The following is a 56,885-nucleotide window of genomic DNA, read 5'->3' as shown; positions in this document are numbered from 1 at the left end:
GCTCCGGGGTCGCCACGCTCATGAAGGACGCGGGCCTGACCAACGGCGCCTTCTACGCCCACTTCGAGTCCAAAGAGGACCTGGTTGCCACCGCGGTCGCCGAGCAGCTGCACGGCCAGCGCGAGTGGCTCACCTCGTTCGAACCGGGTCGCGCCGGGATCGAGGCGATGGTGCGCGCCTACCTCTCGCCCGAACACCGGGACAACCCCGAGGAGGGCTATCCCTCCGCCGCCCTGCTCGACGAGATGAGCCGGTGCGCGGACTCGACCAAGCAGGCGTACACGGACAGCCTCCTCGGGATCATCGACGACATCGCCGTCCGGCTGGCCCCGCACGATCCGCCGTCGGCGCGCATCCGGGTACTCGGCGTCTACGCCCTGATGGTCGGAACCCTGCAGCTGTCCCGCACCCTCGCCGACCGGCACCTCGCCGACGATGTGCTGGAGCAGGGCATCCGCAACGCGCTGGCCGCGCTGGACGCCGTGCCGCCGAACTGATGAGCGGCGGCGACCCGCGCAGCCGCGCCGGGACGAAGTGCCCGGCAGGAGTCCTTCACGGAGTCCGGCTGCTGGTGGCACAGACGGGTGGCGTTCCACCCTGACGACGCCCACGCCCTCGCGAAGGCGAGGTATTTCGATTGCGGGCGGTGGCGTGGCTGACCGAGCATGGCTCGGTGACGCTGCGGAAGAGTCATTTCGTCGAGTTGGCTGGCGCGGCGATGTCCGCGCTCGTCGAGGGCGACCTCGCCGAGGCCGGACGCCTGGCCGGGGTCCCGCTGACCGAGTACTTCCTGACCGATCGGGCGCGGTGGTTGTGGCGGCATCGGCTGGACCGGATCGCCGCGGATCCGCACAACGCGCGGTGGCTGGCGAGACAGGCGGTCGTCGGCGACGAAGGCGTGGTTGTCGGGCATGCCGGGTTTCACGGCCCACCCGACGAATCCGGCACGGTCGAGATCGGTTACTCGGTGGATCCCGCGTTCCGTCGCCGCGGCTATGCCAGGGCCGCGTTGACCGAACTGCTGCGCAGGGCCGCCGCGGAAACCGGCGTACACACGGTCCGCGCGACGATCAGCCCGGACAACGTGGCCTCGCTGGCCACGATCGCCGGCTTCGGGTTCGTGCAGGTCGGTGCGCACTGGGACGACGAAGACGGCCATGGGCTCGTCTTCGAAAAACCCGTGTCTGCCACGTAAAGGTGGCTCTCACGGTACCTGTCCCACCAGGATCTCCCAGACCCCCGGGACGCCTGTCAGCCTGGTCGAGGCGGCTCCCCGCAGCCGCGCCGGACGCGTGACCGCGTCGGCACCTGCTTCCACGAAAAAAGGAACGAAGACCAATGGCGGACAACCAGTTCACCACCCACACAGACCTGTTCGATCTGAGTGGGAAGTACGCACTGGTCACCGGCGGCACCAAGGGCATCGGGATGATGATCGCGCGCGGCCTTCTGCAGGCGGGCGCCCGCGTCGTGATCAGCTCACGCAACGCGGACACGTGCGCGGAGGCACAGCGTCTGCTGGCCGAATTCGGCGACGTCCGGGCAATCCCCGCCGACCTGTCCCGGCACGACGAGTGTCAGCGCCTCGCCGATCTCGTCGAGGCCGGTTCGGAACGCCTGGACATCCTCGTCAACAACGCGGGCGCGATGTGGCGCGAGCCGCTTGAGACGTTCCCGGACGAGGCCTGGGACGCCGTGCTCGACCTCAACCTCAAGTCGCCGTTCTGGCTGGTGCAGGCGCTGCTCCCGGCACTGCGCAAGGCGGGCACCGCCGACGATCCCGCGCGGATCATCAACATCGGCAGTATCGCCGCCATCCACGTCGCCGAGTCGCCCAACTACTCGTACGTCAGCAGCAAAGCGGGACTCCATCAGCTCACCAGGGTGCTGGCCAGGGAACTGGGTCCACAGCACGTCACGGTGAACGCCGTGGCCCCGGGACCGTTCCCGTCGCAGATGATGGCGTCGACGCTCGACGCACTCGGCGACACGATCGTGGCGAAGGCCCCTCTGGGCCGGCTCGGCCGCGACGACGACATGGCAGGCGTCGCCGTGTTCCTCGCCAGCCGGGCCGGTTCCTACCTCACCGGCACCATCATCCCGGCCGACGGCGGCATCGCCACGACCGCAACGGGTACCTAGTACTGCAGGGCGAGATCTTTGTTCGATGCGGCCGAAGACAGCCTGCCAGGACAATCCTGGACGCCGGCCTGCCGATCTGCCGCAGCTGGTCGTGAGTGGTAATTCGGGTTAGAACCCGAATTACCACTCACGACCACCAGCCACGGCAAACGGTGACTTTCCCCAGGTCACGCACACAAGTGTCCCTGCAGTACTAGCCGTCGGGGGGGTACCGGCAGTACCTCCCTTCGCCCGCGGACAGGACCTACAGTGCAGGGGTGGCCACGATCGATCCGAGCACCGAGATCAAGGAATTCCTGAGCTCGCGGCGCGCGCGGATCACGCCCGAGCGGGCGGGGCTGCCCGCCTACGGCGGCAACCGCCGGGTCAAAGGTCTGCGTCGCGAAGAGGTGGCGCTGCTGGCAGGGGTGTCGGTCGACTACTACGTGCGCATGGAGCGTGGCGGCCTCGCCGGCGCCTCCGACGGGGTGCTCGACGCGGTGGCCGCTGCCTTGCAACTCGACGAGGCCGAGCGCGATCACCTGTTCCACCTTGCGCGGCAGTCGAGAGCGCCCGGCGGTCCACGTCGCCGGCGACCCGCCGTGCCGGTGCGTCCGGCGCTGCAGCAGGTGCTCGACGCCATCGCCGATGCGCCGGCGTGGATTTGCAACGGCCGTTATGACGTGCTGGCGATGAACCACCTTGCCCGCGCGCTGTATTCACCGGTGCTGGCCGACCCGCGACGGCCGGCGAACACCGCGCGGTTCGTGTACCTGGATCCCGGATCGGCACGAACGTTCTTCGTCGACTACGACCGGATCGCCGGCGATGTGGCCGCGAAGCTGCGCATGGAAGCCGGCCGCAATCCGCACGACGAGGAGCTGATCACCCTGGTCGGTGAGTTGTCGACACGCAGCGAACTGTTCCGGCGGCGGTGGGCATCCCAGGACGTCCGGCTCCACCGGTCCGGACGCAAGCGTCTGCACCATCCGGTGGTGGGCCGGCTCGACCTGGACGTCGAGTCGATGGAGCTGCCTGCCGATCCCTGCCTGCTCCTGACCGTCTACACCGCGCCCGCCGGCACGGCGACCGCGGACGGTCTGGCCCTGCTGTCGTCGTGGGCGGCCGGCCAGGAGAAGCCGGCGACCGAGAGCGCCCGTTAGGCGGGAAGAGCGATGAGGTCGAGTGCCGTCGCGCGGGCGTCGGCGAGCATGTGAAGGCCGTCCGCGGCTGTTGCCCGGACCTGGTCGGGGGTGGCGTGTTCCGGGCCGAGCAGTGCGGTGACCGCTTTGGCGAGCACCGTTTCCGGCTCGGCCGGTCCGCGCCGGGAGCGGTGCCGCCCGGTGACCGTGAGGAAGCCGGTGAGCAGGGCGTGGAGAGCGAGCGCCTGCTCGTCGAGCGGCCAGTCGGTGCGGGCGAGGCCGTGGCGGCGCCAGATCGGGAGCACGCCGTGCATCATCGCGTCCGGGCTCAAGGTCTCGAGCAGTTTCACCGAGCGCGGGTCGGCGGTGAGGGCGCCGAGGAGTCCGTCGTCTTCGCTGCGCAGGGCGTCGACGAACGGGTGCCGGGCGGCCCTGGTCAGCATGTCCGGGACCAGGCGGGACGGCCGGGCGAGGTCGGGGTCGGCGGTCACGGCTTCGGTGGCGTCGTCGGCGAGGGCGAGGAAGTCGCGGCCGATCAGGCCGAGCAGGAGGTCTTCCTTCGTCTTCCAGTAGAGGTAGACGGTGCCTTTGCCGATGTGGGCGCGGGTGGCGACGTCGGCGATGGTGACGCCTTTGCTGCCGCGGGCGAGCAGCAGTTCGCCCGCGGCCGCGAGGATGCGCGCGGCCTTGGGGGAGCTGTGCTCAGGCAGGTCCGGCAACGCTGGTCCTTTCCGGAGGGTGAAGTACGGTGCCGACGATATCGGCATTCTTGAACTTCGCGATGTCGTCCACGCGCATCACCCGTTCGATCAGGCGGCTGCCGAGCCGCGTCTTCGCCAGTCTCGGGAGCGCGCGCCGGAACAGGATCTCCGGGCGGTTGTCGGCCATGAAGATCTTGCGGTCGGCGAACGCGCCGTCCTGGTAGTGGTCGACGTAGGGCCGCAGAGCGCGTTCCCACTCGGTGAGGGCGGTTTCGAGGTCGTCGTGGCGTTCGAGCATGGTGCCGAGCAGGTCGGCGCCGGTGAGTCCGGAGGAGACGCCCATGCCCGCGTAGAGCGTGACGCACCAGGCGGAGTCGCCGACCAGGACGACGCGCCCGCGGTGCCACCGAGGCATCCGCACCTGTTCCACGGAGTCGAAGAGTGCGTCGCCGGTCGCTTCGAGGTGGTCGACGACGTCGCCGAGCGTGGTGCCCAGCGGTTGCGGTCCGAACGCGGCCCGGACCCGATCGGCGGGTGACTGCGTGAATTCGGCGTCGACGTCGTCGGTGCGGTAGGTCAGCATCACCGTCGGGTTGTGGTCGGCGAAGGCGAAGACCCACATCGACCGGCCCGGTTCGAGCAGCGTCGCGCCCCGCCCGGGCGGGAGGCCGGCCGGGGTCCCGGCGTATTCGAAGGCCACGACCATGTAGCCGAGCCGGTGCAGGTGGTCTTCGTGCGGGCCGAACACCAGCGACCGCACGGTCGAGCGCAGTCCGTCGGCGCCGACGACGAGGTCGTACCGCTCGGTGCCCGTGGTGCCGGTGGCGGTGTTGTGCAGGGTGACGTCGACGCCGCCGGTGTCCTGCTCGATCGCGGTGGGCACGGTGGAGTAGCGGATCTCGACGTCGTCGGGCAGGACCGCGTAGGCGGCTTGTTCGGCGTCGCCGCGCAGGATCAGCCACGGCTTGCCGGGCAGGTCGGCGATCCCGGCACCCGCCCGGCCGCGCCCGCGCCGGTCGATGTTCAGCGGAGGTTGCGGCGCACCGCGGTCGTGGAGGTGGGCGCCGAGCCCGAGCCGGGCGGCGGCGGCCTTGCCCGCGCCGAACAGGGCGACGAAGTAGCCGCCGGACCGGCGCGCGGGAGCGCGTTCGACCAGCACCGGAGTCCAGCCTGCGGCGTGCAACCGGGCGGCGGTCGCGATCCCGCTGACACCCATCCCGACCACGAGTACCCGGCGTGTGGGGTTTGCTTCCATGCCTTCGACCATACTGACCAGATTGGTCAGTTGGTCAGTCTGTGGTCTGATTCACTTGCGGACCCGGCGTCTCAGATCGCGGCGAAGTACCCAGTCCGGGTCCTCTTCCGGCAGCAGGTGCCCGCCGTCGGCGTGCACGCGCTCCTGCGCGCCCGGGATGTCCCGGGCGAAGTGCTGCCCGTCGATACCGGCGCTGCGCAGGACCAGCGTCGGGACCGCGATCCGCGGGATCTCGGCGCTGCGGTCCGGCTGGTCGGTGTTGGCGAAGTCGACGAACGCCGACCGGTTCCCGGCTGCGGTTGCGCAGCTGTTCACGCGGTTGGGCGCGCCGTGGTGGGTGGCCGGCGGATACGCCATCGAACTCGCCGTCGGCCGGCCGCTGCGCGAGCACGGCGACATCGATGTGCTGGTGCTGCGCCGCGATCACCTGGCGGTGCAGGAGGCGCTGAGGGGCTGGGAATGGTGGGCCGCTGATCCTCCCGGGGTGTTGCGGCCCTGGCGTCCTCAGGAAGTCCTTCCCGCTGGTGTGCAGGACATCTGGTGTCGACCGGCACACGACAAGCCGTGGCAGATCCAGGTCATGCTCGACGAATCGTCCGGTCAGGAGTGGGTGTCGAGGCGAAACCTTCGGTTGCGCCGACCCATCGCGGCACTCGGGCACACCAGCGCGGACGGGATCCCCTACCTCGCCCCCGAGATCCAACTGTTCTACAAGGCCGAAGACCCACGCCCCAAGGACGAACACGACTTCACCGACGCGCTGACCGTGCTCGGCAGCAGGCAACGGGACTGGCTGCGAGTGGCGCTCGCCGATACCTATCGCAACCATCCCTGGCAACGCGCGCTCGGAGAATTCCCCGACCGGAGAAGGGCGACGAAAACTCCGGCGGGCACTCCTGGTCTGTCCGAAGAGGACGGAACGGAACACCGGCCTCGGCGACAATCAGCCGCCGGCTCAGGGGGCGGCGGGTAGCGCGGCGGTCAGGTCGTTGGTGAGCGTGCCGGGATGGCGCCGGGCCCAGTTGCGCATGGCCCGCTGTACCGCCTCGGGCTGCCCGGTGAAGTACTCCACGAGCCGCCGGACGGCCATCTGCCGGTCGCCGGTCCCGAACTCCCCGAGCACGCCCGGTTCGCCCTGCACCTCAACTGACCGTCACTCCTTCGGCGAGGTCAGGTGGCTGAGTTCTTCCGGCGCCGCGATACTAAACCGTTCCGGCCGGTCGGACGTGGACACCGCACCCGAACACACAACCCGGAGGATCGACCATCAGCACCGATTTCCACGCCGACCCGGACGCCATCCGGAAGCTCGGCGCGCTCGCCGGGCGGGCGGGCTCCGCGGCCGGCCTCTACGCGGCGGCGGCCACCGACGGCCCGAACGAGCTGGGCGAAGGGTTGCTGGTCAACCTCCTCGCCCAGCCACTCGACCAGTGGCAGGCGCTCTGCCTCGCCAACGACCGCAAGGCCGAATCGCTGGCCGACGCCTTCGACACCGCGCTCGTCGCCGTGGCCAAGCTGTACCGCGAGACCGACCACGAGGCCGCCGCGCAGGCCGACCGGGCCTACCCGGACGCGCACTCCGAGCGGGTCGCCGCCGCCGACGTCGTCTCCCCGGAAACCGCCGCAGCCTTCACCGACTTCGACAACGCGTCCCTCAACCCCCGGACCCTCGAGCCGTACCCGGGGTCTCTCAACCCGGCCGAGGACGCATTCGACGGCTGGAACATCGAGCTCCAGCGCATCGCGGACAAGATCGCGGGCGGGGCGTCGATCTCCGGGCCGGTGCGCGGGCTGCTGACGAAGATCATCGGGACCGACCTGCTGACACTGGTCGAGAAGCTGGTGACCGGCGACTGGGACCTGCTGCTGCGCCAGGGCATGGTGTTCGAGGACACCGGGCTCGCGTTCGGCAAGATCAAGCAGAACATCGACCGCGGCCGGCTCGGCATCCAGGACCGCTGGACCGGGCACGCCGGCGAAGCGGCGCGCGCCTGGCTCACCGACTATTCGTACGCTTGCGCCGCGCACGCCAAGTTCTGCGCGGACGCCGGCTGGAAGATCAAGAACTTCGCCCGTGCGGCCTACGACGCCATGCAGGCCCTCGACTTCGCCCTCGAGTCCCTGCTGGACTCGGTGCTCGGCAAGGTGCTGAAGATCGGGAAGGCCCTGGAGCTGGCCCTGCTCGGCATCGTCGGTCTCAGCGACGGCGAGTCCGCGCGCCAGGCCATCGCCGGCGTGCTGGCCGAAGCCAGCCCGCTGCGGGCCGCCATCGACACGCTCACCACGCTGGCGCACTCGGTCGCGTCGGTGTCCGAGCTGGTGGCGGGCAACGGCGAAATCGCCGCCCAGTCCTGGCCCGGCGAGCCCTACAAGCACCCGGGGACCTGACGTGGAGAGCTCACCGTGGCGCACCGAGCAGGGCCGGCGCGCAAGGCACAACCAGGTGGTCCTGCTGGCTCGCGGCGACGGCGACCTGGCCGACTTCGCCCGCGACGTCCTGGCCGGGCGGGCAAAGCCGGAGGACCTGCTCTACCGGTCGTACCTGAGCGAAAAGACCCTCCGAACGGCACACACGGAGATCGACGCGTGGAACGCCCTCCCGGAAGCCGAACGACAGGCGGCCGTCGACGGGGCCGAAGAGCGGACCCGGGTGGAGATCGCCGAACTCGCGGCGCTCGACCTGTCGCAGCCTGCTCCGGAAGCCGATGACGACGATGACGACGACCACGACTTCGGCGCGGAGTTCCTGAACTCGCTGCGGTGACGCGCGGCGGCCGGCAGCACTCCAGCCGGTGACGCGCGACCTCCTTATGGCCCTTATCCGGCGGGCCGCGAGTTGGTTGACTCACTCGCGTGAGGATCTCGGGTGTGCTGCTCACCGTCCTGCTCGCCACCGCCGTCGTCGTTCCCGTCGCCCGCGCCGAGACGGACCCGCCGTCCTGGTCCGGGCCCCTCAGCACCCGGGGCCGATACATCGTCGACGCGCACGGCGACCGCTTCAAGCTGAAGGCCGCCAACTGGCACGGCGCGAGCGGCACGTGGACCGGCTCCGGCGACGTGAACGACCCGGCCGACCACCACGCCGGCGAGATCGCCTACCAGACCCCGCTCGGGCTCGACCGCGCGTCGATCGACACGGTCATCGACGGGCTCGCGCAGCTCGGCCTGAACAGCGTCCGGCTGCAGTTCTCCAACGCGATGCTCCGCGATACCCGGCCCGTGCCGGACCTCGCCGCCAACCCGGACCTGCACGGCCTCACGCCGCTGCAGGTCTACGACCGCGTCGTCGACCGGCTGACCGCGCGCGGGTTCGCCGTCATCCTCAACAACCACACCACGACCTCGCGCTGGTGCTGCGGGCTCGACGGCAACGAACGCTGGAACACCGCGCAGACCGAACAGCAGTGGCAGGACGACTGGCTGTTCATGGCGCGCCGCTACGCCGCGAACAAGCGCGTCGTCGGCGCCGATCTGTACAACGAGGTCCGTCGCACCACCTTCGACGACCCCAACTGGGGCTGGGGCAACGGCACCGACTGGCAGCGCGCGAGCCAGCAGGTCGCCGACCGCATCCTCACCGAGGCGAACCGCGACCTGCTGATCTTCGTCGAGGGCATCAACTGGACCGGGCTGCCGATCGACGGCTTCCCGCACGGCCGGCCGACGCTGGAACCCGCCCGGACGCTGTCGCACACGCTCGTGGACTCGGGCAAGCTCGTCTATTCGGCGCACTTCTACGGCTACACCGGGCCCAACCACTCCGGCGCGACCGGCATCGGCGAAACGCACGACCCGCGCTACCGCGACCTCTCGCCCCAGGAACTGCGGGACACCCTGTACCGGCAGGCGTTCTTCGTCTCGGCCGACACCGGCAAGCACTACACCGCGCCGCTGTGGATCAGTGAATTCGGCGAAGGCCGCAACACCACCGACCCGGCATCACGCGCGTTCTTCGAGAACTTCGTGAACTACCTGGCCGAGACCGACACCGACTTCGCCTACTGGCCCGCGGTCGGCTTCCAGGCCAACGGCTCCGGTGACGGCTGGGCCCTGCTCGGATACGACCCGGCGGGACGTCGCATCGACGTGCTCGACGGCACGGACTGGCGCGGCCCCGCCTGGCGGCGGCTGGTGACCGCACCGTCGCGAACCGGCCCGATCCCGGAGACCGATCGGTGGTCGATGCTGAACCTCGACTACGGCGACTTCCAGGAGTCGCGCCAGACGCGGGCGCTGCCGGACTGGAACCCGGGCGCCCGCAAGGGCGTCTGCCCCGACGGCCGGCGGCTCGCCGGCCTGGCCCACACCGGCAACCGTGGCCTGTGCACCGGGACCCTCGCCTCACCGGCCGGGTACGTGGTCGTGCGCGACGAGACCTACGTCGACACCGACTGGGCGTCCGGCTACACCAAGACACAGTGCCCACCCGACCACGCGGTCGTCGGCTACAGCGTCCAGGGCGCGGCCTTCTCGGCGGTGTTGTGCGGCCGGTCGGCGACCCCGCTGGGCCGCACGGGCCGCACGGTGTGGTTCGACCGCGGCGACAACCGGCCGTCCGGCGACCCCGGCGGCGACTTCGCGACCGGGAACTACAAGGGCCAGTGCGCGCCGGGGGAGTACGTCGCCGGCGTCGCCTACACCGGCCGGATCGGCTCGAGCCGGACGCCGGACGCGCTGCTCTGCCGGTCCTAGCGTCGCACGTTCGGGGCGTTCCTTGCGGTCATCGATCGCATCTGGTGATGTCGGCCGGAAATCGTGGGTCGATTTCGTAGTGGGTGTCGAATTGGCTGCTGAAACCGGTCACGCTGACGGTCCGGCCGGCGGCGAGCCCGGTGAGGTCGATGCCGGTCTGGGTGTTGACGAAGATGGTGAGTTCGCCCGAGCCGTCGTCGACGGCGAACTTGGACCCGTACGGCAGATCCGGCGCCGGCGCCTGGGTGATCGTGGCGATCACGCGCACCAGCTGTCCCTCGGAGTTCTCGCCGACGGCGCCGGTCGCGAGCGGCCGCGGCCGGACGGCGGGACCTCTGCCGTGCACGACGACGGCGGCCGGATCATCGGGAACGAGGATGAGCAACCCGAAGCTGTCGCGCAGCGTGCCGGTCACCCGTACCCGGGTGCGGGGAGCGACACCCAGGTCGGCCGCGACGCTGACGTAGATGCCGGAGCCGCGGTCCTGCAGCCCGAAGCCCTTGTCGAAGAAGCTGGACTCGAACGCACCCGAGGGGGTCGTCGCCACACCGTCGACCGTGACCGCCGTGCCCAGCGGGAGGGTGCGCGCCTGTGCGATCGACACCACGCGGTGGGCGGCCTCCACCGCGGGAGCAGGTGGTGCGAAGCTGGCGGAAGCCAGGACCAGGACCAGAACCGGAATGCAGCGCCGCCAGGAAAACATGCGGATTTCCTTTCCTTACGTCGTGCCGGGCTCAGCGGTAGCGGTGTTCGAACGCGGTGAACTTGGCTTCCTGCTGCCATTGCAGGCTCGCTTTCGGACTGCCGGCGAGGAACGCCCGGCAGGCCGGGCCGGGGCGGGGCGTGCCCAGCCGGTCGCGGGCGCACGGTGCGGCGGGAACGAAGGTGTCCGGGCTGCGCCACAGGGACGCGCCGTCGAGGAAGGCGTGGTCCAGGCTGGTGCGGGCCAGGGTCTTCAGGTCGCGGTAGCGCAGGCGGTAGTCGGTGGCCGCGCGCTGGTACTCGTGGGTGAGGTCGATGCGGGAGACACCCTCGTCGTCAGTGGACAGGGTGACCGGCACCCGGAACGCGCGGTAGCTCGGGAACGGGTGGTCCCGGCCGGAGAGCCCGAGGATCTGCTCGTTGCTGCTGAGGTTGATCTCCACCATCACGTGCCGGTCCGCCATCGTCCGCATCAGCTGCGGCCAGTCGTCCTCGCCGAGCACGTCCGCGCCGTGCCCGATCCGCTCCGCCCGGCCGGTGCGCACGGCGTCCCGGATGTGGTGGCTCAGCTCCTCCGGCTTGACCAGGCCGGGGCCGAGTTCGCCGGCGTGCAGGGTGATGTGCCCGGTGCGGTAGACGCCACGCAGGTAGTCCAGCATCCGCATGTGCAGCCGGTAGTCGCGGATGGAGACCTCGCCTTCCTCCGGCGAGACCAGGTTCACCGCCACCGTGCGGTGGTCGGCCGCCGCCAGCTCGAAGGCCGACACCATGTACGTGAACACCACGTTGGGCGGGTTGTTCCGGTTGACCTGCTGGATGTACCGCACGCTCACACCGCACCCCGGCGAGGCCGCCGGGGTGGCGCAGCCGAGCAGCGACCGCAGCCGCGTGGTGTCGGTGTCCATCTCAGTGGTCGCAGCGGCCGTGATGCCCGCCATGGTGCCGCCGGCCAGCACCTGCGCGCGCATTGCGGCGAAGTCGTCGGTGAAGGTGACGCGCTGGGACAGGTCGAACAGCGGCCCGCCCTGCCGGGTCAGCATCGTCTCCAGGTACTGCTCGTTCTGCCCGCCGGCCCGGTCCAGCACGTCGGCCAGCATGTCGAGCCGGTGCGCGCCGGTGACCGCGCCGAACTTGCCGAACGTGGCGAAGAAGTGGTCGTGCCCCGATTCGCCTTGTCCCGGCTGGAAACCCTCCATCGACCACGCCATCAGCACGGCACGCTGGAAAGCGGGATCCGACGAGGTGTCGGCGGCGGGACGCTGACCCGTGCCACACGGCCCGGCCGCCGCGACGAACGTCGTGGTGTGGATGCACAGCCCGTCCCGGGCGGCCAGGGAGATCAGCAGCTCGGTCGACGCCGCCCCGGACAGGTGACTGTGCAGGTCGCCGCCCTTGGGCAGGTCCAGCATGAAGGCCCGCAACCGGCCCGGGTCGTGCCGGACGGAGTCGAGATAGCGCTCGACGCCCGCCTCGGCACCCGGATCCGCCTGCGCCGACGAGACGACCACTCCCGAGAACACCAGGCTCAGGAACCCGGCGGAGACGAGCGACAACCCGGCCCGCAGTGTGCGCATGACGTTCCTTTCCGATTACCACGGTTTACCGAACCGAGGAGCATCCCATGGCCGAAGGTCGCCGGAGCTGGCCCAGCTGTTTCCGGATCAAGGGAAATTCGTGACAAATTGCGCCATTCAGACCATGGGGTGCAATCCCATTTGTCGATCAGTCGTTGCGATCGTTTACGCGCCTTGAATGGCCGCCGGATACCTTTCACCCTTTGAGGTTGCGTCGTCGGGGTGATCTTCCGGCGGAACAAGCGCACGGAAGCGGTTCCCGATGACCGGTCAGGCGTTTCGTTCGACTCCCGCGTCCCGGAGGAGCGCGTCCAGGGCGGCGAGGCCGAGTATCCGGCCGCCGTCGCCGGGAACGGCTACTCCGGTCACCTCGCCGAGTTCGTCCAGGGCCGGGGCGCCGGCGCAGTCGCCCGGGAGGGCCAGGCTCGTCCGGAACAGGCGGTGGCCCTGCTCGGTCGACTCGAACCTGTTGACCACCCCGGTCAGCAGGGTGCGGCTGCCGCCTTCCGCCGGGCCGGGCAGCCAGAGCTGGTCGCCGATCCGGACGAGCTCCGGGCGACCGAGGGGCAGCGGGGGCACACCCAGCGGCCGGGTCAGCTCCAGCACCACGACGTCGTGGCCGGGCTGGGCCGCCGTGTGGACGTGCTCGACCTCGCTGCGCACGTTTCCCGCCGTGACGAGGATCGGCGCGTCGCCGTCCGGTCGGGGCCGGTTCGCGACGACGAGCCGCTCGCCGATCAGGAAACCCGTTCCGGCGGGCGAGATTTCGACCAGTCCCGCCGGCAGTCCCGTCGGTCGCTTCGCGCCCGCCCGGCGCCGCAGTGTGCGGTAACCCTGGGCGTCACCGATGTGCGCGAGGCAATCCTCGTGCCGCCGGACGTCGGCCGGGTCGTCCGGCGGTTCGGGCAGCTCGTCCAGCGCGTCGAGTGCCTCCCGGTACGACCCGGTCGCGTGGTGGTTGCGGAAGCGGCGCAGCGGATCGGGCTCGCTCAGCGCCAGCCGGGTGAGCACGGCGCTCCAACGGGCGATCTTCGCGGCCAGCTCACGCAACCGCCCGGCTCGGGCCCGCGTGGTCTCGAGCAAGTGCGCGGCCTCGGCGACCGCGGCTTCGAGGTCGTCGTCGGCGGGTGCCGGCCGCGCGGCGCAGGCATCCGCCTCGGCGACGGCCGCGATCGCCGCCGTCCGCGTGGACGCCAGGTCGAGCTCGGTCTGGACGTCGTCGTTGAACATCTCGACCAGTGCCTGCCGGGTTTCGGCGGTCAGCGCGGTGGCGGGCGGCCGATGGGTGGCCTGCCGCTGCCGGAACTCCCGCCAAGCCCCCTCGGTGGTGTCTTCGGCGATCGCGGTGGCGAGTTCCCGAAGCTGCGTCTGCAGCTCGACCAGCTCGGAGCGCTGCTGCTCGCGTCGGCGCTGCTGTTCGTAACGACGGGTCAGGTCGCCGACCTCCCCGGGCGACAGCAGGGTGGTGTCCGCCACCCGGATCCCGTTGGCCTGCTTCGTCTCCAGGTCGCGCGCGGTCACCTCGAGCACGCAGTCGGCATCGATGTCGAAGGTGACCTCGATCTGGGGCTGTCCCTTGGGGGCGGGCCGGATTCCGGTGAGCACGAACTCGCCGATCTTCGACTCCCGGTCGACGGCGCCGTTGAAGATCTGGATGCGCACTTCGGTCTGGTTGTCCCGGTGGGTGGTGTAGATCTCGGAGCGGCGGGTCGGGATCGTGGTGGCCCGCCCGACCAGTTCGGAGAACACCGTCCGCTCGTTCTCGTCGGTGATCTGGATGCCGAGGGCGAGCGGGGTGATGTCGAGGAGCACGAATTTGGTCAGCGCTCCGCTGCGCATCGCGCCCAGGAGCGCGGCACCGCCGGCCACCGCGGTCCGCGGATCCGTCACGACGACTCGCTTCGCGGCGAAGACCTGCTCCACGGTCTGGCGGACCAGCGGGGACAGCATCGGCCTGCCGACCAGCACGACCAGGTCCGGGCGCTCCGGCGCGGACTCCAGGAATTCCGCGGTCACCCGGCGCAGCGTCGCCAGCTGAGCGGCCAGCACCTCCGCCAGCTCGGTGCGGGTCAGCTCCAGGTGGACGTGACCGTGTGAGCCGAAGCCGAGCAGCGTGCTGGAGGCTCGGTCCTGCGCCGAGAGGGCGACCTTCAGGCTCTCCGCGGCGATCTCCAGCCGTCGGCGCAGTGAGCCCGATGCCGGAATTCGGATGCCCCGCTGCTCGAGCCGCGCTGCCAGCGCGTCCGTGATGGCGGTGTCGAAGTCCTTGCCCCCGAACCGGGTGTCACCACCGACGTCCCGGACGTCGTAAACGCCTTCGCCCACTTCCAGCAGGCTCAGGTCGAGCGTGCCGGCGCCGAGGTCGACCACAGCGACAGCTTCGTCGAGCTTCCGTTCGTACGCGGCCGCGATGCACGCCGCGGTCGGTTCGTGCACCAGGCGTACCAGCTCGACTTCGGCGATCTCGCACGCCGACCGGGTGGCAGAATTCTGGTTGTTGGTGAAGTACGCGGGAACCGTGACGACCACCCGCGGCCGGTCGATCCGCAGGGCGTGGTTCCGCTCGGCCCAGGACAGCCACTCGGCTCGCACGTGACCGAGTTCGGCGGCCGCCAGCTCCCCGACGCGCTCCCGGACCTGCTCGGCCAGGAACGTCTCGACCAGAGCTCGGGCGTGCCGGATCATCCGGGCGGCGACCTCCTCCGGGCGATAGGTGCGATCCCGGATCTTGAACCTGGTGGAGCTGCCCATCCGCCGCTTGGCGGCATCGATGTGCCCGGCCAGCCAGGGCGCCAGGATCTCCTCGCCCGTCAGGCCCACCAGTTCGGTGCCCTGCCGGTCGAGACTCAGCGTCGAAGCGAACTGGAGATGCCCCTTCCACGGGCAGAACACCGGCTGCCGCGTCTCCCGGTCGTAGATCGCCGCGGCGGACGTGGTCGTGCCCAGGTCGAAGCCCCAGATCTCGCTGTACCGGCGGTCGACGTCCGCGCGAGCCCGCGTCACCCACGCCTGCGCCCGTTCCTGGAACCGGCGCAGGTCCTCCGCGCCCAGTTCCTCCAGCCGCCTCGCCACGTCGGCGGTCAGGTGCGGTGGCACGAGCCCGTCCTCGGCGAGCCCGCGCAGGACCGCGACGGCTTGGGACCGCTCGCCACGGGCTTCGATCGCCGTGAAGCAGTGCTGGACGAGTTTGTCGTATTCGCCGGTCCGGCGCAGGCACTCGGCCAGCCGCGGGTCCTCCGCCGCTTCCGCGCCGAGCCAGCCGGCCAAGCCGTGTGCTGCTCCGGCGAAGTCACCGGCGCGCAGGTACAGCGCGACCGCCTGGTCGGGCTGCCCGATGTGCTGCCGCAGCCGGGCCGCGCCGGCGAAGTCGCCGCCTGCCTCGTAGGAGGCTGCGCGCGCGTCCAGCGCCTCCGGGGAGTCGTCGCCCTGCAGCACCCGCGCCGCTTCGCCGAACTGTCCCGTCCGGTTGAACAGCTGGTTGGCGCGGAAGAACTCGCGCCCTTCTTCGGCGCGCCACGCCGCGAGGGCGAGTTCGCCGGCGGCTTCTTCGAACCGGCTCCAGGTTCGGTAGGCGTCCTGGCGGGCGCCGCCGTCGCTCGCCGTCTGCCGGATCAGCGCGCCGAAGTGGAGCCGGGTGGCTGCGAGGAGGTCCGCGCGCAACCGTTCCGCTCGCTGACGGCGTTCCAGCACGGCTGCGGTCGGCATCCCGGCACGGTCCAGATTGGCCAGCACGTCCTGGAGACGGCCGGCCGCACCGGCGAAGTCCTGCTGTTCCACGAGGTCGTCGACCTCGGGGAGGCTCCGGTCGGCCAGTGCGGCCAGCCGGTCGGGGCGGTCGGCCGGGCAGGTGGCGAGGGCGTCGAAGAACCGGTGGAGTTCCTCGTGGCACCGGCTCACCTGGTCCAGGCGGCCGATGTCCTGGTAGACAGGCAGCGCCTCGGCGAACCGGCCGGCGTCGGTGAGCAGGCTGCCGTAGCGCTCTGCCAGCGCGTCGGTCAGCTCGGTGAGCTGGCGGAGCCGAGCCAGTTCGAGGCCGGCGCCGACGTCCTCGGCCACCGGCGATCGCAGGCAGCAGGCGAGGGCCCGGCGCACCTCGGCGTCGGACTTCGCCAGCCGGACCGCGTCGGCGCCGTGCCCCAGGAAGCAGTGGACGTCGAGGACGTCCGGCCGCAGTGCCTCGGTGAGGTCCGCGAAGAAGCGCTGCCACAGCTCGGTGTCGCGTTCCAGCGGTCTGCGGGCCGTGTGCTGGGTCACGACGGTGGCCACCACGTCCCGGGTGAGCACCCGCCGTTTCCGCCAGCGCAGGAGGTGCCGGATCGCGAGGTCGGCGTCGGCCAGCTCCGCCAGCAGCTTCACCATCCGGTCGCGGGCCACGGCCTGCAGTTCCGGCAGGTCCAGCCGCGAGGCGACATCGAACACGACGGCGAGCACGTGGCGGTCCGCCCGCCAGGTCAGAGCAGCCAGCCACGGCCGGTCGGCGGGGCTCAGCGGGTAGCGCTCGGGCGGGATGCGGTGGTCGTGCGCGCCGAAGACCTCGACGGCCCGGGCGGGCTCGGCACGCAGCGCCAGCCGCAGCGCCCGGCGGTACGCCCGGGTGGCGCGGTCCCAGTCGGCCGGGGCGGGCGCCTCGGCGGGGAACAGCACGGCCACGCGGTCCACGGCCCGGCTCACTCGCTTCTCGGCGCCGCCCGACAACCAGTCGAAGAAGGGTTCGCGGGCGGGCACGCGGTAGGGCGGAGGGACGAATCCGGCGAGCGCCGCGTCAGGCGACCGCATGATCACCGTGTCGATGCGTCCCGCCTGCACGGTGTTGCCCGAAATATCGCCCGTGACCTCGTTCCGGACCCGGCTCTCGCTCACGCCACTCCCTGTTGTCCGCTCGGGGGAACGCTAGCACCGCGTGAGTTCGCGGCCCATGGTTTCCGGCGCGATTTTTCGCGACATTAAAGAGACGTATCGCGACGAAGTTGTGGTCTGCGGAAAACGTCGACGGAAAGTGCCGGAGAACCGGAATCGGCACCAGCAATACCAGCATGGCGACCCGGTAAGGGGCCTCGCCGAAGTGCTGATTCCATTCGTCATCGGTTATCCGGGCGACGGCGAAGGTGGAGATCTGAGCGAATTCGACTCCGGGATGTCGCCGCCGGGCGGTTCACCACGCCGGGCCACGCAGGTCGGCGACGTGCACGCGGTTTTCGGTGGCCGCGGCGTCGATCAGGCCGTTGACTGCGCGGGCTTCGGCGTTGCGTCTCGGCAAGGTCGCGACCACGGACCGGCCCGGCGGAAGCCCGGAGGGGCCGTCCCGAGGCGAGCGCGGTGCGGTCGGCTTCGTCCCACGCTCGGGCGAAGGGGGTGCTGCTGCGGAGCCTCCAGGGCAGGTGATCCGGTTCTTCACCGCAGACCGGCTTGGATCCCGTCGATGGCTCGGAGCATCACTTCGCCGAAGGTGCCGGGCCAAGCGACCGGGAAGTCGTGGTCGAAGGGGACCGGGATGGTGTTCGCGCCGAGCTGGCCGGCGAGCTGGCGTTGCCACCGTGGCGGGCAGACGGTGTCACCCGTGGTGATGACCACCGCGGCAGGGGTGCCGGTGAGGACGCCGAGCCGGCCGCGCAGGTCGTAGCCGGCCACCGCGCGTCCCGTGGCCAGGTGCTGGGACAGCGGGGCCCGGGCGAGTTCGTGCCGGAGCCACGGCCAGCGCGATTCGAATTCCGGAACGCGTCGGTTGGCTCCGAAGTAGCGGGCGGCGACCGAGGTGGCGGCGCCGAAGCGGGGGAGCTGTGCGCTCGCCGCGATCATGGACCAGAAGAGCCGGTCACGCCAGGATTGGGTGTAGGTGAGCGCGGTGGCCGACAGCACCAGCCCGGCGACGCGGTCCGGATGGGCGAGGGCCAGGTGCAGGCCGACCGGACCGCCGAGGGAGAACCCGCAGACGACGACCTTCTCGATGGCCAGCTCGTCGAGGACGGCCACGGCGTCCGCGGCGAGATCCGGGACGGTGAAGGTGCGGGCGTCGAGACGGGTGCGGCCGTGGCCGCGCTGATCGAATCCCGCGAACGGGTAGCGGCGCGCCAGGCTCGGCATGAGGCCGAAGAAGGTGGTGTCCAGGGACAGCGTCCAGCCGTGGAGCAGGAGTACCGGCACGTCGCCCTGCGGGCCGGTACGCAGATTGTCGCGCGTGAACGCGCTGCCCCGCCCCGGCAGCGCGAGCATGCGACCCGCGGGCAGCTCGGGGTGCCAGGCAAGGTCGTCGGCCGTCGGACGGATCGATCGCGCCAGCCCGGCGAGCCGGCGGCGCAGCGGAATCGGGCTTTCGTCCGGCACCCGGCCTCCTGGTCCCACGCAGGGCTTACTGACATCACGCCAATAAGGCTGGAGCAATCCGCCACGCCCTGTCAACCTCCCGGCCCCTTCGACGCGTACTAGAGGTGACGGTGATCAGTTCGAGAGCGAGTTGCGGTGACCGACGATGAGTTCGAAGCCTTCTACGGGCGCTGGGCCGGGCCGATGACCGGCCGGCTCTACCTGGTGACCGGGGACCTGCACGAGGCGCAGGACGCCGTGCAGGAGGCGTTCGTCCGGGCCTGGGACAGGCGCGGCAAGCTCGACCCGGCCAGGACGCCGGAGGCGTGGGTGCGGGTGACGGCGACGCGGCTGGCGATCAGCCGCTGGCGACGCGGGCGGCGAGCCGCCGAAGCGTGGGCGAGGTGGGGCCGGCAAGCGCCTGCCGTGGCCGGTGGGCCGCAGCCCGGTGGGGTGGCGTTCGAGCGGGCGTTGCACACCCTGCCGCCGCGGCAGCGGCTGATCGTGACGCTGTTCTACGTCTTCGACCTGTCGATCGACCAGGTCGCGGCGGAGGCCGGTGTGTCGGCGGGGACGGTCAAGACGCAGCTGTCCCGCGGCCGCGCGGCCTTGGCGCCGTTGCTCGGCGATCGTGCCGGGATGCTGGAGGACCGCGATGCCTGAGCACGACCGGTTCGATTCCCCCGCCGACCGGCAGGTGGGCGAGCTGCTCGGCCGGGTGGCCGCGGACGCCGCCCGCATGGCCGAGCCGGTCGGTGTCGACCGCATCCGCGGGCTTGCCGCCCGCCGGCGGGGCCGGCGGGCCATCGCCTCGGTGGTGGCGGCCGTGGTGGTGTCCGTCGGGGCGATCGCGGTGGTGGCCGCATCGGCACGGGACGAACGAGTCCAGCCGGCCGGACCGCCGTCGCCGGCCATCGGCGCGTCGACCGTGGCGACATCGACGGTCTCGGCTTCTCCGCCACCCAGCTCGACGCCCGGTGGCGGCACTCGTCGATGACCGCTCTCACGACGGCCCGGGGCCCCGATCCGGTCCGGACGGACGACCGATCGGCTGCTCGCACGCCGTACCTGCTGGCCGCGGTCTTCGGCGTCGCCTACACGGTGGTGTCGGTGAGCCGCTACCTCAACTTCCGGACGATGTCCTTCGACCTGGGCATTTTCGAGCAGGTCGTGCGTGCCTACGCCCATTTCGACGCGCCCGTGGCGGACCTCAAGGGCGCCGGATTCGTCATCTTCGGTGATCACTTCAGCCCGGTGACGGCACTGCTGGCGCCGCTGTACCGGCTGGCGCCGACGCCGGTGACCCTGCTGGTCGCGCAGTCGGCGCTCTTCGCCGCCTCCGTCGTCCCGGTCACCCGTGCCGCCGGGCGCGCCCTGGGACCGGGCCGCGGCGCGGCGACGGGCATCGCCTACGGACTGTCGTGGGGCCTGCAGCGCGCGGTCGACTTCGATTTCCACGAGATCTGCTTCGCCGTTCCCCTCATCGCGTGGGCGCTCGAAGCGCTGCTGTCCCACCGTTGGCGCGCCGCGCTGGCCTGGTCCCTGCCGCTGGTGCTGGTGAAGGAGGACCTGGGACTGACGCTGGCCGTGATCGCCGGCCTGGTCGCCGGCGCGAAGGTGCCCGTTCCGGCTCGGACGAGAGTGGTTGCACTGGGAGCTGCGATCTTCGGAACAGTGGCCGCCGTCGTCTGCTTGACGGTCGTCATCCCGGCTTTCAACCCCACCGGGACCTACGGTTTCTGGTCGAAGCTGGCGGGCAGCGGCGCCGATCCGGCAGCCGGCATCGGCGAGCGGATCGAGACGCTGCTGTGGATCCTCGTCCCGACCACCGGGCTGCTCGCCCTGCGGTCACCGGTACTGCTCGTGGCGGTCCCCACGCTGACGTGGCGGTTCGTCTCGTTCGAAGAGCACTACTGGAGCACCGGCTGGCACTACAACGCCGTTCTCATGCCCATCGTCTTCCTGGCTTTGGTCGACGGGCTCCGCCGCTCGGCCGGCTCCGGTCGTCCCTGGCTGCGCTCCTACGCCGGCCACCTGCCCGCCATGGCTGCCGCGGCCGCCATGGCCCTCACGGTCGGCCTCCCGCTCGCCAAGGTCACGACCCAATCCACCTACGAGATCTCCGACCGTGCCCGGATCGCCGCGGACGTACTCGGCGTCATCCCGGACAACGCCACCGTCGAAGCCAACATCGGTCCCATCGCGCAGCTCACCGGCCGATGCCGCGTCTTCTTCATCGGCAACAGCGGCCCCGTCATCCCGGCCTACTTCGCGCTCGAGGACACACGCCGCACCGAAGCGGCCGTACTCGACTACGCGCGGGCCCTTCGCCCCGGCGCCGACTACGACGTGGTCGCGCGCGGCGCCGGCTTCTGGGTGTTGGGGCTCGTGCGCCGGTAGACGTCGGCGAAGCGAGCGACGACGAAGACCGGTGCCCCGGCTGCCGGCCTCAGCCGGCGTCCCAGAGGGTCTTCGCGTGGCTGATGAACTCGGCGCGGCTGCCCGCGGCGATCGCCCCGACCCGGGTGCGGTAGCAGTCCAGGACCGCGTCGAACCGGGTGGCGTGCAGGAATTGCCGCACGGCCGGCCCGTCCCCGGTGACCACCCGTACGCGCGACATGCCGGCGCTTTCGTGCACGGCGAGGACCGCACGTGCCCCGGCCACGGACAGGAAGGACAGCCCGGACAGGTCCAGCAGCAGCACTTCGGGCGGGTACTCGGCGGCGAACAGCTGGGCGGCGGCTTGCTCAAGTTTGAGGGCCGTGCCCGCATCGAGTTCGCCGTAGAGCACGAGGACGACGCCGCCGGAGTCCCGATGCGAAAGCACCACCTCGAGACGCTCGGGCGGGCGGGACTCGGTCACGACCACCACCCCTTCGGCTCGGCGCGGTGGCTCGTCGCGAAGTCACTGGTCATGGTGGACACACCGTCCCTGGGATCAGGTTTGCGGCCCGGTGGAGGCCGTCCGTGGTAACTACCCGATCGGGTGGGGCGCAAACCGGCGCCCGGACGAAGCGCTCACGCGGTCCGCGAATCCGGTCGAGCGAGCCACGTCGTCGCCCGCTCCGGCAGCGGCGGCGGAAACGTTCTCGAAGCGGGTCCTGGTCGCCGTGGGGCAGCAGGTGGCCGAGCCCGAGCACTTGGATCCCCTTTCAGGGGAATCGAGGCCCTTTCCCGGGACGGGTTGCGGTGGTTCCGGCGACGTTCCGGGAGACGAGCAGGGTGGCCCAGACGACCTTGCCGCCGGCCCACGACCGGCTGCAGCCCCAGGCCCGGGCGAACTGGGCCACGAGCTCGAGGCCGAGTCCGGGTTCCGTCGCCGTCTGGCGTTCGTGCAGCTCGGCCGGCCGCGGGTCGTCGTCGGCGACGGCGATCGTGTAGATGCCCCGGCGCAGGTCGACGCGGACCTCGGGGCGGGAGCGGGTGTGCTGCAGGGTGTTCTCCACCAGTTCGGTGACGAGCACGACAGCGTCGTCGATCAGTTCGGGGATGCGCCACGCTCGGCACACTTCGGTGACGAAGTCGCGGGCGAGGGCCGGGGTCGTGTCGGCGCGGGGGAAGTCGCGGACCGCTCGCCGCCGCACCGGGTCGCTGAACCGGCGTTCGGCTTCGGCCGCGTCCCGGTGCACGCGTGCGTAGCGGGCCACCGGCGACCGGCTGAGCACCGCGTGCTGGTCCGGTCGCGCGGTGACGAGCGCGAACGGGATGCCCGGCCAGTCACCCAGCCGCATGGCCACGAGGGCGAAGACGCTGAGCTGCGCGTCGTGGGCGAAGCCGAGGCCGGTAACGTCGGCGATCAGGCCGTCCGGCGCTTCGGTGGCGGCCTTGAGCAGGCCGTTGCGCACGGTGAGGTGCGAGCGCAGGTCGAGGGTGCCGGTCAGGATGAGCACCGTCGACCGTGCCCGCCGGGTCAGTTCCAGCTGCACTTCAGCCATGACCCTCGCCTTTCCGCGGCCGCACGACACGGCCGCAGCGGACGCCAGGGGAGTGGCTCGTCATCGTCTTCTCCGGGTCAGGGTAACCCCGTTCGGGCCGATCTATGCCTGCGTGTCGCGGCCGCTGCGTCGAGGTGCTCGAGGCGGACGTCAGGCGAGGGTCGGCAGCTCACCCACCGGCGTCTTCGAAGCAGCTCAGCGTGGGGAGCGGCGCCGCGGTGGGGTCCGACAGTTCCGTGACCCACACCAGCAGGTGGGTGAGGACCCCGACGACCTCCGCCGGGGTGCCGCGGGTGGCGAGCTCGACGTGGATGTCGCGGCTGGGAACATCGTGGTTGAGCGCGGCGAGGAGGGCGCGCAGCGCCGATCTCGGCCCGGGCGGCAGCCGCTCCACTTCGGCCGGCTCCCCATGGTCGTCCTCCACGACGACGGTGAACACCATGTCGGCGTCCGCGCGGTGCTGGGTGCGGATCGCCCGGGTGCACCGGGCGACCAGTTCGCCGACGACAGACGCGGGGACCTGTGCGGAATCGGCGCAAGCCAGGACGCCCAGTGCCTCGGCCACGTCGTCGTAGGCGCCCACCGTGGCGGCGTGGAGCAGGTCGTCGGCGAACTGCCGGACGGACACGCCCGGCTTCGGTACGAGATCTCGGTTTTCGGTCATCGGGCCGAGATACCCGGGGCGACCGCCCTCAACCGGGAACCGGGACGTCGGATCTGCGGCGTCACTCGCCTTCGGCGGGTGCCGGCGCGGGGTGGTTGCGGACGAGGGTGGCGGCGATGTCGGCCAGTTTGACGTTGAGGTCCTGGGAGGTGCGGCGCAGCAGGTGGAAGGCGGCGTCGGCGTCGATGCCCTGACGCGCCATCAGGATCCCTTTGGCTTGCCCGATCACGTCGCGGGAGGCGATGGCGCGGTGGAGGTGGGTGCGTTCGAGTCGGGCGATCTCGGTGCCGTGGGCGTGCTGGAGAGCCAGTGAGGCGTGGGTGGCCAGGAGCAGGGCGCGATGGCGGTCGGTTTCGGTGATGCCGCCGCGGTGGGCGTAGATGTTGAGGGCGCCGCTGAGCCCGGCGCGTTGTGCGGGCAGCAGAGCGGTGGAGAGGACGGCGCCGAGGCCGTGGGCGGTGGCGACGGCGGCGAACTGCGGCCAGGCGGAGGTCTGGGCGAGGTCCTGGTCGAGGGCGTAGGCGGGGCCGTCGGGGTGGGCGGCGTCCAGGCAGGGGCCGGATCCGGTGCGGTACTGGACGTCGTCGAGGTCGGCGGCGATGTCGGGGATTTCGACCGGGGTGAAGTAGCGTCCGCCGGGGTCGCGCAGGGTGATGCTGACCAGGCGGGCGTGCGGGACGACGACCGTCGTCGCGGCGACCACGTGCTGGAGGGCTTGGCTGACGCTGGTGGCGTCGAGCAGGATCCGGGTGAGTGCCGCCAGCTGGTCTCCGAGGTGCCGTTCACGGCCCGGCGCCGGGGCGTCGGCGAGCGCTTCCGCCACGCTGGCGTGCACGGGCAGGGTCCCGGCGGGCAGGCTGCTGTGCAGGATGCGGGCGTTGAGCGCGTCGGGGTCGAGCAGGACCGCCGCGTGAACGCCGTCCCGCGCCCGGCGCACCGCGAATTCGCCGAGCGCCCGGACTCCGGCGGCGGAGAGGTGGTCGACGTCGCGCAGGTCGAGCACCACCAGGTGCGGTGGTGGGAGCGTGACGGTCGCGTCGAGCAGTTCGGCCAGTGTCGCCTGCGCTGTCTCAGCTCCGAGCGTTCCGCTGATCCGCAGGATGAGGGCTTGCTCGGCGTCCACCGCCACGACTTCGGCTCCGGCACTCATGTGTCCCACCGCCCCGTCCATTTCGGGCCGGAATACCCAGCGCGGCGCGTTCGCAATCGGGTGACCGTGGGTGTGCCGGCGTGGTTTTCACCCGACGTCCTCGCCGTGCTGCCCACCGGAGCCGGCAAGTCCGCGATCTACCCGGTGCCCGCGCCGCTGTGGACGGCCCGGCCCTGGTGGTGTCGCCCCTGATCGCCCTGCAGACGACCGGATCGAAGGCATCGAGGGCAGCCCTGCAGCCGGCCGAGCTGGGCCCGCGGGTGGACGTCTCGGCGGCCCAGCGCACGCTGGCGGTGAACTGTCGAGGCCGCCGAAGCCCACCAACGGCTGATCCGGTCGCGCGTCGAGATGATGCGCGGCTACGCCGAGACGACCGGCTGCCGCCGCCAGTTCCTCCTGGGCTACTTCGACGACCACGGCTACCCGACGCTGTCCACGGCCGCGATCCTCGAACACGGCCTGCTCACCGCCGTCGACCGGGATCGACCGGGGGTTGGGGAACCTGAAACGGGGGTGGTGGCAAAGAGGGGCATGACATCGTTGCGTTCTGTGGGAGACAGCGATCCGCCGGTGGCCGGGTTGCCGGAGTCGGACGCGGAGCTGGTGGCCGGGGATGCCGAGCGGTTCGGGGTGTTGTTCGATCGGTACGCGGGGGCGCTGCACCGGTACTGTGCCGGCCGGGTCGGTGCCGGGGTGGCGGAGGACGTCGTTGCGGACGTGTTCTGCCTGGCGTTCAAGCAGCGGGATCGGTACGACGCCGGCCGGGTGAACGCCCTGCCTTGGCTGTACGGGATCGCCACCAACCTGTTGCGGCGGCGGTGGCGGCAGGAGGTTGCGCGGTATCGCGCCATGGCGAAGGTGGTGCCGCCTCTTGCCGGGAGTGACGAGCCTGCGCAGCGGGCTGTCGACCGTACCGATGCCGCCGAGTACGTGCGGTCGATCACGTCGGCGCTCGAACAGATGCCGCGCCGGCAGCGGGACGTGCTCCTGCTCTTCGCATTGGCGGACCTGGACTACGTCGAGATCGCCACCGCGCTCGGGATTCCGGTCGGGACGGTGCGGTCCGCACTGCACCGGGCCAGGAAACGGCTGCGTGACGTCCTTCCCGCCCATGCCAACCTGTCCGACTCCCGGGAGATGACCTCATGAGCACCCAGCAAGCACCGGACGAGGAGCACGAGATCACCCTGCTCCGGTCCGTCCTCGAGACCCCTCCGCCGGACAACGACAGCCTCGCCAGGATGCGCGCGAAGGCCCTCCGGTCGATGCAGGCCCCGCCGGCACCCCGCTACCGGGGGCGCGTGGTGCTCGTCGCCGCGTCGGTCACGGTGGTCGCGGGCCTGGGCATCACCATCGCGGCGCAGCCGACCGACGGCGGCGCTCCCTCGACCGCGCTTCCGGCCAGCGGCGGTCCGGCCCGTCCCGGCAGCCCCACCCCGCTCGTCGGCGCGGACACCCCGGCTCGCGAGGCGCTGATCACGCTCGCCGCGCACACCAGTGGCCTCCGGCCGCTGGCGGTCCGGCCCGGCCAGTTCGTGTACTCGCACACGCGCGGTCAGGTCGTGAACGGGATCCCGGTGGGCGCGGACGGCGAGGCCCAGGTGGTCTCGGAGAACGAGACCAAGGCGTGGTTCGCGGCGGACGGGCTGCGGACCGTGCGCATGGAGCTGGCGACCGACCTCAACGCACGCCCGTCGACGGACGAGGACGCGCGCAAGCTCGCCGCCAACGGCAAGTCCCTGCCGAAGCCGCACACCCAGGTGTACCCGAACCCGAACGGCAATCCGAAGGAACAGCTGCCGGTCGACCAGCCGAGGGAACCGGGCGTCGACCACCCCACGCTGTCCTGGGTGGCGAGTCTGCCCACCGACCCGGAGCAGCTGCTGGCGGTGTTCCGGGCCGCCGCGGGCCCGAGCACCAAGCACGATAGCGACTACCTGACCTTCAAGACCGCCGCCGGCTTCGCCGCCCGTGCCGACGCTCTGCTGACGCCGGCGGCCCGCGCGGCGTTGTACCAGGCCATCGCCCTGCTGCCGGGCATCGAGCGGGTGCCGGGCCAGGTCGACCTGTCCGGCCGCGCCGGCGTGGCCATCGGACGGAACGCGGAAGGCTTCCGCTACGAGATCATCCTCGACCCGGTGACCTCCCGGGTGATCGGCACCAGGATGGTCGCGACGGCCGGGACCGTGATCGCCTGGTCCAGCACCGACCAGGTGGTCGTCGACTCGGTGGGGGCGACCTCGTGACGTGGCTGATCGGACGACGCCTCGGCCGCGCGGCGCTGTCCGTCGTCGCGGCGCTGGCCGTCGTGGTCTCGCCACCGGCCGCGTCCGCGAACGGCATCGCCGCCGCCGCACCGGCGCCGCCTCCCGGGAAAACCGTCACCCTCGTGACCGGCGACCGGGTGACGCTCACCGGCCGGGACGACGTACGGGTAAGACCCGCGCCGGGCCGCGAGCACGTCGGTTTCGAGCAGCGGATCGACGAGAACGGCCACAGCGTCGTGGTACCTCGCGACGTCGCGGCGCTCGTCGCGAGCGGACAGCTCGACCCGCGGCTGTTCGACATCTCGGCACTGGTCGAGGCCGGCTACCACGACGAAGCCCGGCGGGACCTGCCGCTGGTGGTGACCCACACCGGCGGCATGCGTGCCGGGCTCGCGGCCGTAGCCGGCGGCCGCGAGCTGCCCAGCATCGGCGCTACCGCCATCCGCCCGGCCAAGGACGCGATGTCCTCGGTGTGGGCCGCGCTGGACGCCGGGGGCGAGACGACCGAGACGACACTGTCGGCCGGTGTCCGGCGGGTGGCGCTCGACGGTCCGGTGCACGCCGACCTGGACCACAGCGTGCCGCAGATCGGTGCGCCGCAGGCCTGGCAGGCCGGGTACACCGGCGGCGGCACGACCGTCGCCGTCCTCGACACCGGCCTCGACACCACCCACCCCGACCTCGCCGACGCGGTGGCCGGGACCAGGGACTTCACCGGAAGTCCCAGCGGCACCGACGACCGGGCCGGCCACGGCACGCACGTCGCGTCGATCATCACCGGCAGCGGAGCGGCCTCGGCCGGCCGGTTCCGGGGCGTCGCTCCCGATACCCGGCTCCTGGTGGGGAAGGTGCTCGACGACAACGGCGACGGCACCGAGTCCTCGGTCGTCGCGGGCATGGAATGGGCGGCCGCGCAGGGGGCCGACGTTATCGCGATGAGCCTCGGCGGGCCGGTGGCCCCCGGCAAGGGCTCGAGCATGGACGTCCTGTCGGAGGCGGTGAACCGGCTGACCGCGCAGTCGGGCGCGCTGTTCGTGGTCTCCGCCGGGAACAGCGGTCCGCGCGGCGGGTCGGTCGGCAGCCCCGGCGTCGCGGACGCCGCGTTGACGGTCGGGGCGGTGGACGGTAGCGACGCGCTGGCCGATTTCTCCAGCCGTGGCCCGCGCGCCGGCGACGGCGCCATCAAGCCGGACATCACTGCGCCGGGGGTGGGCATCGTCGCGGCCCGCGCGAAGAACGGGCGCATCGGGACGCCCGTCGACGACGAGTACACGGCCTTGTCCGGCACGTCGATGTCGGCACCGCACGTGGCCGGCGCGGCGGCGATCCTCGCCGGGATGCACCCGGACTGGGACCCGGCGCGGCTGAAGTCCGCGCTGATGGGCAGTGCCGCGCCCCGCGACGGGCTGACGGTGTACGAACAGGGCGCCGGCCGGGTCGACGTCGCGAGGGCGGTCAGCCAGCCCGTGCAGGCCACCCCGGCGAGCGTCTCCCTCGGAGAGGCACGGTGGCCGCACGGGGACGACAAGCCGATCCCGACGGTCCTCACCTACCGGAACAGCGGCACCACCCCGGTCGCCCTGGACCTGGCCGTGGCGGTGCGTGACGGGGCCGGGAACCCGGCGCCCGCCGGGATGTTCACCGTGGCGCCGCGCACGCTCGAGGTTCCCGCGGGCGGGCAGGCCACCGCGACGCTGACCGCGGACACCTCGGTCGACGGCCCGGACGGCACCTACGGCGGCACGGTCGTCGCCACCGGTGCCGGAACCGTGGTCCGCACCCCGCTCGGCCTCCAGCAGGAGCCCGAGCGCCACGACGTCAAGCTCGACTTCCTCGACTGGCAGGGAAAGACCGCACAGCTCGCGGACTACCGGTTCGTCGCCCTCGACCAGCCCGCGGCGTACCTGGCCTCCGTGAGGACCGGGTCGGCCGTCGTCCGGCTGCCACCCGGCCGGTACTTCTTCCACGCCACCGTCCTCGGCCGGAACGCCGGCAACGAGCTGATCCGGGCGTTGTTCGCCGAACCGGAGATCACCGTCACCGGGGACACCACGATGGTCATCGACGCGCGGGACGCCAAAGCGGTCGGTATGCAGGTCGACCGGCCGGACGCCGGCGACTCCGAGACGATCCAGTCGTTCCTGCGCACGACGCCCCACGGCGAGACGGGCTTCCGCGACTTCGGTTCGTTCGACAAGGTGTGGGTGCGGCCCTCGGCCACGAGCGCGCCCGAGTTCACGTTCACCGCGGAGGGTCTGCTCGCCCGGCGCGACGGGCAGGGCGGCTTCACCGGCAGCCCGTACCTGTACCACCTCCGGTGGGCAGAGCAGGGCCGCGTGCCGGCCGGGCTCGTGCGGCGCTTCGCCGATCGCGACCTCGCCGCCGTCCGGTCCACGCACGCCGCGAGCGGCAGCGGCGAGATCGGCGAACGCGACTACACGGTGCGGGCGCCTCTTCCGTTCACGCTCCAGGAGTACTACAGCCCCGACACGCCCTGGGCGCGCTTCTTCGGCAAGCCCGCGGAAAAGCCGCTGTACGAGTGGTACACGCAGACCGTGCCGCGGACGTTCCGGCGGGGCGAGTCCGTTGCCGAACACTGGAACACCGGGGTGTCGGGGCCGGCTTTCCCACGCTATCCCGGGTCTCCGGCGGAATGGGCGGGCCGGACCGGCGACACGGTGTACTTCGACCTGTGGCCGTTCAGCGACCCGTCGGCCGGCCACTATGGACAGTCGGTGACCGCCTCCGCCGAAACCGTGCTGTACCGGGGAGACGAGCGGATCGGCACCCAGCCGTGGGTGGGCTACAGCGAGTTCGACGTGCCACCCGAGGAGAACACGTACCGGTTGCACAGCGAGGCGGTGCGGAGCGGCTCGGCCGAGCTGTCCACGAAGGTCACCGCGGACTGGACGTTCCGTTCGGGCACCGTGCCGGGAGCCGAGGTGCGGCCCATCCCCATGATGGCGGTGCGGTTCACGCCGCGGCTGGACGACCACAACCGCGCGCCGGGAGGTGTCCCGTTCCTCGTTCCGGTGCGGGTTGAGCACACCGACGAGCACGCCCGCATCACCTCGGTGACGGTACGGGTGTCCTACGACGATGGCGGCACCTGGGAGACCGTGCCGGTGCGGCGCGGCGACGGAGAGTGGCTCGCCGGCCTGCGACACCCCGCCGGGGCCGCCTTCGTGTCGCTGCGGGCCACCGCGACCGACGGTGCGGGCAACACCGTCGACCAGACGATCATCCGCGGGTACCGGCTGAGGTAGCCCGCGCGTCGACAACCGAATGTCATGAAGGGCACCCTCATGGACTTGAAAGCCATGAGGGTGCCCTTCATGACCCCGGTCACAACCCGGCTGCAACCGGGGTGCGGTACGCATGCCGGGTGGCGCGCGGCTCCGCGGGCCCGGACGCAAGGGGACTTCGATGAGATCAGCGGGGCTCATGGTCGGCGTGCTCCTGCTCGGCTCGGTTACGGCGGCGCCCGCGGGAGCAGCGCCTGCCGGCTGCGGGCCCGCGTCGGTGTCGATCGCCGACCGGACGCTCTACGAGGGCTCCCCGGCCGCTGGGGAGCCCGGCCCGGCCTACACCACCTTCGAGTTCACCGTGTCCGTCAGGGCGGCCGCGGGGTGCGCGCCGACCGGGTCGGTCTCGTACAAGACCGAGGACAGCTCACCCGGCGCGACCAGCCCGGCCGACTACCTCCCCGCCGAAGGCCGGCTGAGCTGGACCGGTGACTCCAGCTCTCGCACCATCGCCGTCCAGGTCGTCAAGGACGCCACCCGGGAACCGAACGAGCCGTTCCTGCTGCGCCTGTCCGATCCGGTCGGCCTGGTCCTGGCCGACGACCTGGCCGCGGGCGGGATCCTCGACGACGACGGCGCCGAGGGTTTCCCGATCGTGGTCTCCACCGACGGCGGCAAGATCTGCTGGCAGGTCTGCACAGTCGGGGTGAAGCTCGGCGGCGGCCCGGCCAAGGCGCCGGTCACCGTGCACTACCGGACCCTGCCCCTCGGCACCGGCGAACCGGCGTACGTGCCGGTCAAGGACGCGACGGTGACGATCCCGTCCGGCGCGTCCGGCGGCAGTGCCGTGGTCAAGCTGCTGGACGGCAACCCCGGCCAGGCCGAATCCCGGTTCGTGCTGGAGCTGTTCAGCCCGTCGGCCGGCACGCTGGGGAACGCGCGGACGGAGGTGACGATCAAGCCCGGCGGTTAGCCATCTCGCGGGCCTCGGCCGTCGCGTTGGCCTGGGTGTACAACGCGGCGGCCGTGGCCCAGTGCCGGGCCGCGTCCGCGGGCCGGCCGAGCCGGGCCTCCAAGTCACCGAGGTCGCGGTGCAGGTGCGCCTGCTCGTAGCCGTCGGGCACCGTGGCCCGTACGGCCAGCCCGCGTTCCAGGTGCTCGCGTGCGGCGGCGAGGTCGCCCGCGCCGAGCCGTGCCCGCCCGAGGTGCTCCAGCGCGGCCGCCTCACCGTGCCGGTCGCCGACGTCGCGGCTGAGGTCGAGGGCCTGCCCGAAAAAATTCGACGCGGTGGTGAAGTCGCTTCGGTCCAGGTGGACCCGGCCGGTGTCGAGCAGCGACTCCCACTCCAGCCAGCGGTCGCCGAGCATCCGGCTGACCGCGAGAGCCCTGCCGAGGTGCGCCAGCGCCGACCGGTGGTCGCCACGCTGCAGGTGCGCCTCGCCGAGCGTGTCGAGCGTGGCGGCTTCCAGCCGTGCGTTGCCCAGGGCGCGGAACGTCGTCAGCGCCGCCGTCAGCGGTGCCAGGCTCTCCTGGGCCCGGCCCATCCGGACGTAGGTGTGGCCGAGGTTGCGCTGGGACAGCGCGTGCCCGAGGTCGTTGCCGGCCGCGGCGTTGCGGTCCACCGCCAGCCGGTGCGCGGCGATGGCCTCGTCGAAGCGACGCAGTTCGGCGTAGGCGTTGGCGGTGTTGTTGTGGATGTGCCCTTCGCCCTGGACGTCCCCGGCGGCTCGGGCCGTCCGCAGCGCGGCCGCGTTGGTCTCCAGCGCTTCCGGCAGCCGCCGGGTCATGAAGTACGCGACGCCCAGCGCCCGCAGCATCTCCGCCTCGGCCAGCGGGTCGCCGAGCCCGGTCGCGGCGGCGGCGCCCTCGCGGCACAGCTCGACGCGGGTGTGCCAGTGCCCGGCCGTGTCGTAGAAGCTGGTCAGCAGGTACGTCAGCTGCCACGCGGCCTCGGCCCGGCCGTGCTCGCGGGCGAACCGCACGACGGGCAGCAGGTTGTCGCGCTCGGCGGTGAGGAAGGTCAGCGCGGCGTGGCGGTCGGTGCCGACCGGCACGTCCGGCGCGGCGAACCGCGGTGACGGGGTGACCAGATCGCGGTTCGGGTCGATGGCCCGGTTCGCCGCCGCCGCGGCCACCAGGTACCAGTCGACGAGCCGGTCGGCGATCTCGGCGTGGGCGCCGGGTGGCTCGTCGGCCCGCGCGCACTGCCGGGCGAACTCGCGGATCAGGTCGTGGAACCGGAACCGGCCCGCGCCGGCGGCCGTGACGAGGTGCGTGGCGGCGAGCCCGGCGGCGACGTGGTCGCCGTCGGCGCCCGGCACCTCGCAGAGCGCGGCCCCGAGCGCGGCGCTGAACGTGGCCCCCGGGCCGAGGGCGGCCCGGCGGAAGAACCGGGCCTGCGCGGCGGCCAGCGGACGGTAGGCGGTGGCGAGCACCGCCTGGACCGTGCGGGAATCCCCTTCCACGGCCAGGGTTTCCAGCCGCCCGGCCCCGGCCAGCTCGGCGGCGAGCTCGGCGATCGATCGCTTCGGCGCGCCGACCAGCCGGGCGGCCGCGATGCGCAGCGCCAGCGGCATCCCGCCGCACAGCCGCGCCACCCGCGCGGCCGGTCCTCGCTCGCGCCGCACCCGCTCGGCGCCCAGCACCCGGTCCAGCAGCGCGACGGACTCGGCGTGCCCGAAGGCGTCCAGGGCGATCGGGCGCACGGCGTGGCGGGTGCTCAGCGCGGCGAGGTGCTGCCGGCTGGTGACGACCAGCAGGGCCGGGCCGGTGCCCGGGACCAGCTGCAGGACGTCCTCGAGGCCGGCGACGTTGTCCACCACGACCAGGCACCGGCGCCCGTGCAGCAGCGACCGGTACAGCGCGGCGCGCCCGGCCTGGTCGCCCGGGATGTTCTCTTCGGGCACGTCGAGACTGCGCAGCAGGTGCGTCAACGCCCGGCCGCCCGGCAGCGGCTCGTCCGGGTTCTCGCCGCGCAGGTCGAGGAACAGCCGGCCGTCCGGGAAGTGGGCCGCGACCCGGTGCGCCCAGTGCAGCGCCAGCGCCGTTTTGCCCATGCCCGCCGCCCCGGAGAGCACCACCACCGGCCGCTCGGGCTCCTCGAGCACCGCGTCGAGCGCCGCGAGTTCGGCTTCGCGTCCGGTGAAGTGCCCGACGCCCGCGGGCAGCTGCGAGGGCCCGGTCGTGGTCGTGGCCGGGCGCGGGGCCAGGCCGGGGTCCCGCCGCAGGATCGCCGTGTGCAGGGCCAGCAGTTCCGGACCGGGGTCGACGCCGAGTTCGTCGGCGAGCCGCCGGCGCAGTCGCTGGAAGGCGTCGAGGGCGTCGGTGTGCCGCCCGCAGCGGTACAGCGCGAGCAGGTGCAGCCCGGTCAGCCGTTCCCGGCTCGGGGCGGCGGCGAGCAGCCGGGGCAGTTCGCGCACGGCCTCTTCGTGGTGCCCCAGCCGCAGTTCGGCGTCCCAGAGGTCTTCCACCGCGCCGAGGCGCAGTTCGTGCAGCCGGTCCACTTCGCGCCGGCCCCAGCCCGAGAGTTCCGCGTCGGCGAAGGCGTCCCCGCGCCAGAGGGCGACCGCCGCGCGCAGGGTGGTGGCCGCCCGTTCGGTGGCGCCGGCCGCGAGGTCCGCGGCGCCCGCGCGGACCTGCTGCTCGAAGCGGTGCGCGTCGACCGCCACCAGCGGGACGGTCAGCAGGTAGCCCGGCTCACGGGTCACCAGGACGCCCGGGAACCCGCAGCCCTCCAGCGCCTGCCGCAGCCGCGCGACGTGGCTGTGCAGCGTCTTGACCGCGGTGCGCGGCGGGTCTTCGCCCCACAGCACGTCGACCAGCCGCGGGATCGGCAGCACGGTGCCCGCGTGCAGCGCCAGTACCCCGAGCACGACTCGCTGCCGCGTCCCGTGCAGGGTCGCGGGCCCGCCCGGGCCCACCGCTTCGACCGGCCCCAGCACGCGCAGCTCCCCGGGTTGGGACACCCCACGCTCCTTCCCGCGCGGCACGACCGCCCAGGGAGCGTAACGAGCGCGGAGGAGGTGCGAAAACAGCCAACCAGCGTATCCGCGGGGACATCGACAACCGGTTCACAACCGGTCGCGGTGACGCTCGGTTCGGAGTTCCTGTTCCGACTCGTGTGAGGGAAAACCGGATGAGCACCAGATCGCGGCCCCGGCGCCGCAGACCGTTCACCGCCGCGCTCGCGTTCGCCGCCGCGGCCGCGTTCCTGCCCGTGGTCCCCGCGGCGGCGGCCGCCGCACCACCGACCAACTCGCCGTGCGGGCCGCTCGACGTCGCGTTCGTCATCGACGACACCGGCAGCATGGGCTCGGCGCTGACCAACATCAAGAGCGAGCTGGGCAACATCGCCACGGCCGTGCAAGCCAATTCCGGCAACGACTACCAGCTCGGCCTCGTCACGTTCAAGGACAACATCACGGTGCAGAGCGACCTCGCGCCGCTCAACCTGGCCGCGGTCACCCCGCAGATCAACGCGCTGACCGCGGCGGGCGGCGGCGGCGAGCCCGAAGCGTCCGACGAGGCGGTCAACACCGCCGTCAACAACCTGCCCGCCACCGGGCGCCCGCAGACCGGCGACTTCTCCGGGACCTGGCGCAGCAACGCCACGAAGATGGTCATCCTGGTGACCGACGCCCACCCGGGCGGCTTCGACGACACCTTCACCGCGGCCGACCAGGCCAACGCCCACCTGCGGGCGGTGCAGGCGGCGAACAAGGGCATCAAGGTCTCGGCGGTCTACGTCCCGACGACCGGGCTGCCCGGCATCTCGACGATCATGCAGGACTACGCCACCACCACCGGCGGCACGTACACGGCGACGCCGGCCAACGGCGCGGGTGCGGGCGCGGCGATCCTCGACGCGCTCAAGAACTGCCGCAAGACCGACGTGTTCATCAAGGACGCGCCGGCCGACACCGGTGTCGCGCCGCACGGCCTGAACCCGATCTGGACGAGCCCGGACATCAAGGTGTGCGCGACACTGCCGCCGTGCGCGGCGACCACCCCGGTCGTCGGCGGGACGAGCTTCGTGGTCGTGACGCTGAACAACCCGGGCCCGGGCGGATCCGGCGCGTCGACCGGCCACGTAGAGGTCTCCTACACCGCGCAGGGCGGGGCGGCGCTGTGGCCGACGGACTGGACCCCGGTCGGGTCCTCGCCGACGGTGACCGTGGGGCCGGGCACCACCCAGGTGGCGATCAAGTGGACGCCGGTGCCCGGGCCAGGTCACTTCTGCCTGCTCGCCCGGTGGATCTCGGCGACCGACCCGATGACCTTCCCCGAGCTGACCGGGTCGAACACGCTGGTCAACACGCGGAACAACAACAACATCGCGTGGCACAACGTGGACACGATCCAACTGACGCCAGGCAAGCCGGTGACGCACCCGTTCACCCTCGGCAACCCGGCCGCCGACCGGGCCACCACCACCGACCTGCTCTTCACCCAGCCCGGCAAGCCGTTCGCGGGCGGTGCCGGCAAGGTGGTCGTCGACCTCGGCGAAGTGCTCGCCGAGCGCTGGCGCGCGAGCGGCCAGAAGGGTGTCGGCGTGCGTCCGGTGGGGGAGACGCAGGTCGAGATCACGGGCGGGCAGCAGGCGGTCCTGCAGGGCCTGGTGATAAAGCCGAAGGAACGCCTGGAGACGGCGGTGACGTTCACCGCGACGGACGCTGCGGCGGGCGCCGATTTCGTCTTCCGCGTCTCCCAGTCCAGCGGTGACGACGACCTCGGCGGCGTCGAGTTCCAGCTGTCGGCTGAGCGGTAACCCCACGTTGGGCGGCCACCTCGATCCGATCGAAGTGGCCGCCCAGCGTGCGTTCCGGCGACCGAATCCGGCGACCGAATCCGGCGACCTGGTGCCAGGCCGTTCCGTGTCGCGACGTCTTGAATGACTCATTCAGGACCTCCGACGCCCGGAATGAGTCATTCAAGACACTCCACGGCACCGCTGCGCCGGGCCGTTCCCGGCGTCCGCTCAGCGCGGGGAACGGCCGAGGAGCCGGCGGTCCCGCCGCGGCCGTCGTCACCGGCGTCGATCCGACAAGCCGGGTAGCCCCCTGAGGACGGGGTACCCGGTGGCGACCAGACGCGCACGGCGGCGGGGCCGGCCCGCCGGTGCGGCCGCGCAGCGGGCCTGTCGTGGACCTGCCGCACGAAGGCGACTCGCCGCGAGCGAGGGCCGAAAGGAGCGTGCCGGAATGGCGGAACGCATCGTGACCAGCAGCCGCGCGATGGCGGCCGAGGCCGACATCGTCCTCAACACCGCATCCGACGCCACCCGCGCGAAGGCGTGGCTGCCGGGTGGTGGCTCCCGCGCCTACGACATCGACTTGCGGGCGGCGGAAGGCCGGCTGGCGTGGCGTCCGGCCGGTCACGACGGCTGGGCCGGCCACCTGCGGGTCATCGGCAGCGGTACCGGGGCCAGCCAGGCCGAGCTGCAGGTGGAGGTCGATGAGGCGGCCGACCCCGACGAGGTGCGCGAGGCCCTCGACGGCGCACTTCGCGCACTGGCGGCCGAAGTGGATCAGAACTTCAACGTCAGCTGACCGGCCCGCCCTCTTTCGCGTCGGTCAGCGCCCATTCCGGTTCTTCGATCAAGTGCCGCCCGTCGGCTTGTCCGAGAGCCAGGTGCGGGCCTCGGCCACGGTGGGCTTGATGGTCATGTCGCGGTCGAGGGCGGTCAGGTGTAGGTGCCGGAGCATCGTGCGCTGGGCGCTGACGAGGCAGAACGCGACGCCCGCGGAGTTCGCTGCCTGGGCGAAGATCTGGAGTGCCGCGAGCCCGGAGGAGGAGAGGAAGGTGACCCTGCCGAGATCGGCGATCACCGCGCTCGGCGCGCCGGCGAGGGTCGATTCGAGGTGCCGGGTGAAGGCGCGTGCCGTGGCGAGGTCGATCTCGCCGGACACGGTCGCCAGTACCACGCCGGTGTCGCGGGTGATGGACAACGCGAGCCTGTCACGCCCGTAGTCCCCCCTGGAACGGCGCACCAAACCATCGTGGAAGCAATCCTGCATTACCGAGCTCCTTGCCGTTCTTGAACTGTTGTCGCACGGGAGGTCAGTACCGTCCGGTCGCCGGCGTGCGCGTGACCGGGACCCGGTACGTCCAGTGGGGTGCCCGGCGTTCCCGCCGCGACCGCCGGATCAGGACCAGGAGCCACAGCACCCCGATGAGCGCGATCACGCCCTCACCCACCCAAGTCGTGACGGTGTACACCGTCGTCAGGTCCGCGGGCGCCACGACGAGGCCGCGCGGGTCGAACTGCGCCACCTGCCCGGCCAGCACCAGGGTGATCACCAGTGCGATGGCCGACATGGAGTCCCACAGCGCGTGCAGCAGCGCGACGCCGAGGAACGCCAGCGCCAGGCGAAGGCTCAGCACGAAGTGTTCGCGCGTGCTCCACGCGAACAGCAGCCCGCCCAGGATGGCGGTCCACAGCCCGTGCCCGACCGGCGCGAGCAGCCCGCGCAGCAGCTCGGTCGTGACCAGGTCGGTCAGCGACAGGCCGTGGGCGGTGAACAACGACGTGAGCGCGTAGCCCGCGGATTCGAAGGCGGAGAAGCCGAAGCCGACCGTCGCGCCGAGAATCATGCCGTCCCGCATGGACTTCACGGCCAGTCCGCGCGTCAGCAGGGCGAGTGCGACGAGCTTGACCGCCTCCTCGATGAGCCCGACCCCCACGTACAGCCACATCGACGGGTACAGCAGGTAGGCCTCGAGTACCGAAGCGCCGAGAACGCCGAGCACCCCGCCGACGAGGAAGGTCCGGAACACCAGTTCGGCGGTGATCTCCCCGGAGTCGCGGCGTTCGAACGCCCACGCCACGAACGTCACCGGCACCAGGAAGCTGCCGAGCAGCACGAGCGTCGGCAGCAGGTTGGGGTTGCCGGTCGCGTACGTCACGATGACCGACAGCACCCACAGCAGCAGGCCGATGACGAAGATCCGCGCCCACGTCCGACGGCGGGTGCGGTGGCCGGCGGTGGTCATCGGCGCTTCCCGAACCGCTCGCCGCGCCCGGTGGCCCCGGTGTCGACGAACGCGCGGAAGCGGGCGGGGGAGCCGGGTTCGGCGACCCCGTCGAAGCCTTGCGGGCAGTGCAGCGCCGCCCACCGCTGCAGGCCGCCCTCGAAGGCGGCGCGGTACTGCGCGAAAACTTCGGCGAGCGCCTCGTCGTCCAGCTCGTACAGCACCGGGGGCGTCAGCCCGATCAGCTCCAGTGCGCCGCCGTCCGCCGCCAGCCGGTCGCCGCAGCGGTGCAGCAGTTCGAGGAGGTCGTCGCCGGGCCGCTCGACCTGGGAGAGGTCGATGACGAAGTGGCGGGCGCCCGCGTGGACGAGCCCGGCCAGGTACCCCGCGAGGGTCCGCAACGCCGGTGCGTCCGCCCGCCCGGCGACCGTGACGACGGTGTAGCGCCCGGGGTGCAGGGTCGAGCTGATGGTGAAACCGGGCGAGGGTGTCCTGCGGTTGATCAGCCGATCCGGTTCCGGGACCGCGATGGGCGGCCGGGAAAGCCAGGTGGTCATGGGGATCCTCCGGTTGTCATGGTTTGTTGCGCGAGGTGCTCGTGCACCAGCCGGACGGCCATGGCGCCCTCGCCCACCGCCGAGGCGACCCGCTTCACCGAGCCGTGCCGGACGTCGCCGACGGCGAACACGCCGGGGCTGCTCGTTTCCAGTGGCAACGGCGTCCGCGGAATCCCGGCGAACGCACCGACGTCCGCGCCGGTGAGCACGAACCCGTCCTCGTCGAGCGCGACGTGGCCGGACAGCCAGCGCGTGTGCGGAGCGGCCCCGATGAAGACGAACAACGCGCGAGCGGCGAGCCGGTCGCGCTCGTGGGTGCGGTTGTCCTCGACCTCGACACCCGACATCGCTTTGCCGTCATCGACGATCTCGCGGACCTCGGTGTGCAGGTGGACCCGGATCCGCGGGTGCCGCCGGACCTGGTCGACCAGGTAGCGCGACATGTCCGCGCCGAGGTCGCCGCCGCGCACCAGCAGGTGCACCACGGGCGAGGTCTCCGCCAGGAACACCGCGGCCTGCCCCGCGGAGTTGCCGCCGCCGACCACCGCGACCGGGTCGGCCCGGCACTGCCTGGCCTCCTCCGGGGTCGCGGCGTAGTAGATGCACGTGCCTTCGAGGTACTCGAGTTTCGGGATCGGCAGGCGCCGGTACCGGGCGCCGGTCGCGATGATCACCGTCCGCGTGACGATTTCGGTGCCGTCGTCGAAGCCCACCGCGTAGAGCCCGCCTCGTGGGTCGAGCGTGCGAGCCTCGCCCGGGACGGCGACCCGGACCCCGAACTTGGCCGCCTGGATCACCGACCGCTCGGCCAGTTCCGCCCCCGAGATCCCGGACGGGAAGCCGAGGTAGTTTTCGATCCGCGACGTGGTGCCCGCCTGCCCGCCCGCCGCGACGGCGTCGAACGCCGACGTCACGAGCCCTTCCGAGGCGGCGTAGACGACGGCCGCGAGCCCGCCGGGCCCGGCGCCGACCACGAGCATGTCGCGCACGCCGGCCGAGGGTTCCTGGTGCCGCAACCCGACCGCGCGCGCCAGTTCGGCGTTGCTGGGGTTGCGCAGCACGCCGGCGCCGGGCAGGACCACGACCGGGGTCGCCTCGACCGGGACGCCGAGCCGGCGCAGCAGCGCCTCGGCCCCGCGGTCCTGGTCGAGGTCGTCCAGCCGGTACGGCAGGCGGTTGCGGGCCACGAACTCCAGCAGCCGCCGGGTGTCCGGCGAGTAGCACGAGCCGACGATCCGCAGCCCGTCGCCGGAGCCGATGATGAGCGCGCGGCGGACGAGGTAGGCCCGCAGGATCAGGTCGCCGAGGACCGGGTCGCCGGTCACCAGCCGCTTCAGCTCGTCGACTCCGGCGACCAGCACCTCGCCGGGTTCGGCGGCGACGGCGCTGAAGAACGACGGCTGCCCTTCGAGCAGGCCCAGCTCGCCGAGGAACCGCCCGGGACCGTGGACGCGCACGATTCTGGTCTCGTCGCCTTCCCGGTGCTGGATGGCGACCTTGCCGCTCAGGACGACGTACCAGCTCGTCGCCCGTTCCCCTTGCTCGTAGAGCACTTCACCCGGCCGCACCGGCCGGCGCTCGCCCGCGTCGGAGAGCGTTTCGAGCTGCTCGCGGGTCAGCCGGGGGAACGCGCCGTGCGGATCAGGGGTCTCGACGAGGTCCTGTGCCGAGAGCGTCATACGAACGCCTCGTGCGCGTAGCACCAACGCCAGTTCTCCCCAGGCTCGAACGAGCGCACGATGGGGTGGCCGATGGCGTGGGCGTGCCGGCGCGCGTGCTTCATCGGCGAAGAGTCGCAGCAGCCGACGTGCCCGCAGGTCAGGCACAGCCGCAGGTGCACCCACGTGGTTCCGGTGGAGAGACACTCCTGGCAGCCCTGGGGTGTCCGGGGCACCACGTCGCGGACGAGCGCCAAGTGCGGGTCGGTGACGGTGGTCATGCCTTCGCCTCCTCTGGCGAGTTCAGTGCTTGGTCGAGCCAGTTGCGCAGAACGTTTTCCGGGGCCGCGCCCGCCTGCCGCCGGACGACCTCGCCGCCGCGGAACACCAGGAGGGTCGGTACGGCCATGACGTCGAACCGGCGCGCCACTCCCGGCGCCAGGTCGACGTCGACCTTGACGAGCTTCACCTTCCCGGCCCGGGCGCGGGCGAGCCGGTCCAGCGTCGGGCTCACCGACCGGCAGGGGCCGCACCAGGTGGCCCAGAGGTCGACGAGCACCGGGAGGTCAGCCTGCTCGGCGATCTGCGCGAAGTCGGCGTCGCCCGCGTCGACCACCCACGGCAGCGGCCGGTGGCAGTTCCCGCACTTCGGCGTTCCGTCGGCGGCGACGGGAATCCGGTTGCTCTTCCCGCAGTGCTCGCAGGCGACGACCACGGTCCTCATGCTGCCTCCTTGTCGGACGCGGCAAGCCGCGGCAGTGTCTTCGCGTCGGCCGGCATGGTGCCTGATGATTCGGACCTGCAAGCAGTCCTCATGCTGCTGCCTCCTGTCCCGCGGCGCGGAAGTCGACGGTCAGGTCACCGTCGGCCGCGTCGACCACGATCACCAGGCCCTCGGTCAGCTCGCCGCGCAGCAGCGCGCGCCCGATCCGGGTTTCGACCTCGTGGGAGATGTAGCGGCGCAACGGCCGGGCGCCGTACACCGGGTCGAACCCGCGCCCGGCGATGAACTGCCGCGCCGCGGGGGTGAGCTCGACCGTGATGCCCTGCTCGGCCAGCCGGCGGCGCAGCTGGTCGAACTGCAGCTCCACGATCCGCTCGATCTCCGGCAGCCCCAGCGGGGTGAACAGCACGATGTCGTCGAGGCGGTTGAGGAACTCGGGCCGGAAGTGGTGGCGCAGTTCGGCCAGCACCGCGTCCCGGGCGTCCGGCTTGATCTCGCCGGAGGAGGTGACGCCGTCGAGCAGGTGCTGCGAGCCGATGTTGGACGTCATGATGATCACCGTGTTGCGGAAGTCGACCAGCCTGCCCTGCGCGTCGGTGATCCGGCCGTCGTCGAGCACCTGCAGCAGGGTGTTGAACACGTCCGGGTGGGCTTTCTCGATCTCGTCGAACAGCACGACCGCGTACGGCTTGCGTCGCACGGCTTCGGTGAGCTGGCCGCCCTCGTCGTAGCCGACGTACCCCGGCGGCGCGCCGAGCAGCCGGGAGACCGTGTGCCGCTCCTGGTACTCGCTCATGTCGAGCCGGACCATGTTGTCCTCGCTGTCGAACAGCGCCGCGGCGAGCGTCTTCGCCAGCTCCGTCTTCCCGACGCCGGTCGGGCCGAGGAAGAGGAACGACCCGATCGGCTTGTGCGGGTCGCGGATGCCGGACCGGGCGCGGATGATCGCGTCGGCGACCAGCCGGACGGCCTCGTCCTGCCCGACGACCCGCTCGTGCAGGATCTCGTCGAGCCGTAGCAGCTTCTCGCGCTCGCCCTCCTGCAGGCGCGACACCGGGATGCCGGTCCACTGCGAAACGATCTCGGCGATCTCGTCTTCGGTGACGACCTCGCGCAGGAGCCGTTTCTCGCCCTGCTTGCCGGCCAGCCGTTCCTCCTCCGCTTCGAGCTGGCGCTCGAGCTCGCGGATCTCGCCGTAGCGCAACTCCGCGGCGCGGTTGAGGTCGTAGTTCCGTTCCGCTTCTTCGGCTTCGTGGCGCACGCGTTCGAGTTCGGAGCGCAGTTCCTGCACGCGCCGGATCGCCTGGCGTTCGGCGTCCCACTGCGCCTTCTTGGCGTCGGTTTCGGCCCGCAGGTCCGCCAGCTCCTTGCGGAGTTCCTCGAGCCGCGCCTTGCTCGCCTTGTCGGTTTCCTTGGCCAGTGCGGCTTCCTCGATCTCCAGCCGCGTCAGCCGCCGGGTGAGTTCGTCGAGCTCGGCCGGCATCGAGTCGATTTCCGTGCGCAGCCGCGCGCACGCCTCGTCGACGAGGTCGATCGCCTTGTCCGGCAGGAACCGGTCGCTGATGTAGCGGTGCGACAGCACGGCCGCGGCCACGAGCGCAGCGTCCTGGATCTTGACGCCGTGGAACACCTCGAGCCGTTCGCGCAGCCCGCGCAGGATGGAGATGGTGTCCTCGACGGCCGGTTCGGGCACGACGACCGGCTGGAACCGCCGTTCCAGCGCGGCGTCCTTCTCGATGTGCTTGCGGTACTCGTCCAGGGTGGTCGCGCCGATCATGTGCAGTTCACCTCGGGCGAGCATCGGCTTGAGCATGTTGCCGGCGTCCATCGCGCCTTCGGTGGCGCCCGCGCCGACGATGGTGTGGAGCTCGTCGACGAACAGGATGATCCGGCCCTCGGCCGCCTTGACCTCGCCGAGCACGGCCTTGAGCCGTTCCTCGAACTCGCCGCGGTACTTGGCCCCGGCCACCAGCGCGCTCATGTCGAGCGAGAAGATCGTCCGGTCCCGCAGGCCTTCCGGCACGTCGCCGCGCACGATCCGCTGCGCGAGTCCTTCCACGATCGCGGTCTTGCCGACGCCGGGATCGCCGACGAGCACGGGGTTGTTCTTCGTCTTGCGCGAAAGGATCTGGACGACGCGGCGGATCTCGGTGTCGCGCCCGATCACCGGGTCCAGCTTGCCGGCGCGCCCGTCGGCGACCAGGTCGCGGCCGTACTTTTCCAGTGCCTCGTAGGCACCCTCGGGCGTCGCCGACGTGACGCGCTGGTTGCCGCGGACCTTCGTCAGCGCGGTCAGGAACGCGTCGCGGGTGACGCCGTGGTCGCGGAGGATCCGCCCGGCCGCCCACTTCGTCCCCTCCTCGGCCAGCGCCAGGACCAGGTGCTCGACGGAGACGTACTCGTCCTTGAGCCGCCGGGCTTCCCGCTCCGCGGTGTCGAGCACCCCGGCCAGCCGCCGGGTGAGGTACACCTGCCCGGGCGTGGCGCCGGGTCCGGTCACCTTCGGCCGGCGCGCGACCTCCGCCTCGACCGCGGCGCGCAGCGCGTCGACGTCCGCGCCGGTCTGCGCGAGCAGCCGGGGCACGAGGCCCTCGGGCTGGTCGATCAGCGCGAGCAGCAGGTGCTCGCCGTCGGTCTCGGTGTGGCCGGAACGTCCGGCGATGTTCTGGGCTTCTTGCAGGGCTTCCTGCGACTTCTGGGTCAGCTTGTTCATGTCCATCGCCGACGGCTCCTGACTTGTCCTTCGAGGACGTCGATGCGGTCGAGCAGGTCGAGCACCAGCCCGAGTGCGGCGTAGTTGACCGACAGCGTGGCGCGCAACCGCTGGATCCGGGCCAGTCTGGCCACGGCGGACGGCGGGAAGCACGGGCGTCCGTTCGCGTCCGGGGTCGTCTCCACCAGGCCGAGTGCCGCGAACCGGCGGAGCAGCTCGGGGTGCAGCCCGGTGCGCGCGGCCACGGTCTCGAGGTCGAGCCGCGCCGGGCGGACGAGCACGTACCGCGCCATCAGGTCCTCCTGGGATCGAAGTCGGACACCGCGGCGAGCTCTTCGAACAGCTCGCGTTCACGCTTGCTCGGGCGCTTCGGCACCATGATCTTGACCTCGGCGTAGAGGTCGCCGGGCTTGCCCTTCGGGTTCGGCATGCCCTCGCCGCGCAGCCGCAGCCGCCGTCCGCTGGACGATCCGGGGACGACCCGGGCCTTCACCTCGCCACCGGGGGTGGTGATCGGGACCGTCGCCCCGAGCGCGGCCTCCGACGGTGTCACCGGGAGCTCGACGTGGATGTCACGCCCTTCGAGCCGGTACCGGCGGTCCGGCCGGATGCGGACGACCAGGTACAGGTCCCCGGGGGCCGCGCTGCCCGAGCCGCGGCCGCCCTGGCCGGCCAGCCGGATGCGCTGCCCGTCGAGCACACCCGGCGGGATCCGCACGTCGTATTCGCGATCACCGCCGAAGTTCAGGTGCCGCCGCCCGCCGCGGTAGGCCTCCTCGACGGTCAGCTCGAGCTCGGCCTCCTGGTCCGCGCCCGGGACCGGGCCGCCGCGCCCCCGGCCGGCGAAGAAACCGCCGAGGAGATCCTCGATGTCGACGCCTTCGAACCCCTCGAAACCGCCCCCCGAAGTGCCGGACGTGGAAGTGCCGGACGTGGCAGTGCCGGACGTGGCGTAGCGGGCCCGGCCGCCGCGCGGTCCGGCGCCGGCGCCGACGCGCTGCTCCCAGTCGTCGGGCACTTGCCGGAAGTCCTCGCCGAACCGGTCGTACTTGCGCCGCTGCTCCGGATCGGACAGGACCTGGTACGCCTCGCTCACCTCCTTGAACCGCTCTTCGGCCTTCGGGTCCTTGTTGACGTCCGGGTGGTTCTCGCGGGCGAGTTTCCGGTACGCCCGCTGGATCTCCTCGGAGCCGGCGTCTCGGCCGACCCCGAGCGCGGCGTAGAAGTCCCGTGCCACGAGCACTCACTCCCGCGGCTTCGCCACGGTGACCGCGGTCGGCCGCAGCTGCCCGGCGCCGGTCCCGTACCCGGGCCGCACCACGCGGGTCACCGTGTGCGGCTCCGAGTGCGGGTCGTCGTCGACGGCGACCACCTCGTGCCGGGCCGGGTCGAACGGGACGCCGCTCTCGTCGTCACGCCCGTACCCGAGCCCGGCCAGCAGCTGCACGGCCTGATCGCGGATCGCCAGCACCCCCTGCACGACGGCGGTGGGATCGGCGCCGGCGTGCGAGAGCGCCAGTTCGAGGTTGTCGATGACGGGGAGGAAGGCCGCGGCGACCCGGGCCCGCTCGGCCGCGCGCTCGGCGCGCAGCTCCGCTGCATGCCGCTTGCGGAGGTTGTCGGCGTCGGCCATCGCCCGGCGCCAGCGGTCCTCGCATTCGGCCGCCTTCGCCTCGAGCTCCTGAACCCGGTCCGGCCCCACCGCCGAGACGGGCGCGTCCTGGGGGCCGGACTCGGCGCCCGTCCCGGCGGCGTCCACGGAGGATGTCCCCGGCTCCGTGGATTTCCCTGTGGTGGCCATGGTTGCTCACGCCCGATCGAAGTCGGCGTCGATCACGTCGTCGTCCGCGGCCGGTTCTCGCTGCGGCGGCGGACCGCCGTCTCCGCCCGGCCTGGCCGCGCTGAGCCCGGCCAGCACCTGCTGCAGTTCCGAGGTCAGCTCGCGGACCCGGTCCAGCGGCGCGTTCGACTGGACGGCTTCGCGGGCGTCGGTGATCAGCATCTCCGCGCGCGCCTTTTCGTGCGTCGGCGTCTGCTCGGTGATCGCCTTCTCGGCCTGGTAGGCGACGCTGTCCAGCAGGTTGCGCGCCTCGACCTCCTCGCGCAGGCGCTCGTCGTCGGCGCGGTTGCGCTCGGCTTCGCTCACCATCCGTTCGATCTCGGACTTGTCGAGGTTCGAGCTCTCGGTGATCGTGATGCCCTGCTCGGCACCGGTGTCCTTGTCGCGGGCGGTGACGTTGACGATGCCGTTCGCGTCGACGTCGAACGTCACCTCGACCTGCGGCTCGCCGCGCGGCGCCGGCCGGATGTCCTTGAGCTGGAACCGCCCGAGCACCCGGTTGTCGGCCGCGCGCTCGCGCTCGCCCTGCAGCACCACGATGTCGACCGCGGGCTGGTTGTCCTCCGCGGTGGAGAACACCTCCGTGCGCCGCGCCGGGATCGTCGTGTTCCGTTCGATGATCTTCGTCATCACGCCGCCGCGGGTCTCCACGCCCAGGGACAGCGGGGTGACGTCGAGCAGCAGGACGTCCTTGACCTCGCCCTTGAGCACCCCGGCCTGCACGGCGGCGCCGAGCGCGACGACCTCGTCCGGGTTGACGCTCATGTTCGGGTCCTTGCCGCCGGTGAGCCGGCGGACCAGGCTCTGCACGGCGGGGATCCGGGTCGAACCGCCGACGAGGATGACCTCGTCGATGTCGTTCGCGCTCACCTTCGCGTCGGACATCGCCTGCTGCACCGGCCCGAGGCAGCGCTCCACCAGGTCGGCGGTGATCTGCTCGAACTCCGACCGCCGGATTGTTGCGGTCAGGTGCTTCGGCCCGCTCCCGTCGGCGGTGATGAACGGCAGGTTGACACTCGTCTGGGCGACCGACGACAGTTCGACCTTGGCCTTCTCCGCCGCCTCGAACAGCCGCTGCAGCGCCTGCGCGTCCTGCCGCAGGTCGATGCCGTTGTCCGCGGCGAACTTGTCGGCGAGGAAGTCCACGAGCCGGCGGTCGAAGTCGTCGCCGCCGAGGTGGCTGTCGCCCGCGGTGGAGCGCACCTCGACCACGCCGTCGCCGACGTCGAGCAGGCTCACGTCGAACGTGCCGCCGCCGAGGTCGAAGACCAGCACGGTCTCCTGCTGCTGGGAGTCGAGCCCGTAGGCCAGCGCGGCCGCGGTCGGCTCGTTGATGATCCGCAGGACGTTCAGCCCGGCGATCTTCCCGGCGTCCTTGGTCGCCTGCCGCTGCGCGTCGTTGAAGTACGCGGGCACGGTGATCACGGCCTCGGTCACCCGCTCACCGAGGTGCTTGCCCGCGTCGTCGGCCAGCTTGCGCAGCACCTGCGCGCTGATCTCCTCCGGCGAGTAGAGCTTGCCGCGGATGTCGAAGCGGACGACGCCGCCCTCTCCCTCGACGACGTCGAACCCGACCGCCTTGGCCTCGTCGGACACCTCGTCGAACTTGCGGCCGATGAACCGCTTCGCCGAGTAGATGGTGCCCTTCGGGTTGAGGATCGCCTGCCGGCGGGCGAGCTGCCCGACCAGCCGTTCGCCGCTTTCGGTGAACCCGACGACCGACGGGGTCGTCCGGGCACCCTCCGTGTTCGGGATGACCCGCGGTTCACCCCCTTCCCAGACGGCGATCACCGAGTTGGTGGTGCCGAGGTCGATCCCGACCGCCTTCGCCATCACGCACCCCCGGACTCGGCGGGCAGCTTGGCCAGCAGCGCCCGGGCCTCATCGGCGACTTCGGCGTCGGCGACGACCTCGTAGCGGGTGGGCGTCATCGCGCGGACCGACGCGAAGTCACGGCGGCCCCGCTGCAGCGCGTGCGCCACCAGCCCGAAGATCGCCCCGACGATCGCGCCGAAGACGAGCCCGTAGAGCGCGAGCGTCAGCGTGGCGAGGACCGGGGTGAACCAGTTGAACAAGGCGAACAGCCAGCCGATCAGGAGCCCGGTCAGCGCGCCGGAGCCGGCCCCGCGCAGGGCGGCACCGCCGAGGTCGAGCCGGCCGATGACCTGCTCGACCAGCTGCACGTCGCGGCCGATGATGGCCGTCCGCTGCACGGGGAACCCCTGATCGGACAGGTAATCGACGGCACGCTCCGCGTCGCGGTAGTCGTCGTACGAAGCGATGGGGACACGATCGGTGGCATGGCGTGGGGCAGGCGCGGTGGCGCCCGGCTGTGCGGTCATGGTTCGCCTCCTCAGACGTTCGTGTGTTCTTCGGCCCGAACTCGGACGGGCGCATCGGTGAGCTGTCGCCGCTGGTCGCGGCTCCTCATTTCGGGCTCCGGGGTTTGCCCGTCCCGGCCACGGGGATCCGAGACATCAGGACGCCGCGCTCGAAGCCGTCCGACCGGCGGGAGGTGTCCAAATTGTCCCCGAGGAGCACTGTCATGGTCTGGTCCCGATCCGGGACGGATCGTCCTGCCGGGAGTGTCCGATCCGAACCGGCTCTGCGTTTTCTCTGGTGGGCAAGCTTTCCCGCCTGTCCGATGCGTCCTACGTTGGCGAATACGCCCGGCATCTCGCGTGAGCCCGGCAGGACGAATTTCCGGGAACCGCGTCGACCCGGCAGAACGAATTTCGAGGGCGTAGCGTACAAACCGCCAGGTCCACGGCGAGGAGGCCGTAAATGAGGTCCGGGAACGAGGGGTTCACGCGAGTCCGGGACGCCACATCGGACAGCCAGTGGCGTGCCCAGCTGTCGGATCTCCACGGCCTCTTCGCCGTTTCGATGATGATGTTCGACGGCCGCGAAGCCGCCGGCATCCTGCGGCTCGCCGCCACCTCGGTGCCGACGCTGAGCGGCTGCGTGACCGAGGCCGCGTACCTCGTCGACCATGCCGGCACGAGGACTCTGCAGGACGGCGCGCGAGAGGTCCATCCCGACCTCGGCGCGGAGGTCGGCGGGCTGGCCGGGCACAGCGGGCGGATCGAGCTGGCCGACGGCCGATGGCGCTGGTGCTACGCGCTGGACGGGCCGGGCGGGCTGACGGGGCACCTCGTGATCGGGGCCGAACACCCCCCGCCGGGAGACGAACTCTTCCTGCTCGGCTCACTCGGCCGGCAGACCGCGGCGGCGTTGACCAACTCCGCGCTGCTCGGACGGGAGCGGCGGCAGTCGGTGGCGCTGCAGGCGGTCAACGACCGGCTGTCCGCGTCGGTCGCGCAGCTCGAGCAGCAGACTCAGGTGCATGAGACGCTGTCCACCATCTCGGCTTCCGGCGCCGGTGAGCCGGGTATCGCCGACGCGCTGCACCAGCTGACCGGACTGCCGGTGGCGATCGAGGACCGCTTCGGCAACCTGCGCGCGTGGGGTGGCCCCGGCCGCCCGGACCCGTACCCGAAGATCGGCGTCCGCCGGCGGGAGGAACTGCTGCGGCGAGCCGCGACGCTGAACTGCCCGATCCGCGTGAAGGACCGGCTGATCTGCCTGGTGCGGCCGCGGCACGAGGTGCTCGGCGTGCTCGCCCTGGTCGACCCGGGGCGGACTGCCGGCGCGTATGAGGTGTTCGCGCTGGAGTACGGCTCGACCGTGCTGGCGCTGGAACTCTCGCACCGGCGCAGCCTGGCCGAGGTCGAGCTGCGGCTGCGCCGCGACCTCGTGGACGACCTCATCACCGGCACCGACGACGGAAGCGCGTACGCCCGGGCCGAGGCGATCGGGCACGATCTGCGGCGCCCGCACCACGTGGTCGTCCTGCGGTGGTCCGGCGACCTCGCCGAGGACGTGGTCGCCGAGGCCACGGGGCGGGCCATGACGGCGCTGGGGTTCACCTCGCTCATGTCACGCCACGCCGGGGCGGTCGTGCTGCTGGTCGACGGCCGGCCGGACGGCGCGGCGCTGCACGATTCCCTGTCGGAACGACTCGGCGCGGAGGGATCGATCGGCATCAGTGGCCCGTGCGAGACCCCCGGCCGGTTTCCCAAGTCCTACGCGGAAGCGGTGCGGGCCATCGACATCCGGCGCACCTCACGCACCCCGAACGGCGCGACGACGTTCGACCAGCTCGGTGTCTACCGCATTCTCGATACCGGGCAGAACCACGGCGACGTCCTGGAGTTCGTCCGAGAGTGGCTCGGGAAGCTGCTCGATTACGACAGCGGGCACAACGCCGAGCTGGTCGTGACGCTCACGCAGTACCTCGAGTGCGGCGGCAGCTACGGCGACACCGCCGCCGCGCTCCTGATCCACCGGAGCACGCTGCGTTACCGGCTGGGCCGGATCCGGGAGATCACAGAGCTGGACCTCAACGACGTCAACAGCAGGCTGAACCTGCACCTCGCCACCCGGCTGTGGCAGGTGCAGCGCGGATCGGAGTGACGAAAGAGGCCGTTGGGACGCTGGTCGGAAACCACCCCGCGGGCACGGACGTGTGATCGGCCCCTCGGCGGGTACGCGACCCCGAAAGCACGTGGGAAGGAGTCTGCCGTGGTACAGCACGAGAAGTGGCTGACCGCCGTCGAAGACCTCGCCGAGCTGGCCGACCCGGCTGAAGCGAGGGCCGTGCTCGGCGCGGTCGTGGCCGCGCTCGCCCGGTGCCTGCCGGACGCCGGCCGCGAGTGGCTGGCCGACCGGCTGCCCAGCCCCGAGGCCGGACCGGCGCGCGATCCCGGGCCGGCGAACCTGAAGTCGGGCACCGACGTCGAAGCCGCGGTGGCCCGGAGGCTGCGGACCACACCCGAGCGGGGCCGCTACCTGACGCAGGCCGTACTGGCCGGGCTCACCCGGACCGATCCCGGACTGGCCGAGGAGCTCCGCGGACGCCTCCCGCGGGCCGTCGTCGAGACGCTCGCCCCCGCGGGCGAGTCGCCCCGCGACGCCGCGAGCCATCGGCCGGGGGTCCCGACGCGGCTGTCGGACGAGGAGGTGGCCCGCGGCCTGCGGCACCTGACCGGGTGGTCCGGGGACCGCCACGGGATCGAGCGCACGGTGCAGCTGCCCGCCGACCGGATCACGCCGCTGGTCGAGCGCGTCCAGCGGGAGACGCGGGCGATGAACGACCACGCCCACGTCGAGCGGGCCGACGACGGTGAGGTGACGTTCCGGCTGCGCACCGGTCGCGAGGGGATCGTCACCGAACCGGACCTGCGGCTGGCCGAGCGGATCGACGAAGCCGTCGTCGCGGTGGGGTCCGGCGGACGACCCGGTTGAGCGCGGCCGCAGCGGATACCCGGAGGCCATGGAAGACTCCGGCGACTCCGAGAACTGGTGGCGCGACGCCGTCGTTTACGAGGTCTACCCCCGCAGCTTCGGCGACGCGAACGGCGACGGCACCGGGGATCTCGCGGGCCTGCGCGCGCGGCTCGGCTATCTGGCCGACCTGGGTCGTACCCGAACGGGCCGCCTTCGACGAGCGGGGCGACCAGCTGCCCGGCCGGCGCGCGGGAGAACCCGCTGTTGGGCCCGTCGGACCACTGCATCGGCGTGCGGATCGCGGTGCGCTCGGGCAGGGCCAGGTCTTCGCCCATGCCGATCTCGTCGCCGTACCGCAGCACGGGGCTGCCCGGCATGGTGAGCAACAGGCTGTAGGCCAGCTCCAGACGCCGCCGGTCGCCGTCCAGCATGCAGGCCAGCCGGCGCCGGATGCCGCGATCGTAGAGCTGCATGTGGGGCTCGGGGCCGAACCGGCCGAGCACGTCGCCGCGTTCTTCCGGGGACAGTCCGCTGAGGTCGACCTCGTCGTGGTTGCGCAGGAAGGTCGCCCACTGGGCCTGGCCCGGCAGCCGGGGCGAGCGCCGCAGCCGCTCCCGGACGGGCTCGGCGTCGTCGCGGGCCAGCCCGAGCATCAGGGCCTGGTTGAGCCTGAAGTCGAAGAGCATCGTCGCGCGGCTGGCCTCGTCGTCCGCGGTGCCGAAGTACTCGAGCAGCTCGTCCTCGGGCACGTTCGCCTCGGCGAGCAGAATGGCGTCCCCGCGTTGCCAGGAAGCGGTTTCCCGCAGCCGCCGCAGGAGGCCGAAGTCCCGCCGCCCGCGCGACTCGATGAGGAATGGGGCGGCGTCGATCCGGAAGCCCGCGACGCCGAGCCGCAGCCAGAAGGTGACGATCTTGGCCAGCTCGGCCTGCACCGCCGGGTGTTCGACGTCGAGTTCGGGCTGGAAGCGGTAGAACCGGTGCCGGTACCAGCGGCCGACGGTCTCGGCGTAGGTCCAGGTCTCCTCTTCGGACCCGGGGAACACGCCGCCGTCCCACCGGTCGGCCGGTTCGTGGTCGGCCCACACGTACCAGTCGTGGTGCGGCGCCTCCCGGCCGGAGAGAGCCGACAGGAACCACGGGTGCTCGTCGCTGGTGTGGTTGACAACCAGGTCCAGCACGATCCGGATGCCGACCTCGTCGGCCTGGCTCACGAGTTCGGCGAAGTCTCCGAGCGTGCCGAAGCGCGGGTCGATGCCGTAGTAGTCGGTGATGTCGTAGCCGCCGTCGCGACGCGGCGAGGGATGGCACGGGTTGAGCCAGATCGTGTCCACGCCGAGCCGGCCGAGGTAGTCCAGCCGGTCGGCGAGACCGCACAGGTCACCGACACCGTCGTCGTCGGAGTCCTGAAAGGTCTCGATGTCGAGGGAGTAGATCACTCCGTTGCGATACCACCGATCCACGATGCGGCGGCTACCCGCGGATCCCCGGGTCAAACTCGGTCGTGCGCCCGCCCGGCGGCGCTGTGCGTGGTTTGCGGATGGTCGGCCCGGGAACCCGGAGCTGCTCGGCTCCGAGATCGGGAAAGGGTGGGCATGACCGCTCAGCGTGCGTCGGAGGCTCTGGTGGTGGGCCTGCTGACCGATGACGGGTTGCCCGGGAAACTCGCCGGGAGGATCGCGGACGGGCTGCCCGCCCGCCTGGCCCGCGACCTCGGCGAGGAGACGTCCTGGCGCGTCGAGCACGAGACGCAGGCCCTTCCGCTGAACGAGGAGGGTGACATCCCCATGCTGGCCCTGGCGGAGGAGCGGCGGGCCGAACACGGCTGGGACCTGCTCGTGCTGATCACCGACCTCCCGCGGCGATCCGGCACGGCGCCGATCGCGTCGGACTACAACGCCGACCACGGCGTGGCGATGGTGTCCCTGCCCGCGCTCGGTGCCCTCCGGCTGCGGGGCCGGGCGTCCCGGCTGGTCATCCACCTGGTCCGGCACCTCGTGGCCCACCGCTCGGCGAAGGAGGCCGATCCGCCGCAGGGGATCCTCGACCGGCTCCGGGAGCTGGTGACGCCGACGCGGCACATCCGCGGCCGCGGCGCCGCCGACGAGCACCTGGCCCTGGTGGGCGTGCGCGGCCGCCTGCGGCTGCTCGCCGGGATGATCCGGGACAACCGCCCGTGGCGGCTGGTGCCCAACCTCGCCGGGGCCACCGCGGCCGCGGCGGCCACCGCCGCCTACGGCATCATCACAACCTCGTTCTGGAAGCTCGCGGATGCGCTGCCCACGCTGCGGCTGGCCGGGATCACGGTGCTGGCGATCGTGGTCATGGCGGGCTGGCTGATGGTGCACAACCACCTGTGGGACTCACCGTCCGGCCACCTCGACCGGCGGAAAGCCCTGCTGTACAACACCTCCACCGCGCTGACGCTCTCGATCGGCGTCGCTTGCATGTACGCCATTCTCTTCGTGCTGTCGTTGCTGGCGTCGATCGTGCTGATCGAGGGGACGTACTTCGGGCAGGTTCTCGGCCATCCGGCCGGGCCGGCTTCGTACCTCAAGCTGGTGTGGCTCGCGACCTCCGTGGGCATCGTCGCCGGGGCGGTGGGTTCGAGCGTCGAAGACGAGGAACGGGTCCGCCGGGCGACCTACAGCCGTCGCGAGCAGGAGCGCCAGCAGCGCAACCGCGAACGCGCCGAGGAAGCCGGAAGCCGCGGTGACGACTGAGCGGTCACCGGGCTTTGAGCGCTTCGCCGACCGTGCCGTGCAGGCTGAACAGGGACCGCACGCCCGCCACAGTCAAGGACGAGCCGACGGCCTGTTCCGAGCCGACCAGCCGCAGTGCGACGTCGACGCGGCGGAGCTCCGTCGCGATCTGCACGACGATCTGGAGGGCCACCGGACCGAAGGTGGCCGGTTCGGTCAGGTCGAGGATCAGCAGGTCGAGGGCGTGCGCTCGCTGCCCGTCGATGACGGCCATCAGCTCGATCCCGGTCCGCGCGTGGAACGGACCCCGAGGACGCAGCAGCCGGGCTCCCGGCCGCAGGTGATCCAACGGCTCGACCAGCACGGACTGCGTCACCGCCGGGCCCTGGTCCATCACCTGCACGTCTCTCCCCGCGGTAGCTGCCCTGGCCGCTCCATTGAAGGGCTCGGCGCCGCTCCGGAACAGCCGATTCACGCGGCACCCTGTCCGTTGCCCGCGTTGGCGAGAGCGTGACGAGACGATTACTGTTCGGCTTGTGACGGGCTTGCCTCAGACGGAGCTGCTGCCCGGGCATCCGGTCGCTCGCGCAAGGGACGTCGACGAAGCGCACGAAGCGGTGACCCGGACGTACCTGCCTCATCGGATCGACGTGCTGGACCGGGCGACCGGCTTCGACATGCGGCTCAACGCGGTCCGGGTGGGCGCGGTGACCGCGGGCTACCTGCGCTACGCGAGCGCGGTCCGGCTCGGCACGGTCGACGCCGGCAACTACCACGTCAACATCCCGGTCACCGGACGGTGCGAGCAGCGCTGTGGCTCGGGGGACCCGGTGTTCGCCGGACCCGGACGGGCCGCCGTGTTCGTGCCGGGTTACCCGGCCGAACTGCGGTGGGGAGCCGGGTGCGCCCAGCTCTGCCTCATGATCGACCGGCACGAGCTGGACCTGGAGTTGCAGCGCCAGCTCGGGCGGCCGCTGGGCGAGCCGCTGCGCTTCACCACCACGATGGACTTGGCCACCCCGGCGGCGCGGTCGTGGCTCGACGTGCTGGCCCTGCTGGAGCGTGAGGCGGGCCGGGCGGCCGGGATCACGCGCCACCCCTCGGCCGCCGCGCACCTGCAGAGCCTGCTGATCGCCGGTCTGCTGCTGGCCCAGCCGAACAACTACAGCGGCCGGCTGCACGCGCCGGCGGCGCCGGTCCCGCCCCGGGCGTTGCGCCGGGCCGTCGAGGTGATCGAAGACGAGCCGGGTCTGCCGTGGACTTCGAGCACCCTGGCCCGCGAGGTCTCGGTCAGCGTCCGAGCCTTGCAGGAAGGGTTCCAGCGCTGGTTCGGCCTGCCGCCGATGGCCTACCTGCGGGATGTCCGCCTGACCCGGGTGCACGACGAACTTGCGGTGGCCGACCCCGGCGGCACGACGATCGCCGCGGTCGCCGCGCGCTGGGGCTTCCTGCACGCCGGCCGGTTCTCGACGGCCTACCGCCGCAAGTTCGGCGTCCTGCCCTCGGAGACCCTGCACGGCCGTCCGCCGAGAAAGGGGACGGACGGCTGAGGGGCAGGGGTAGCCGCGACGCGGCCGGATCCGGCCACCGTGCTCCCCGGTGGCCGGATGCGGGTGCCGTCAGGGTTTGAGGACGACCTTTTCGCAGTGGTCCTGCTTGTTCTTGAACAGCTCGAAGCCGCGTTCGGCCTCCTCCAGCGGCAGGGTGTGGGTGATGATGCGGGTCGGGTCGAGCTCGCCGCGTTCGATGCGCTGCAGCAGCGGTTTCATGTAACGCTGCACGTGGCATTGCCCGGTTCGCAGGGTCAGTGACCGGTTCATCCACGCGCCGGCGGGGAATTTGTCGAGCAGGCCGCCGTAGACGCCGATCACCGAAACCACGCCGCCGCTGCGGCAGGAGATGATCGCCTGGCGCAGCGCGTGCGGGCGCTCGGTCTCCGAGCGCACGGCCTGCTTGATCCGGTCGTAGGCGGCGAGGTGCGCGCTGCCGTGGGTGGCTTCCATCCCGACCGCGTCGATGCACTTGTCGGGTCCGCGGCCGCCGGTCAGCTCCAGCAGCCGCGACCGGACGTCGACCTCGTCGAAGTTGACCGGGATGTGGCCTGCCTGTTCCGCCAGCTGCAGCCGGTAGGGCTCCTTGTCGATGGCGATGACCTTCGCCGCACCCAGCAGCCGTGCGCTGTCCATGGCGAACTGGCCGACCGGGCCGGCGCCCCAGACCGCGACGACGTCGCTGGAGCGGATGTCGCACATTTCGGCGCCCATATAGCCGGTGGGCAGGATGTCGGAGAGGAACAGCACCTGTTCGTCGGTCAGGTCCGACTCGATCTTGATCGGCCCGACGTCGGCGAACGGCACCCGCGCGTACTGGGCCTGGCCGCCTGCGAAGCCGCCGGTGAGGTGGGAGTAGCCGAAGATCCCGGCGACCGGGTGGCCGAACATCTTCTCCGCGATCCCGGCGTTGGGATTGGAGTTCTCGCAGCAGGAGTACAGTTCCGCGGCGCAGGCGGCGCACGCCCCGCAGGCGATCGGGAACGGCACGACGACCCGGTCTCCGACGCGCAGCTTGTCCCGGTCGACGCCCCGGCCGACCTCGACCACTTCGCCCATGAACTCGTGACCGAGGACGTCGCCGTCCTGCATGGTGGGGATGTACCCGTCGACCAGGTGCAGGTCCGAGCCGCAGATCGCGGTGGAGGTGATCCGGACGATGGCGTCGCGGTGGTTGAGGATCTTGGGGTCGGGGACGTCGCGGACTTCGACCTTGTTGCGGCCCGCCCAGGTGGTGGCCCTCATGCGTCCGCTCCCTTCTCCAGTTCGGCATCCGACAGCGGTTGTGCCGGACGTTGGGGGAATTCCTTGCGGGCCCGCTTGCCCCACGGGGCGCCGTCGGAGCGGACGACTTCGCCGGTCTCCAGGACCTGCTTGAGCCGGCGCAGGTCGTCGTCGAGCTGCTGGTGCGGCTCCTCGCCGAAGTACTTGGCGACCGCCTTGCCGAGCGCGCCGCCGGGGATCTCGTACGCCAGGACGACGTGCACCTCGGTGCTCTCCCCGTCGGGGGCAGGCGTGAACCAGACGGTGCCGGCGTTCGGTACGGCGGCTTCCCCGGTCGAGCGCCACGCGATCCGCTCGCCCGGCGTCTCTTCGGTGATTTCCGCGTCCCACTCGACGTCCTTGCCGAACGGGGCGCCGGCGGCCCAGTGACTGGTCCGGTCGCCGGTGACGCGGACCTGCTCGAGGTGTGCCATGAACGCCGGAAGGTTCTCCAGATCGCGCCAGAACGCGAAGACCTCCGGCGGTGACTTGCGGATGGTGGTCGTTGCTGTCAGATCCACGGACTCTCCTTTGCGTGCGCTCCGCGCCGCTCGCGCGGAGTCGGTGTGTTCCGCGCGAGTGGCCCGCACGGCGGTCAGCAGGTCCAGCGCGGTGATCCCGGCGATGGCACCGGTGACACCGGCGAGCCGTCGCCTGCGGCGCCCACTGCGGTGCGCGAGAGCGATGCCGAGCGCGGTCAGGTCCATCGCGTCGCCCGCGACCCGGGTCCACGCCCAGACGCCCTTCCGCCGGCCGGTCAGGAGCCCGGCCGCGTGGACCAGCTCCCGCACGCCGACGACCGGCACCACCGCCCGCGACTTCGCGGAGTCGTCCACGCCGCTGATCCGGCGCACGGTGTGCGGGGCGGCCAGT

The 56,885-nt window shown here is 71.8% G+C and carries 49 protein-coding genes and 2 pseudogenes (2 of these 51 running past the window's edge); 22 read left to right on the top strand and 29 right to left on the bottom strand.

Annotated features, from left to right (window positions below):
* The 4 genes from ACLJQF_RS26500 to ACLJQF_RS26485 all read left to right on the top strand — a co-directional run.
* On the top strand, window positions 1-497 hold the 3' portion of the coding sequence (locus tag ACLJQF_RS26500) for a TetR/AcrR family transcriptional regulator (RefSeq protein ID WP_410612489.1). It extends 88 nt beyond the left edge of the window; only the last 497 of its 585 coding nucleotides appear in the window; its start codon lies off the left edge, out of view; its stop codon occupies window positions 495-497.
* Between the two features lie 176 nt (window positions 498-673).
* A complete protein-coding gene (locus ACLJQF_RS26495) occupies window positions 674-1,195 on the top strand; it encodes a GNAT family N-acetyltransferase (RefSeq protein ID WP_410612488.1) in 522 nt (173 codons plus the stop codon).
* A gap of 143 nt (window positions 1,196-1,338) precedes the next feature.
* Window positions 1,339-2,142 carry an SDR family oxidoreductase gene (locus ACLJQF_RS26490; RefSeq protein WP_410612487.1) on the top strand — a complete coding sequence of 268 codons (804 nt, stop codon included), beginning with the start codon at window positions 1,339-1,341 and terminating at the stop codon, window positions 2,140-2,142.
* 257 nt (window positions 2,143-2,399) lie between these two features.
* On the top strand, window positions 2,400-3,284 hold the full coding sequence (locus ACLJQF_RS26485; protein WP_410612485.1) for a helix-turn-helix transcriptional regulator: 885 nt from the start codon (window positions 2,400-2,402) through the stop codon (window positions 3,282-3,284).
* Here ACLJQF_RS26485 and ACLJQF_RS26480 read toward each other — a convergent pair.
* From ACLJQF_RS26480 to ACLJQF_RS26470, 3 genes are read right to left on the bottom strand one after another with little or no spacing between them, the layout of a single operon-like run.
* Window positions 3,281-3,982, bottom strand: a complete 702-nt coding sequence (locus tag ACLJQF_RS26480; RefSeq protein ID WP_410612484.1) for a TetR/AcrR family transcriptional regulator — start codon at window positions 3,980-3,982, stop codon at window positions 3,281-3,283. The two genes, ACLJQF_RS26485 and ACLJQF_RS26480, sit on opposite strands and share 4 nt — an antisense overlap.
* Window positions 3,966-5,219: an FAD-dependent monooxygenase gene (locus tag ACLJQF_RS26475; RefSeq protein WP_410612483.1), complete on the bottom strand. Its 1,254-nt coding sequence runs from the start codon at window positions 5,217-5,219 to the stop codon at window positions 3,966-3,968. Before ACLJQF_RS26475 ends, ACLJQF_RS26480 begins: the two co-directional genes overlap by 17 nt.
* A gap of 51 nt (window positions 5,220-5,270) precedes the next feature.
* On the bottom strand, window positions 5,271-5,576 hold the full coding sequence (locus ACLJQF_RS26470) for an alpha/beta fold hydrolase (protein WP_410612481.1): 306 nt from the start codon (window positions 5,574-5,576) through the stop codon (window positions 5,271-5,273).
* On the opposite strand from ACLJQF_RS26470, the gene ACLJQF_RS26465 reads away from it, so the two are divergent.
* Complete coding sequence (locus ACLJQF_RS26465; RefSeq protein ID WP_410612479.1) at window positions 5,557-6,192, top strand: nucleotidyltransferase domain-containing protein; 636 nt, start codon at window positions 5,557-5,559, stop codon at window positions 6,190-6,192. The two genes, ACLJQF_RS26470 and ACLJQF_RS26465, sit on opposite strands and share 20 nt — an antisense overlap.
* Here ACLJQF_RS26465 and ACLJQF_RS26460 read toward each other — a convergent pair.
* A complete protein-coding gene (locus ACLJQF_RS26460) occupies window positions 6,175-6,360 on the bottom strand; it encodes a hypothetical protein (RefSeq protein WP_410612478.1) in 186 nt (61 codons plus the stop codon). The two genes, ACLJQF_RS26465 and ACLJQF_RS26460, sit on opposite strands and share 18 nt — an antisense overlap.
* A gap of 254 nt (window positions 6,361-6,614) precedes the next feature.
* Here ACLJQF_RS26460 and ACLJQF_RS26455 point away from each other — a divergent pair, with 254 nt between their 5' ends.
* From ACLJQF_RS26455 to ACLJQF_RS26445, 3 genes are all read left to right on the top strand, one after another.
* Window positions 6,615-7,607: a hypothetical protein gene (locus tag ACLJQF_RS26455; RefSeq protein WP_410612477.1), complete on the top strand. Its 993-nt coding sequence runs from the start codon at window positions 6,615-6,617 to the stop codon at window positions 7,605-7,607.
* A gap of 1 nt (window position 7,608) precedes the next feature.
* On the top strand, window positions 7,609-7,983 hold the full coding sequence (locus tag ACLJQF_RS26450; protein WP_410612476.1) for a hypothetical protein: 375 nt from the start codon (window positions 7,609-7,611) through the stop codon (window positions 7,981-7,983).
* Between the two features lie 89 nt (window positions 7,984-8,072).
* Window positions 8,073-9,911, top strand: a complete 1,839-nt coding sequence (locus ACLJQF_RS26445) for a glycoside hydrolase family 5 protein (RefSeq protein ID WP_410612475.1) — start codon at window positions 8,073-8,075, stop codon at window positions 9,909-9,911.
* A gap of 28 nt (window positions 9,912-9,939) precedes the next feature.
* On the opposite strand, the gene ACLJQF_RS26440 is transcribed toward ACLJQF_RS26445, so the two are convergent.
* From ACLJQF_RS26440 to ACLJQF_RS26425, 4 genes are all read right to left on the bottom strand, one after another.
* Window positions 9,940-10,614, bottom strand: a complete 675-nt coding sequence (locus ACLJQF_RS26440) for a hypothetical protein (RefSeq protein ID WP_410612474.1) — start codon at window positions 10,612-10,614, stop codon at window positions 9,940-9,942.
* A gap of 31 nt (window positions 10,615-10,645) precedes the next feature.
* Window positions 10,646-12,187 (bottom strand): adenosine deaminase family protein, encoded by a 1,542-nt coding sequence (locus ACLJQF_RS26435; protein WP_410612472.1) that lies wholly within the window; start codon window positions 12,185-12,187, stop codon window positions 10,646-10,648.
* Between the two features lie 270 nt (window positions 12,188-12,457).
* Window positions 12,458-17,047 (bottom strand): Hsp70 family protein, encoded by a 4,590-nt coding sequence (locus ACLJQF_RS26430; RefSeq protein ID WP_410612470.1) that lies wholly within the window; start codon window positions 17,045-17,047, stop codon window positions 12,458-12,460.
* A gap of 531 nt (window positions 17,048-17,578) precedes the next feature.
* Complete coding sequence (locus ACLJQF_RS26425) at window positions 17,579-18,508, bottom strand: alpha/beta fold hydrolase (protein ID WP_410612468.1); 930 nt, start codon at window positions 18,506-18,508, stop codon at window positions 17,579-17,581.
* Window positions 18,509-18,643: 135 nt separating this feature from the next.
* Here ACLJQF_RS26425 and ACLJQF_RS26420 point away from each other — a divergent pair, with 135 nt between their 5' ends.
* The 3 genes from ACLJQF_RS26420 to ACLJQF_RS26410 are packed head-to-tail and all read left to right on the top strand — an operon-like array spanning window position 18,644 to window position 20,887.
* The gene (locus ACLJQF_RS26420; RefSeq protein WP_410612466.1) at window positions 18,644-19,150 is read left to right on the top strand and encodes an RNA polymerase sigma factor; all 507 of its coding nucleotides are present in this window, start codon (window positions 18,644-18,646) and stop codon (window positions 19,148-19,150) included.
* A complete protein-coding gene (locus ACLJQF_RS26415) occupies window positions 19,143-19,484 on the top strand; it encodes a hypothetical protein (RefSeq protein WP_410612464.1) in 342 nt (113 codons plus the stop codon). Before ACLJQF_RS26420 ends, ACLJQF_RS26415 begins: the two co-directional genes overlap by 8 nt.
* Window positions 19,481-20,887, top strand: coding sequence for a DUF2079 domain-containing protein (locus ACLJQF_RS26410; protein WP_410612462.1), 1,407 nt, complete (start codon window positions 19,481-19,483; stop codon window positions 20,885-20,887). Before ACLJQF_RS26415 ends, ACLJQF_RS26410 begins: the two co-directional genes overlap by 4 nt.
* Before the next feature lie 49 nt (window positions 20,888-20,936).
* On the opposite strand, the gene ACLJQF_RS26405 is transcribed toward ACLJQF_RS26410, so the two are convergent.
* The 4 genes from ACLJQF_RS26405 to ACLJQF_RS26390 all read right to left on the bottom strand — a co-directional run bounded on the left by ACLJQF_RS26405 (window position 20,937) and on the right by ACLJQF_RS26390 (window position 24,236).
* Window positions 20,937-21,350, bottom strand: coding sequence for an STAS domain-containing protein (locus ACLJQF_RS26405; protein ID WP_410612461.1), 414 nt, complete (start codon window positions 21,348-21,350; stop codon window positions 20,937-20,939).
* 289 nt (window positions 21,351-21,639) lie between these two features.
* Window positions 21,640-22,422 carry an ATP-binding protein gene (locus tag ACLJQF_RS26400; RefSeq protein WP_410612459.1) on the bottom strand — a complete coding sequence of 261 codons (783 nt, stop codon included), beginning with the start codon at window positions 22,420-22,422 and terminating at the stop codon, window positions 21,640-21,642.
* A 169-nt stretch (window positions 22,423-22,591) separates the two neighbouring features.
* A complete protein-coding gene (locus tag ACLJQF_RS26395; protein WP_410612457.1) occupies window positions 22,592-23,086 on the bottom strand; it encodes a hypothetical protein in 495 nt (164 codons plus the stop codon).
* 61 nt (window positions 23,087-23,147) lie between these two features.
* Window positions 23,148-24,236 (bottom strand): ANTAR domain-containing protein, encoded by a 1,089-nt coding sequence (locus tag ACLJQF_RS26390; RefSeq protein WP_410612456.1) that lies wholly within the window; start codon window positions 24,234-24,236, stop codon window positions 23,148-23,150.
* A gap of 318 nt (window positions 24,237-24,554) precedes the next feature.
* Here ACLJQF_RS26390 and ACLJQF_RS26385 point away from each other — a divergent pair.
* The 5 genes and pseudogenes from ACLJQF_RS26385 to ACLJQF_RS26365 all read left to right on the top strand — a co-directional run.
* Window positions 24,555-24,641, top strand: a pseudogene (locus tag ACLJQF_RS26385) (hypothetical protein); the annotation flags it as partial.
* Between the two features lie 126 nt (window positions 24,642-24,767).
* Entirely contained in the window at window positions 24,768-25,385 is a 618-nt protein-coding gene (locus tag ACLJQF_RS26380) for an RNA polymerase sigma factor (RefSeq protein ID WP_410612779.1), read from the top strand.
* The gene (locus ACLJQF_RS26375) at window positions 25,382-26,482 is read left to right on the top strand and encodes a CU044_5270 family protein (RefSeq protein ID WP_410612455.1); all 1,101 of its coding nucleotides are present in this window, start codon (window positions 25,382-25,384) and stop codon (window positions 26,480-26,482) included. The genes ACLJQF_RS26380 and ACLJQF_RS26375 overlap by 4 nt, the downstream gene beginning before the upstream one ends.
* Window positions 26,479-29,769, top strand: a complete 3,291-nt coding sequence (locus ACLJQF_RS26370) for a S8 family peptidase (protein WP_410612454.1) — start codon at window positions 26,479-26,481, stop codon at window positions 29,767-29,769. Before ACLJQF_RS26375 ends, ACLJQF_RS26370 begins: the two co-directional genes overlap by 4 nt.
* Before the next feature lie 160 nt (window positions 29,770-29,929).
* Complete coding sequence (locus ACLJQF_RS26365) at window positions 29,930-30,721, top strand: Calx-beta domain-containing protein (RefSeq protein ID WP_410612452.1); 792 nt, start codon at window positions 29,930-29,932, stop codon at window positions 30,719-30,721.
* Here the strand turns inward: ACLJQF_RS26365 and ACLJQF_RS26360 are convergent.
* Window positions 30,705-33,689, bottom strand: coding sequence for a BTAD domain-containing putative transcriptional regulator (locus ACLJQF_RS26360; RefSeq protein WP_410612777.1), 2,985 nt, complete (start codon window positions 33,687-33,689; stop codon window positions 30,705-30,707). The two genes, ACLJQF_RS26365 and ACLJQF_RS26360, sit on opposite strands and share 17 nt — an antisense overlap.
* 194 nt (window positions 33,690-33,883) lie before the next feature.
* Between ACLJQF_RS26360 and ACLJQF_RS26355 the strand changes: the two genes are divergently transcribed.
* Both ACLJQF_RS26355 and ACLJQF_RS26350 read left to right on the top strand, forming a co-directional pair.
* A complete protein-coding gene (locus ACLJQF_RS26355) occupies window positions 33,884-35,515 on the top strand; it encodes a vWA domain-containing protein (protein WP_410612450.1) in 1,632 nt (543 codons plus the stop codon).
* Between the two features lie 433 nt (window positions 35,516-35,948).
* Window positions 35,949-36,296, top strand: a complete 348-nt coding sequence (locus ACLJQF_RS26350) for a hypothetical protein (protein WP_410612449.1) — start codon at window positions 35,949-35,951, stop codon at window positions 36,294-36,296.
* A 48-nt stretch (window positions 36,297-36,344) separates the two neighbouring features.
* On the opposite strand, the gene ACLJQF_RS26345 is transcribed toward ACLJQF_RS26350, so the two are convergent.
* The 12 genes from ACLJQF_RS26345 to ACLJQF_RS26290 all read right to left on the bottom strand — a co-directional run bounded on the left by ACLJQF_RS26345 (window position 36,345) and on the right by ACLJQF_RS26290 (window position 47,553).
* Window positions 36,345-36,737, bottom strand: coding sequence for an STAS domain-containing protein (locus ACLJQF_RS26345; protein WP_410612448.1), 393 nt, complete (start codon window positions 36,735-36,737; stop codon window positions 36,345-36,347).
* 70 nt (window positions 36,738-36,807) lie between these two features.
* On the bottom strand, window positions 36,808-37,740 hold the full coding sequence (locus tag ACLJQF_RS26340) for a PrsW family intramembrane metalloprotease (RefSeq protein ID WP_410612447.1): 933 nt from the start codon (window positions 37,738-37,740) through the stop codon (window positions 36,808-36,810).
* Complete coding sequence (locus tag ACLJQF_RS26335; protein WP_410612446.1) at window positions 37,737-38,276, bottom strand: STAS domain-containing protein; 540 nt, start codon at window positions 38,274-38,276, stop codon at window positions 37,737-37,739. The genes ACLJQF_RS26340 and ACLJQF_RS26335 overlap by 4 nt, the downstream gene beginning before the upstream one ends.
* A complete protein-coding gene (locus tag ACLJQF_RS26330; protein WP_410612445.1) occupies window positions 38,273-39,955 on the bottom strand; it encodes an FAD-dependent oxidoreductase in 1,683 nt (560 codons plus the stop codon). The genes ACLJQF_RS26335 and ACLJQF_RS26330 overlap by 4 nt, the downstream gene beginning before the upstream one ends.
* Window positions 39,952-40,215, bottom strand: coding sequence for a ubiquitin carboxyl-terminal hydrolase 14 (locus tag ACLJQF_RS26325; protein WP_410612444.1), 264 nt, complete (start codon window positions 40,213-40,215; stop codon window positions 39,952-39,954). Before ACLJQF_RS26325 ends, ACLJQF_RS26330 begins: the two co-directional genes overlap by 4 nt.
* Complete coding sequence (gene trxA, locus ACLJQF_RS26320; RefSeq protein WP_410612443.1) at window positions 40,212-40,658, bottom strand: thioredoxin; 447 nt, start codon at window positions 40,656-40,658, stop codon at window positions 40,212-40,214. The genes ACLJQF_RS26325 and trxA overlap by 4 nt, the downstream gene beginning before the upstream one ends.
* Before the next feature lie 88 nt (window positions 40,659-40,746).
* The gene (gene clpB, locus ACLJQF_RS26315; RefSeq protein WP_410612442.1) at window positions 40,747-43,377 is read right to left on the bottom strand and encodes an ATP-dependent chaperone ClpB; all 2,631 of its coding nucleotides are present in this window, start codon (window positions 43,375-43,377) and stop codon (window positions 40,747-40,749) included.
* Complete coding sequence (locus ACLJQF_RS26310) at window positions 43,368-43,664, bottom strand: chaperone modulator CbpM (RefSeq protein WP_410612440.1); 297 nt, start codon at window positions 43,662-43,664, stop codon at window positions 43,368-43,370. Before ACLJQF_RS26310 ends, clpB begins: the two co-directional genes overlap by 10 nt.
* Window positions 43,664-44,608, bottom strand: coding sequence for a DnaJ C-terminal domain-containing protein (locus ACLJQF_RS26305; protein WP_410612438.1), 945 nt, complete (start codon window positions 44,606-44,608; stop codon window positions 43,664-43,666). Before ACLJQF_RS26305 ends, ACLJQF_RS26310 begins: the two co-directional genes overlap by 1 nt.
* Window positions 44,609-44,614: 6 nt before the next feature.
* Window positions 44,615-45,130, bottom strand: coding sequence for a nucleotide exchange factor GrpE (locus ACLJQF_RS26300; RefSeq protein ID WP_410612436.1), 516 nt, complete (start codon window positions 45,128-45,130; stop codon window positions 44,615-44,617).
* 48 nt (window positions 45,131-45,178) lie between these two features.
* Window positions 45,179-47,044 carry a molecular chaperone DnaK gene (dnaK, locus tag ACLJQF_RS26295; RefSeq protein ID WP_410612434.1) on the bottom strand — a complete coding sequence of 622 codons (1,866 nt, stop codon included), beginning with the start codon at window positions 47,042-47,044 and terminating at the stop codon, window positions 45,179-45,181.
* Entirely contained in the window at window positions 47,044-47,553 is a 510-nt protein-coding gene (locus ACLJQF_RS26290; protein ID WP_410612433.1) for a general stress protein, read from the bottom strand. The genes dnaK and ACLJQF_RS26290 overlap by 1 nt, the downstream gene beginning before the upstream one ends.
* Window positions 47,554-47,995: 442 nt before the next feature.
* Here ACLJQF_RS26290 and ACLJQF_RS26285 point away from each other — a divergent pair, with 442 nt between their 5' ends.
* Together ACLJQF_RS26285 and ACLJQF_RS26280 are read left to right on the top strand one after the other, a co-directional pair.
* Window positions 47,996-49,687: a PucR family transcriptional regulator gene (locus tag ACLJQF_RS26285; protein WP_410612432.1), complete on the top strand. Its 1,692-nt coding sequence runs from the start codon at window positions 47,996-47,998 to the stop codon at window positions 49,685-49,687.
* A gap of 108 nt (window positions 49,688-49,795) precedes the next feature.
* The gene (locus ACLJQF_RS26280) at window positions 49,796-50,518 is read left to right on the top strand and encodes a DUF2267 domain-containing protein (RefSeq protein WP_410612775.1); all 723 of its coding nucleotides are present in this window, start codon (window positions 49,796-49,798) and stop codon (window positions 50,516-50,518) included.
* 821 nt (window positions 50,519-51,339) lie between these two features.
* Here ACLJQF_RS26280 and ACLJQF_RS26275 read toward each other — a convergent pair.
* Window positions 51,340-51,936: pseudogene (locus ACLJQF_RS26275) on the bottom strand (alpha-amylase family glycosyl hydrolase); the annotation flags it as partial.
* A gap of 156 nt (window positions 51,937-52,092) precedes the next feature.
* On the opposite strand from ACLJQF_RS26275, the gene ACLJQF_RS26270 reads away from it, so the two are divergent.
* On the top strand, window positions 52,093-53,220 hold the full coding sequence (locus ACLJQF_RS26270) for a hypothetical protein (RefSeq protein ID WP_410612430.1): 1,128 nt from the start codon (window positions 52,093-52,095) through the stop codon (window positions 53,218-53,220).
* Window positions 53,221-53,224: 4 nt separating this feature from the next.
* On the opposite strand, the gene ACLJQF_RS26265 is transcribed toward ACLJQF_RS26270, so the two are convergent.
* Window positions 53,225-53,593, bottom strand: coding sequence for an STAS domain-containing protein (locus ACLJQF_RS26265; protein ID WP_410612773.1), 369 nt, complete (start codon window positions 53,591-53,593; stop codon window positions 53,225-53,227).
* A gap of 142 nt (window positions 53,594-53,735) precedes the next feature.
* Between ACLJQF_RS26265 and ACLJQF_RS26260 the strand changes: the two genes are divergently transcribed.
* Window positions 53,736-54,749: an AraC family transcriptional regulator gene (locus ACLJQF_RS26260; RefSeq protein ID WP_410612428.1), complete on the top strand. Its 1,014-nt coding sequence runs from the start codon at window positions 53,736-53,738 to the stop codon at window positions 54,747-54,749.
* A 69-nt stretch (window positions 54,750-54,818) separates the two neighbouring features.
* Here ACLJQF_RS26260 and ACLJQF_RS26255 read toward each other — a convergent pair whose 3' ends face one another.
* Together ACLJQF_RS26255 and ACLJQF_RS26250 are read right to left on the bottom strand one after the other, a co-directional pair.
* Entirely contained in the window at window positions 54,819-55,994 is a 1,176-nt protein-coding gene (locus ACLJQF_RS26255) for a zinc-dependent alcohol dehydrogenase (protein WP_410612426.1), read from the bottom strand.
* On the bottom strand, window positions 55,991-56,885 hold the 3' portion of the coding sequence (locus ACLJQF_RS26250) for an SRPBCC family protein (protein WP_410612424.1). 104 nt of this gene lie beyond the right edge of the window; 895 of the gene's 999 nt are visible here — the last part of the coding sequence; the start codon falls outside the window, past its right edge; it ends in the stop codon at window positions 55,991-55,993. The genes ACLJQF_RS26255 and ACLJQF_RS26250 overlap by 4 nt, the downstream gene beginning before the upstream one ends.

The sequence above is a fragment of the Amycolatopsis sp. lyj-109 genome, from assembly GCF_046548995.1.
Lineage (GTDB): Bacteria > Actinomycetota > Actinomycetes > Mycobacteriales > Pseudonocardiaceae > Amycolatopsis.
The sequence above is the reverse complement of the archived record's forward strand: the minus strand, read 5'-3'. Positions and strand labels throughout refer to the sequence as shown.

Bases quoted from the DNA above. Each gene is read 5' to 3' on its own strand.
- ACLJQF_RS26340 (WP_410612447.1), bottom strand. From the start codon at position 37,740: ATGACCACCGCCGGCCACCGCACCCGCCGTCGGACGTGGGCGCGGATC.
- ACLJQF_RS26435 (WP_410612472.1), bottom strand. From the start codon at position 12,187: ATGCGCACACTGCGGGCCGGGTTGTCGCTCGTCTCCGCCGGGTTCCTG.
- ACLJQF_RS26395 (WP_410612457.1), bottom strand. From the start codon at position 23,086: ATGACCGAAAACCGAGATCTCGTACCGAAGCCGGGCGTGTCCGTCCGG.
- ACLJQF_RS26355 (WP_410612450.1), top strand. From the start codon at position 33,884: ATGAGCACCAGATCGCGGCCCCGGCGCCGCAGACCGTTCACCGCCGCG.
- ACLJQF_RS26475 (WP_410612483.1), bottom strand. From the start codon at position 5,219: ATGGAAGCAAACCCCACACGCCGGGTACTCGTGGTCGGGATGGGTGTC.
- ACLJQF_RS26285 (WP_410612432.1), top strand. From the start codon at position 47,996: ATGAGGTCCGGGAACGAGGGGTTCACGCGAGTCCGGGACGCCACATCG.
- ACLJQF_RS26390 (WP_410612456.1), bottom strand. From the start codon at position 24,236: ATGAGTGCCGGAGCCGAAGTCGTGGCGGTGGACGCCGAGCAAGCCCTC.
- clpB (WP_410612442.1), bottom strand. From the start codon at position 43,377: ATGGACATGAACAAGCTGACCCAGAAGTCGCAGGAAGCCCTGCAAGAA.
- ACLJQF_RS26400 (WP_410612459.1), bottom strand. From the start codon at position 22,422: ATGGCTGAAGTGCAGCTGGAACTGACCCGGCGGGCACGGTCGACGGTG.
- ACLJQF_RS26330 (WP_410612445.1), bottom strand. From the start codon at position 39,955: ATGACGCTCTCGGCACAGGACCTCGTCGAGACCCCTGATCCGCACGGC.
- ACLJQF_RS26255 (WP_410612426.1), bottom strand. From the start codon at position 55,994: ATGAGGGCCACCACCTGGGCGGGCCGCAACAAGGTCGAAGTCCGCGAC.
- trxA (WP_410612443.1), bottom strand. From the start codon at position 40,658: ATGAGGACCGTGGTCGTCGCCTGCGAGCACTGCGGGAAGAGCAACCGG.
- ACLJQF_RS26290 (WP_410612433.1), bottom strand. From the start codon at position 47,553: ATGACCGCACAGCCGGGCGCCACCGCGCCTGCCCCACGCCATGCCACC.
- ACLJQF_RS26415 (WP_410612464.1), top strand. From the start codon at position 19,143: ATGCCTGAGCACGACCGGTTCGATTCCCCCGCCGACCGGCAGGTGGGC.
- ACLJQF_RS26365 (WP_410612452.1), top strand. From the start codon at position 29,930: ATGAGATCAGCGGGGCTCATGGTCGGCGTGCTCCTGCTCGGCTCGGTT.
- dnaK (WP_410612434.1), bottom strand. From the start codon at position 47,044: ATGGCGAAGGCGGTCGGGATCGACCTCGGCACCACCAACTCGGTGATC.
- ACLJQF_RS26335 (WP_410612446.1), bottom strand. From the start codon at position 38,276: ATGACCACCTGGCTTTCCCGGCCGCCCATCGCGGTCCCGGAACCGGAT.
- ACLJQF_RS26410 (WP_410612462.1), top strand. From the start codon at position 19,481: ATGACCGCTCTCACGACGGCCCGGGGCCCCGATCCGGTCCGGACGGAC.
- ACLJQF_RS26490 (WP_410612487.1), top strand. From the start codon at position 1,339: ATGGCGGACAACCAGTTCACCACCCACACAGACCTGTTCGATCTGAGT.
- ACLJQF_RS26380 (WP_410612779.1), top strand. From the start codon at position 24,768: ATGACATCGTTGCGTTCTGTGGGAGACAGCGATCCGCCGGTGGCCGGG.
- ACLJQF_RS26270 (WP_410612430.1), top strand. From the start codon at position 52,093: ATGACCGCTCAGCGTGCGTCGGAGGCTCTGGTGGTGGGCCTGCTGACC.
- ACLJQF_RS26310 (WP_410612440.1), bottom strand. From the start codon at position 43,664: ATGGCGCGGTACGTGCTCGTCCGCCCGGCGCGGCTCGACCTCGAGACC.
- ACLJQF_RS26470 (WP_410612481.1), bottom strand. From the start codon at position 5,576: ATGGCGTATCCGCCGGCCACCCACCACGGCGCGCCCAACCGCGTGAAC.
- ACLJQF_RS26375 (WP_410612455.1), top strand. From the start codon at position 25,382: ATGAGCACCCAGCAAGCACCGGACGAGGAGCACGAGATCACCCTGCTC.
- ACLJQF_RS26350 (WP_410612449.1), top strand. From the start codon at position 35,949: ATGGCGGAACGCATCGTGACCAGCAGCCGCGCGATGGCGGCCGAGGCC.
- ACLJQF_RS26440 (WP_410612474.1), bottom strand. From the start codon at position 10,614: ATGTTTTCCTGGCGGCGCTGCATTCCGGTTCTGGTCCTGGTCCTGGCT.
- ACLJQF_RS26265 (WP_410612773.1), bottom strand. From the start codon at position 53,593: ATGGACCAGGGCCCGGCGGTGACGCAGTCCGTGCTGGTCGAGCCGTTG.
- ACLJQF_RS26325 (WP_410612444.1), bottom strand. From the start codon at position 40,215: ATGACCACCGTCACCGACCCGCACTTGGCGCTCGTCCGCGACGTGGTG.